Source organism: Allobosea sp., assembly GCF_036675845.1.
Lineage (GTDB): Bacteria > Pseudomonadota > Alphaproteobacteria > Rhizobiales > Beijerinckiaceae > Allobosea.
Window position 1 is genome coordinate 1 of the sequence record NZ_JAKFED010000121.1, and the last position, 48,823, is coordinate 48,823.

The following is a 48,823-nucleotide window of genomic DNA, read 5'->3' on the forward strand; positions in this document are numbered from 1 at the left end:
GGCGATGACGCCGCGCGCGATGACGTCGCACTTCATGATGCCGCCGAAGATGTTGACGAGGATGCCCTTCACCTTCGGGTCGGCGGTGATGATCTTGAAGGCCGCCGTGACCTTCTCCTCGGAAGCGCCGCCGCCGACATCGAGGAAGTTCGCCGGCGATTCCCCATAAAGCTGGATGATGTCGAGCGTCGCCATGGCGAGACCGGCGCCGTTGACCATGCAGCCGATGGTGCCGTCGAGCGCGATATAGGCGAGGTCGTGCTTGGACGCTTCGATCTCCTTGGCGTCTTCTTCCGTCTCGTCGCGCAGCGTGTAGAGCTCCGGATGGCGATAGAGCGCGTTGTCGTCGAAGGAGATCTTGGCGTCGAGGCAGCGCAGCCTGCCGTCCTTGGTGACGATCAGCGGGTTGATCTCGAGCATCGCCATGTCCTTGGCGACGAAGGCCGCGTAAAGCTTCGTCGTCAGGTCTTCTGCCTGCTTGGCGAGGTCGCCGGTGAGCTGCAGCGCTTCGGCGACCGTCCGGCCATGCAACGGCATGATGCCGGTGGCCGGGTCGACAGAGAAGGTCAGGATCTTCTCCGGCGTGTCATGGGCGACATCCTCGATGTTCATGCCGCCTTCGGTCGAGACCACGAAGGCGATGCGCGAGGTTTCGCGGTCGACCAGCATCGAAAGATAGAATTCGCGGTCGATCAGTGAACCGTCCTCGATATAGAGCCGGTTGACCTGCTTGCCGGCCGGGCCGGTCTGGATCGTCACCAGCGTATGGCCGAGCATCTGATCGACGAAGGCCTTCGCCTCATCGACCGACCTGGCGAGGCGCACGCCGCCCTTCTCGCCGGCTTCCGGTTCCTTGAAGGTGCCCTTTCCGCGGCCGCCGGCATGGATCTGCGATTTTACCACCCAGACCGGTCCGCGCAGCTGCCTGGCTGCGGCCTCCGCGTCCTTGGCGGTGAGCACGGGATAGCCGTCGGGAACCGGCACGCCGAATTCCCTGAGCAGCCCCTTCGCCTGGTATTCATGGATGTTCATCGCGATCTCTCTCGGATCTCAGGGAGAGCGACCGGGCCTTTCCGTGGCGCCGGCCATTCGGAACAGAAGCCTTGAAATAGTGGATGGAGCCACCCCCTCCCCGCAAGGGGAGGGGGTGTCACGCGATAGGCGGATGGCCGGCCGGCGTTGCCGGCGATGCGAGACGGATTCCGGGCGTCGCCGGAATCCACCGCCGCCCGCTCAGCCCTTGATCAGGCCGGCGGCACGCGCCCACTTATACTTGGCGCCGAGCACCTCGACGGGCGTTTCCGTGGTGTACGGATAGGCCACGATGCCGTGATCGTAGAGCTTTTCGCAGGCCTTCTCGACCTCGACATCGCCGACCAGCGAGGCGACGATCGGCTTGTCGATGCCCTTGGCGCGCGCTTCGGTAACGACCTCGATCATCTTGTCGGCGAAGACCAGCGGCGGGGTCACGATGGTGTGCCAGTAGCCGAGGATGAGGGCGTGGATGCGCTCGTCGTTGAGGCCGAGCCTGACCGTGTTCTGGTAGGTCAGCGGCGGCTCGCCGCCGGTGATGTCGACCGGGTTTCCGGCCGCGCCGAAGGGCGGGATGAACTTGCGGAAGGCCGCGTCGAGATCCTCCGGCATCTTCATCAGGCTGAGGCCGTTGTCGAAGCAGGCATCCGAGAGCAGCACGCCCGAGCCGCCGGCGCCGGTGATGATCAGGACGTTCTCGCCCTTCGGCGTCGGCAGGACCTGCACGCCGCGGGCATATTCCAGCATGCCGCGCAGCGACGGGGCGCGGATGACGCCCGAGGCCTTGAGGACGTCGTCATAGATCTTGTCGTTGCCGGCGAGCGCGCCGGTATGCGAGGCCGCGGCCTTGGCGCCATAGGCAGTGCGGCCGGCCTTGAGCACGATCACCGGCTTCTTCTTCGAGACGCGCGTGGCGACCTCCGAGAAGGCGCGCCCGTCCTTCAGATCCTCGCAATGCATCGCGATGACCGAGGTATTGGGGTCCTGCTCGAAGAAGACCAGCAGGTCGTCCTCGTCGATGTCGGATTTGTTGCCGAGGCCGACGATCGAGGAGACGCCCATCTTGGTCGAACGGGCGAAGCCGATGATCGACATGCCGACGCCGCCCGACTGCGAGGAGAGGGCGGCCTTGCCCTTGACGTCGAAGGCCGTGCAGAAGGTCGCGCAGAGGTTCTCCGGCGTATAGTAGAACCCGTAGATGTTCGGACCCATGATCCGGACATTGTGCTTGAGGGCCGTCGCCAGCAGCTCGTCCTGCAATTCGGGCTCGCCCGATTCCGCAAAGCCCGACGGGATCATCACCGCGCCGGGAACGCCCTTGCGGCCGACCTCGTCCATGGCGCCGTTGCAGAGCGGCGCGGGCACGGCGAAGACCGCGACATCGACCTGGCCGGGATAGTCGAGGATCGACTTGTAGGCCTTCTTGCCCTCGATCATCTCGGCCTTCGGGTGGACCGGGACGATCTCGCCCTTGTAGCCGCCATTGATCAGGTTCTTCATCACCGAATTGCCGATCTTGCCGGCCTCGTTCGAGGCACCGATCACCGCCACCGCCTTGGGGTGGAAGATGCGGTTCATCGATTTGAGGATGGCCGCTTCGTCGGGACGGAAGCGCTCCTTGCGCGCCTCGAAATTGCAGACGATGCGGGCATCGACCGCGGTCGCGCCGGATTTCGTGGCGAAGACCGGGTTGAGGTCGAGCTCCTCGATCTCGGGGAAGTCGTCGAGCAGCGTCGAGACCTGGACGAGGATCGAGGCGAGCGCGCCGCGGTCGACGGGATCGCCGCCGCGCACGCCGTCGAGCATCTCCTTGGCCTTGATCGAGCCGATCATGTCGAGCGCCTGCGCCTCGTTCACCGGCGCGAGGCGGAAGGTCAGGTCCTTCAGCACCTCGACGAGGATGCCGCCGAGGCCGAAAGCGACGAGCTTGCCGAAGGAGGGATCGGTGATCGCGCCGACCAGCGTCTCGGTCGCGCCCGAGGGCAGCATCTGCTGGACCTGGATGCCCTCGATCTTGGCATCGGCCTTGTATTTGCGGGCATTGGCCAGGATCGTGTCATGGGCGCTGCGCGCCTCGGCGTCGCTCTTGACCCCGACCATCACGCCGCCGGCATCGGTCTTGTGCAGGATATCGGCCGAAACGATCTTCATGACGACCGGATAGCCCATGCCGCCGGCGAGCTTGACGGCCTCGTCGGCCGATTTGGCGAGGCCTTCCTTGGGCAGCGGAATGTCGTAGGCGTCGCAGACGAGCTTGGCCTCAGGGGCCGTCAGGCCGGTGCGGCCATCGGCTTTGACGCCGTCCAGGACCTTGCGGACTGTTGCCTTGTCGCCCGCCGTACCGTGCGGATTGGTCTTGAGGGCGGCCTGATTCGCCATGATGGATTTCCTCCCGTGGAAATTTCTTCACTGATTCACAAGTCGCGCTGTGCCGTGTTCTCCGGCACATTCGCCCCCGGTCAGGGTCAATATTGGTATTTGGCATGCCAATATGCTGCGCTGTCAAGAGGGCGAATGACCGTGGCGCAGATTGCGGGCTCGCTGGCCGCGGCCGGCCTCGAAAATGCCGGCTGCCAATCTCTGGCATTATGCATGCCAGAGATTGGCAGCTTAGAAGCTTTCGGATATCCTCGAAGCTCGCCGCAAGTGCTGACATAACGGCACAGGCAAGCGGAACGGCGGTTCCGGTCAGGGAGAATGGTTCGGCCGATGAGCGGGCAGCACGACCAGCATAACCATAATGTCCAGGCCTTCGAGCATCCGGGCCTCGGCCGGAAGCGCGCCAAGTCGACGCCGAAGGGGCGGCAGGTCGAACCTCGGGCGCTGCAGGAGATCGAAGCCCTGCTCGGCGATCGCCCGCGCCGGCGCGACCTCCTGATCGAGCATCTCCATCTGATCCAGGATCGCTATCACCAGATCTCCGCGGCGCACCTGGCGGCGCTCGCCGACGAGATGAAGCTCGCCTTCGCCGAAGTCTTCGAGACTGCGACCTTCTACGCCCATTTCGGCATCGTGAAGGAAGGCGAGCCGTCGATCCCGCCCCTGACGGTGCGCGTCTGCGACAGCCTGACCTGCGCGATGCACCGCGCCCAGGAACTGCATGACGGGCTCGAGAAGACGGTCGGGCCCGGCGTGCGCGTCGTCCGGGCGCCCTGCCTCGGCCTGTGCGACCAGGCGCCTGTCGCGGAGGTCGGGCACCATTTCCTGCACCAGGCGACCCCGCAGGCGGTGCTGGCCGCGATCGCGGCGGGCGACACCCACCCGCACCTCGCCGATTACGTCGACTACGACGCCTATGTCGCGGGCGGCGGCTACGCGCTGCTGAACGCCTTGCGCTCGGGCGAGCGCAGCATCGAATCCATTCTCGCCGTTCTCGACGATTCCGGCCTGCGCGGGCTCGGCGGCGCCGGCTTCCCGACAGGCCGCAAATGGCGCGCCGTGCGCGGCGAGCCGGGCCCGCGCCTGATGGCGGTGAATGGCGACGAGGGCGAACCCGGCACCTTCAAGGACCGCCATTACCTCAACACCGATCCGCACCGCTTCCTCGAAGGCACGCTGATCGGCGCGCATGTCGTCGAGGCCAGCGACGTCTACATCTATCTGCGCGACGAATACCCGCTGGCGCGCGAGATCCTGACGCGAGAGATCGCCAAGCTGCCGCCGGGCGGCCCAACGATCCATATGCGCCGGGGAGCCGGCGCCTATATCTGCGGCGAGGAATCCTCGCTGCTCGAAAGCCTCGAGGGCAAGCGCGGGCTGCCGCGCCACAAGCCGCCTTTTCCGTTCCAGGTCGGCCTTTTCGGCCAGCCGACGCTGATCAACAACGTCGAGACGCTCTACTGGGTCCGCGACATCGTCGAGAAGGGCAATGGCTGGTGGAATTCGCATGGCCGCAACGGCCGCACGGGCCTGCGCAGCTACTCGGTCTCCGGCCGGGTCAGGGAGCCCGGCGTCAAGCTCGCGCCGGCCGGCGTCACCATCCGCGAGCTGATCGAGGAATTCTGCGGCGGCATGCAGGACGGTCACCGCTTCCATGCCTATCTGCCGGGCGGTGCCTCGGGCGGAATCCTGCCGGCCTCGATGGACGACATCCCGCTCGATTTCGGCACCCTCGAAAAGCATGGCTGCTTCATCGGTTCGGCCGCCGTCGTGGTGCTCTCCGACCATGATGACATCCGCGGCGCGGCGCTGAACCTGATGCGCTTCTTCGAGGATGAGAGCTGCGGGCAGTGCACGCCCTGCCGCGTCGGCACGCAGAAGGCGGTGATGCTGATGCAGCGGCCGATCTGGAACCAGGAACTGCTCGGCGAGCTCTCGCAGGCGATGCGCGACGCCTCGATCTGCGGACTCGGCCAGGCGGCGTCGAATCCGCTGTCCTGCGTGATGCGCTATTTTCCCGAGGAATTCATGACGACGGAAGCCGCGGAATGACCCAGGGCATCAGCTTCGAACTGAATGGCGAGCGTGTCGAGGCCAGCCATGGCGAGACGATCTGGCAGGTGGCGCAGCGGCTCGGCACCGCGATCCCGCATCTGTGCTACTCGCCGGAGCCGGACTACCGCGCCGACGGCAATTGCCGCGCCTGCATGGTCGAGATTGAGGGCGAGCGCGTGCTCGCCGCCTCCTGCATGCGCAAGCCCAGCGTCGGCATGAAGGTCCATACCGGGACCGAGCGCGCCGAGAAAGCCCGCAAGATGGTGATGGAACTGCTCGTCGCCGACCAGCCGGCGCGGGCGACCTCGCATGACCCGACCTCGAAATTCTGGAACTGGGCCGACAGGACCGGCGTCACCGAAAGCCGCTTTCCGGCGCTCGAGCGCTGGCCTTCGGATGTCAGCCACACCGCGATGCGCGTCAATCTCGATGCCTGCATCCAGTGCGGCCTGTGCGTGCGGGCCTGCCGGGAAGTCCAGGTCAACGACGTGATCGGCATGGCCTATCGCAGCGCCGGCACCAAGATCGTCTTCGATTTCGACGACCCGATGGGCCAGTCGACCTGCGTGGCCTGTGGCGAATGCGTGCAGGCCTGCCCGACCGGGGCGCTGATGCCCTCGGCCTTCCTCGACGAGAACCAGACCCGCACCGTCTGGCCCGACAAGAAGGTCGATTCGCTCTGCCCCTATTGCGGCGTCGGCTGCCAGGTCACCTACAACATCAAGGACGAGGCGATCGTCTACGCCGAAGGGCGCGACGGCCCGGCCAACCATAACCGGCTCTGCGTCAAGGGCCGCTTCGGCTTCGACTATATCCACCACCCGCACCGGCTGACCAAGCCGCTGGTGCGGCTGCCCAACATGCCGAAGGACGCGCGCGACCAGGTCGACCCTGCCAATCCCTGGACGCATTTCCGGGAAGCCTCCTGGGAGGAGGCGCTCGACATCGCGGCCAGGGGGTTGACGCGCATCCGCGACGGGAAGGGCCGCAAGGCGCTTGCCGGCTTCGGCTCGGCCAAGGGCTCGAACGAGGAGGCCTATCTGTTCCAGAAGCTGGTACGCACCGGCTTCGGCTCGAACAATGTCGATCACTGCACCAGGCTTTGCCACGCCTCCTCGGTCGCGGCCTTGATGGAGGGCGTCAACTCGGGCGCCGTCACTGCTCCGTTCTCGGCTGCCCTCGACGCCGAACTCATCATCGTCATCGGCGCCAATCCGACGGTGAACCATCCGGTCGCGGCGACCTTCATCAAGAATGCGGCCAAGAAGGGTGCCAAGCTCGTCATCATGGATCCGCGACGGCAGGCATTGTCGCGCCATGCCTGGCAGCATCTCGCCTTCAAGCCCGGCAGCGACGTCGCCATGCTGAACGCGATGCTGCACACGATCATCACCGAGGGGCTGACCGACGAGCAGTACATTGCCGGCTACACGGAAGGCTATGAGAGGCTGAAGGAGAGCATCCAGGCCTTCCCGCCGGAGAAGATGGAGGCGGTCTGCGGCATCCCGGCGCAGATGCTGAAGGAGGTCGCGCGCGCCTATGCCCGCTCGCAGGCCTCGATCATCTTCTGGGGCATGGGGATCAGCCAGCACATCCACGGCACCGACAATGCCCGCTGCCTGATCGCGCTTGCCATGGTCACCGGCCAGATCGGCCGGCCGGGCACCGGCCTGCATCCGCTGCGCGGCCAGAACAACGTCCAGGGCGCCTCCGATGCCGGCCTGATCCCGATGGTCTACCCCGATTACCAGTCGGTCGAGAAGGCGGAGGTTCGCTCGATCTTCGAGGAACTCTGGGGCCAGTCGCTCGATCCGAAGAAGGGCTTGACCGTCGTCGAGATCATGAACGCGATCCATGCCGGCGAGATCACCGGCATGTATATCGAGGGCGAGAATCCGGCGATGTCCGACCCCGACCTCAACCATGCCCGCGGGGCGCTGGCGATGCTCGACCATCTCGTCGTGCAGGACCTGTTCCTGACCGAGACTGCCTTCCACGCCGATGTCGTGCTGCCGGCCTCCGCCTTCGCCGAGAAGGTCGGGACTTTCACCAATACCGACCGGCGCGTGCAGATGGCCCGGCAGGTGGTGCGCCCGCCCGGCGAGGCCCGGCAGGACTGGTGGATCATCCAGGAGCTCGCCCGGCGCATGGGCTGCGACTGGCGCTATCAGGGCCCGGCCGACGTCTTCGCCGAGATGGCGCTGGTCATGCCCTCGTTCAAGAACATCACCTGGGAGCGGCTGGAGCGGGAAGGGGCGGTGACCTACCCGGTCGACGGGCCGGACCAGCCGGGCAACGAGATCATCTTCGCGCAAGGCTTCCCGACCGAGAGCGGGCGGGCCAGGATCGTGCCGGCCCAGATCGTGCCGCCAGACGAGCTGCCGGACGAGGCGTATCCGATGGTGCTCTCGACCGGCCGCGTGCTGGAGCATTGGCATACCGGCTCGATGACGAGGCGCGCCGGCGTGCTCGACGAGCTCGAGCCGGAGGCGGTCGCGCTGATGTCGCCGCGCGATCTGGGGCGCCTCGACATCGCGCCCGGCGGCTTCGTCAGGCTGGAGACGCGGCGCGGCGCGGTCGCCGTGAAGGTGCGTAGCGATCGCGACGTGCCGCAGAACATGGTGTTCCTGCCGTTCTGCTATGCGGAGGCGGCCGCCAACCTCCTGACCAATCCGGCGCTCGACCCGGTGGGCAAGATCCCCGAGTTCAAGTTCTGCGCCGTCAGGGTGCTGCCCGCCGCGGAAACGCTGAGCGCCGCGGCGGAGTAATACCAACGGCCTTCGCGGTTGACCGGAGCCGTACGCTCTCCGTCATTGCGAGCGCAGCGAAGCAGTCCAGAAGGGCTCGCTCGACGTCCCTCTGGATTGCTTCGTCGCTTCGCTCCTCGCAATGACGGCCAGACCCGCACAAGGATCAAACTCAAAAGCCGTTGGCATGAGGCGAGGCGAAGGGCGAAACTGGAAACGGCGGCCGCCGGGCCGCCGTTCTCGTTGGGCGCTCCCCACAAGGTAGGCAATCGCATCCGGATTTTTTGAGCCCTCATCCTTCGAGACGCGCTTCCGGTGGAGCGCTCCTCAGGATGAGGACTGAGGGCAGATGCGATTGCCTTGCCGCAAGGTGTAGGGGCCGCACCCCCTGGTTTTTGCAGCGCTATTCGCAGGGAAGAAAGAAGAGGGCCGCTCATTGGCCCGCCCCGCCTACAAAAAAGGCGGAACCCCGTTGCCGAGGTTCCGCCGCCGATTGCCATCAAGGAGCGTGGACTTACTCCGCCGCCGCGCGGGTCACGGCTCCCGTGGCACCGGATTCGGTGATCGCCGCGATGCGGCCCTCGTCGAGCTTCAGCACGTCGCGCAGCACTTCCTCGGTGTGCTCGCCGAGCAGGGGCGAACGCCTGACCTCGGTCGGGCTGTTGGAGAGCTTGATCGGGTTGCCGACCGAGAGGTACTTGCCTCGCGTCGGATGATCGACCTCGACCACGGTGCCGGTGTCGCGCAGCGACTTCTCCTCGGCGATCTCCTTCATCGAGAGGATCGGCCCGCAGGGGATGTCGTACTCGTTGAGGATGTCCATGGCCTCGAACTTGCTCTTGGACATGGTCCATTGCTCGATCCGCCCGAAGATCTCGTTCAGGCGCGGCAGGCGGGCCGGCGGCTTGGCGTAGTTCGGGTCGGTCTTCCAGCCCGGCTCGCCGATGACGTCGCAGATCTTCTCCCAGACCGGCGCCTGGGTGATGAAGTAGATATAGGCGTTGGGGTCGGTCTCCCAGCCCTTGCATTTCAGGATGCGGCCGGGCTGGCCGCCGCCCGAATCATTGCCCGCGCGCGGCACGGCGTCGCCGAAGGGCTCGCCTTCGCCGAACTGGCTGTATTCCTTGAGCGGGCCGTGGCCGAGGCGCTGCTGGTCGCGCAGCTTGACGCGGCAGAGGTTCAGAACGCCGTCCTGCATCGCACAATCGACCTTCTGGCCGAGGCCGGAATGGGTGCGATGATAGAGCGCCGTGACGATGCCGAGCGCGAGATGCAGGCCGGTGCCCGAATCGCCGATCTGCGCGCCGGTTACCAATGGCAGCCCATCGCGGAAGCCGGTGGTCGAGGCGGCGCCGCCGGCACATTGCGCGACGTTCTCGTAGACCTTGCAGTCCTCGTAGGGCCCCGGGCCGAAGCCCTTGATCGAGGCGACGATCATGCGCGGATTGACCTCGTGCACTTTCGCCCAGGTCAGGCCCATGCGGTCGAGCACGCCGGGGGCGAAGTTCTCGACCATCACGTCGCAGGTCTTCACCATCTCCCAGAGCACCTCCATGCCCTTGGGGTTCTTGGTGTCGAGCGTGATCGAACGCTTGTTGTGGTTCAGCATCGTGAAATAGAGGCTGTCGGCATCCGGCACGTCGCAGAGCTGGCCGCGCGTGATGTCGCCGGTGCCGGGGCGCTCGACCTTGATGACGTCGGCGCCGAACCAGGCGAGGAGCTGCGTGCAGGTCGGCCCCGACTGCACATGGGTGAAATCGAGAATCTTGACGCCTTCGAGCGCTTTCATTGGGTCCTCCCTTATTTCTTCTTGAGGGCGCTTTGCGGATTCAGATTGCCGATGCGGCCGCTTTCGCTGCCGGCGGTCGGATCGATCACCGCGTTGATCAAAGTGGGTTTGCCGCTGTCCATGGCCGCGTTGACGGCGCGTTTCAGCTCGTCGGGCGAAGTCGCGTTGACGCCGACGCCGCCGAACGCCTCCATCATGCGGTCGTAGCGCGCGTCCTTGACGAACACGGTCGTGGCGGGATCGGCGCCGGCGTCGTTGACGTCGGTGCCGCGATAGATGCCGTTATTGTTGAAGATGACGATGCAGACCGGCAGATTGTACCGGCAGATCGTCTCGACCTCCATTCCGGAGAAGCCGAAGGCCGAATCGCCCTCGACGGCGAGCACGGGCTTGCCGGTCTCGACGGCGGCGGCGACGGCGTAGCCCATGCCGATGCCCATCACGCCCCAGGTGCCGACGTCGAGACGCTTGCGCGGCTGATGCATGTCGATGACGCCGCGCGCGAGATCGAGCGTGTTGGCGCCTTCATTGATGAGGATGGCGTCCGGCCGCTCCTTGATGATCGTGCGCAGCACGCCGAGCGCGCCGTGATAGTCCATCGGCACGTTGTTGTTCATCAGGCGCGGCGCCATCTTGGCGACGTTCTCGTCGCGCTTCTTGGCGACGGACGCAGTCCAGTCCGCTGGCGGCGCCGGCCATGCGTCGCCCATGCCCGCGAGCAGCGCGGAGACGCAGGAGCCGATGTCGCCGACCACGGGCGCGACGATCTCGACGTTGGAGTCCATCTCCTTTGGCTCGATGTCGATCTGGATGAACTGCTTCGGTGCGTCGCCCCAGCTCTTGCCCTTGCCGTGCGAGAGCAGCCAGTTGAGGCGGGCGCCGATCAGCATGACGACGTCGGAATCCTTCAGCACCGTCGAGCGCGCCGCGCCGGCGCATTGCGGATGAAGATCCGGCAGCAGGCCCTTGGCCATGCTCATCGGCAGGAAGGGAACGCCGCTCTTTTCCACGAACTGGCGGATCGCGTCGTCGGCCTGGGCGTAGGCCGCGCCCTTGCCGAGAATGATCAGCGGCCGCTTGGCGCCCTTCAGCACGTCGAGCGCGCGCTGGATCGAGTCCGGCGCCGGAATATGCGCTGGCGCGGCATCGATCACCTTGACCAGCGACTTCGCCCCAACCTCGGCGTCCATCACCTGGCCGAACAGCTTGGCCGGCAGATCGAGGTAGACGCCGCCGGGCCGGCCGGAGACCGCAGCGCGGATCGCGCGCGCAAGGCCAATGCCGATGTCCTGGGCGTGCAGGATGCGGAACGCCGCCTTGCAGAGCGGCTTGGCGACGGCGAGCTGGTCCATCTCCTCGTAATCGCCCTGCTGCAGATCGACGATCTCGCGCTCCGACGAGCCCGAGATCAGGATCATCGGGAAACAGTTTGTGGTCGCGTGCGCGAGCGCGGTCAGGCCGTTGAGGAATCCGGGCGCCGAAACAGTGAGGCAGATTCCGGGCTTCTTCGTCAGGAAGCCGGCGATCGAGGCGGCGTAGCCGGCGTTCTGCTCGTGGCGGAACGAGAGCACGCGGATGCCCGCGGCCTGCGCCATGCGGCCGAAGTCGGTGATCGGGATGCCCGGCACGCCGTAGATCGTGTCGAGGCCGTTGAGCTTCAACGCATCGATGATGAGGTTGAAGCCGTCGGTCAGCTCGCGCTCTGTTTCGGGCGCGGCAGAAGAGATGCTTTGTACGACTGCGGACATCCCGCTTTCTCCCTAACGATTGCTTCTTCTCAGCTACTTTGTTGGTTGCCTTGGTCCCGCTCAGTCGAGCTGGACGAACTGCTCGACATGTTGCTTCAGCTTGAGCGTGTGCTCGCGGACAAGCCGCTCGGCGCGCTCCCCATTGCGCGCTTCCAGGGCCTCGACGATCTCCTTGTGATCGACGATGGAGCGGCGGGCGCGATCCTTCTCGAAGATCGTGCGCTGGCGGATGGCACGCACATGCGTGAACAGGCCGTTGGTGATCTCGGCGATCAGCTTGCAGCCCGACAGCGCGATGATCGCCGCATGGAAGCGGATATTGGCGTCCGAATACCCGCTCATGTATTTCTCGATGGCGGCGTTGTCGAAGATGTCGACGAGGTCGTGCAGGCCGGCGATCTCGGCATCGGAAGCGACCTCGGTGACGAGGCGCGCGGCCATGCTTTCGAGCGCCGCCCAGACCGTGATCATCTCGAGGATCTCGGTCTTGGTCTTGCGCACGATATAGATGCCGCGGCGCGGCGCGATCCTGACCAGGCCCTCCTGTTCGAGCTGGGCGAGCGCTTCGCGCAACGGCGTCCGGCTGACGCCGAACTGGAGCGAGAGGGCGCGTTCATCGAGCCGCAGTTCGGCGCCGGCGTCGTAGATCTTCATCGCGCCGATCGCCGCTTTCAACGCGTCATAGGTGCGGCTCTTGAGGCTCTGAACCTCCTCGATCGGCTGAATTTCAAGTCGTGCTTTGACCATTGCGAGATCGATTTCCGTGCCGTCCTGCCCAAATACCCGGGGCGCATCCTGCGCCGGGTCGCGGTGGTTTCTGGCATACCATATAATGAAAGAAAAAGGGGCGCAACGGCCGTAATCCCGCAATTATTATGCTGCGCTGCATCCTAAAAATGGCATATTGCATGCCACAACAATCCATCTTAGGCTCCTTCCAATAAGGCCAGTCGGTTCCGCGTTGGTTATTGCGCGGTCCCAGAACACGCCAATGTATGGGGACGAAGCGCTATGGATGAACTGAACGCCCTCATGGGCGGATTCGCCGTTGCTCTCAGCGCCTACCACATCATGCTCATGGTGATAGGCATCACGCTCGGCGTCATCATCGGTGTCTTGCCGGGCTTGGGTGGCGCGAACGGCGTCGCCATTCTCCTGCCCTTGACCTTCAGCATGCCGCCGACCTCGGCGATCATCCTGCTGAGCAGCATCTACTGGGGCGCGCTGTTCGGCGGCGCCATCACCTCGATCCTGTTCAACATTCCCGGCGAGCCCTGGTCGGTCGCGACGACCTTCGACGGGCACCCGATGGCGCAGAACGGCAAGGCCGACGAAGCGCTGGTCGGCGCGTTCACATCCTCCTTCGTCGGTGCGATCTTCGCCGTCTGCCTGATCACCTTCCTCGCGCCGGTGGTCGCGAAATTCGCCTTGAAATTCGGCCCGGCGGAATTCTTCGCGGTGCAGTTCCTGACCTTCGCCAGCTTTATCGGCATGGGGCGCGGCTCGGCGTTCAAGACGGTCGCCTCGATGTGCCTCGGCTTCGCGCTGGCCTCCGTCGGCCTCGACGGCATGACCGGCACGCTCCGGATGACATTCGGACAGGATGAACTGCTGAACGGCTTCAAGTTCCTCGTGGCAGTCATCGGCCTTTTCGGCGTCGGCGAAATCCTGTGCTCGATGGAAGATGGACTCAAGTTCAACGGCGCCACCGCCAAGCTGCGCATGGATGCGGTGATCCGCACCTGGAAGCAGCTGCCCAGGATGTGGCTGACTTTCCTGCGCAGCTGCATCGTCGGCTGCTGGATGGGCATCACCCCGGGCGGCGCGACGCCGGCTTCCTTCATGGGCTACGGCATCGCCAAGCGCCTTTCCAAGAATGGCAGTAATTTCGGCAAGGGCGAGCTCGAGGGCGTGGTCGCGCCGGAAACGGCAGCCCACGCGGCGGGAACCTCCGCTCTGCTGCCGATGCTGACGCTCGGCATCCCGGGGTCTCCGACGGCGGCCGTGCTTCTCGGGGGGCTCCTGATCTGGGGCCTTCAGCCGGGGCCGCTGCTGTTCGTCGAGCAGCCCGACTTCGTCTGGGGCCTGATCGCCTCGATGTATCTCGGCAATGTCGTCGGGCTGATCATGGTCCTGACCTGCGTGCCGCTTTTCGCCGCGATCCTGCGCGTGCCCTTCTCCATCATCGCGCCGGCGATCGTCTTCATCTGCGCGGTCGGCGCCTTCACCGTGAACAATGCGATGTTCGATGTCTGGATGATGCTGGTGTTCGGCGTGCTCGGCTACCTGTTCAACAAGCTGCGCTACCCGCTGCCGCCAATGGTTCTGGCGCTGGTGCTGGGCGATCAGGCGGAAAGCTCGTTCCGGCAGGCCATGCTGGTTTCGCAGGGCGATGTCAGCGTCTTCTGGTCGAACTGGCTGTGCGGCGGCATCATGACGCTCGGCGTCGTGATGGCCTTCTGGCCGGCGCTGCAGATGCTGCGCGCCAAGCTCGCCGGCAACGGCGCGATCGCTCGCGTGGCATAGGGCCGACTACCGGTCTTGACGACACTCGACTTCATGACTGTGCCAACGCGGCAGCAAGCCGCCGATCAGGGGAGAGAGCATGATGATCCGGAGCAGAATGTCGAAGGCCAAGAGGATTGCGGGAGCGCTGGCGGCGAGTGCCTGCCTGATCGCGCCCGCCTGGGCGCAGGGGTGGGAGCCAACCAAGCCCGTGACCCTGATCATCCCGGCGGGAACGGGCGGTGGTGCCGACCAGATGGCGCGTTTCGTCCAGGGCATCATCCAGAAGCACAGCCTGATGAAGCAGCCGTTGATCGTCATCAACAAGGCTGGCGGCGCTGGTGCGGAAGGCTTTCTGGAGATGAAGGCCAACGCAAGCGATCCACACAAGATCGCCATCACCTTGTCGAACCTGTTCACGACGCCGCTGGGTACCGGATCGCCGTTCAACTGGAAAGACATGAAGCCGGTCGCCATGCTAGCGCTCGACCAGTTCGTCCTCTGGGTGAACAGCGATACGCCGTACAAGACGGCAAAGGAATACATCGAGGCGGTGAAGGCCGGCACCGATCGCCAGTTCAAGATGGGTGGCACGGGCTCCAAGCAGGAAGACCAGATCGTCACGGCGGCCATCGAGCGGCAGACCGGCGGCAAGAAATTCACCTACGTCCCCTATTCCGGCGGCGGGACGGTGGCGGTGCAGCTTGTCGGCAAGCATGTCGATTCGACCGTCAACAACCCGATCGAAGCCGTCGGGCAATGGCGTGCCGGCCAGCTGCGCCCGCTCTGCATCTTCGACGCAAAGCGCTCGACCTATACGGCGAAGGTCACCGAAAAGGAATCCTGGAGCGATATTCCCACCTGCAAGGAATCGGGGTTGCCGGTCGAGTATCAGATGCTGCGTGGCATCTTCACCACCAAGAATGCGACGCCGGCGCAGGTCAATTTCTATGTCGATCTGTTCAAGAAGGTGATGGCGACGCCGGACTGGCAGGAATTCATGGAGAAGGGCGCCTTCAACCAGACCTTCATGAGCGGGGCCGATTACGAGAAATGGGTCACGAGCGCCGAGGCGCACCATGCCGGCCTGATGAAGGAGGCCGGCTTCCTCGCGACGCAGTGAGGGGCGGGCAGACCAGAGCCGGAGCCGATCAGTTTGCGGTGCAAGCTGATCGGAATGGGCTCTAGACAAATCGGGATCGCGGCCGACTCCCAACTGGGTTCGTTTGCGATCCGCCGGCACGGCCCATGGCGGAAGGCCAGGCCGGAGTGGACGGACAACAGGGTTCTATCGACTTCCGGTTCGGGCATTTCGGAACTGATCGCGAAAGATTCCGGACCGGGACAGTTCCAGCCATCGTGCCAGGCCGTCTTGATCCAGCGCAAGCCATCTTGATCCAGCGGAGGAGTCTATCAATGGACAGCAATGACGAGGCCGAGGGGCGTCCGCTCTTCAGCTACCGCACGCTGGATATCGCGGTTGCGCTATTTTTCCTTGTCGTCTGCGCGATCGTCATGGTCGACAGCCTGCGGCTCGGAATCTCCTGGAAGCCGAATGAAGGGCCGCGGCCAGGTCTCTTTCCGTTCTACATCGTGCTTGCGATGGGGATTGCGAGCATCGTCAACCTGGCCCAGGCGCTGCCGCGGACGCCAGCGGGCGACAACGTCGCAGTGACTGTTCCCGGCATCAAGCGAATGGCCGCGATCTTCGTTCCAGCCGTCATCTTCGTGCTGGCGGCGAATTTTATCGGCATTTACGTCTCCGCCGCGATCTATATCGGCGCGTTCATGATCTTCTTCGGCAAGTTCCCGCTCTGGAAGGCAATGGTCGTGTCGGTCAGCATCGCGACCGTCAGCTTCTTCATGTTCGAGGTCTGGTTCCTGGTGCCTCTGCCGAAGGGGCCGCTGGAAGCCGCTTTGGGCTACTGAATCGCCGGCGTCGCGAAAACGGGCCAGACGCTGCAAGCCATCACCATGCACGCGGCCCGCCAGAGCCGGAGCCGATCAGGTTGCATCAACCTGATCGGCTCTCTTGCGTCCGAACGGACGCACGGCGATCTGTGCAGCCAGCTCAGGCCGGCGAACTGGCCCTTGCTCAACCGGCAAGGGTGTTCTTGTAGATATCGCCGTCCTTCATGACGATCCGCAGGTTCTTGTCCGGGTCTGCGATCAGTCCGATGGTCTCGAGCGGATTGCCATCGACGACGAGGAGGTCCGCAAAGGCGCCCTGCTCGATGACGCCGAGCTTGCCCGGATAGGGGTTGCGCAGGTTGGACAGGGCCAGCAGCTCGGCATTCGTCGAGGTGGCCATTCTCAGGATTTCGGCATTGCCGTACCAGCGCGCCAGATGCGCCAGCATCGTTCCCTGACGCGCGGTGACGGCCGGCGAGAACAGCATGTCGGAGCCGAAGGCCGTCTTGATCTTGTGCTTGCGCGCCAGTTCGTAGGCGGTGTGCGTCGCGGCGACCACCTGAAGCAGCCTCTCCTGGCTCGGGCCGGTCAGCGGCACGGAATCCTCAGCGCTCAGGAAGGGCTGGATGCTCAGCCAGACGCCCTTGTCGGCCATCAGCTTCGCCGTGTCCTCGTCCATCAGATGCCCATGCTCGATGCAGGCGGCGCCGGCGGCGATAGCGCGCTGGATCGTATTCGACGCATAGGCGTGCACGGTGACATAGGTGTTCCAGTCCTTCGCCACGGCGACGGCGGCGCGAAGATCGGTCTCGCTGAAGGTGGACATGTCGAGCGGGCTGCGCGGCGAGGACACGCCGCCGCCGCCGACGATCTTGAGCTGGGAAGCGCCCTGCAGCAGTTGCTCGCGCGTGCGCGTCTGCATCTCGCCGACACTGTCGACGATCATGGCGCCGCCGAGCGTCTCGACCGAGCTGAGCCGGTCGGGCGTGCGCGGCAGGTCCGACAGCACGCGCAGGTCGCCATGGCCGCCGGTGGTGGTGATCATCGGCCCGGACGGATAGATGCGCGGTCCGGCGATCACCCCGTCGTCGATCGCCCGCTTGAACGAGAAGACGGGGCCGCCAAGGTCGCGGATCGTCGTGAAGCCGCGCAGCAGGGTGCGCTCGGCCTCGGCCGTGGCGACGGCGAAGATATAGCCGGGATCCGCCGCCATCAGCACTGCCAGCGGCACGGCAGCAAACAGCGTGTGCCAATGCGCATCGATCAGGCCCGGCATCAGCACCCGGCCGCCGCAATCGATCGTGCGGGCATCGGCAGGCGCCGGGTTGTTGGTCGCATCGACGGAAACGATCCTGCGGCCATCGACCAGCACCTGGATTCCGCCGCGAACCGCATCGGCCTTGCCATCGAAGAGACGCAGGTTCCGGAACATGATCTTGCCGGGAGGTCCTACGGGAGCGGCGGCGAGGGCAGGTCCGGGCCGCCCCGCCGAGACCAGCGCCGCCCCCAGGCCAGCCAGGAAGCCGCGGCGCGAGAAATCGCTCAGGCGCTTCGTGACCCTCTGCATCTGGGGGCTGTGGCAGAGGCAGCCGGCATTGCCGACAAGATGCTGGTACTTCGCTCCGACCCTGATCATCACCGCACTCCCAAGGTTGCAATCCATCGATTCAAGGCGAGGCGCAGCCGATCTGCATGCTGCGATGCGGTCGCCCGCACCTCGCACCCTGACGTCTCGGTCCGGTGCCCGGCGCTTCCGAGCGAGCCGGGCCCGTCGTGCGGGCCAGGCAAGCCCAGCCAGAATAGGCTTTCAGTCGGGATCGCAAAGCGATTCCGACTGACAGGATCCGGCTCTGGAACCGGATCGGCGCGTGCTCTAGCGCCGGCAGACCTGGACGCGGCGTGTGACCCAGCGGCCGCGATGGTCGCGCACCCGGCGGTGCTCCCACCAGCAGCGCCCGCGGACATGGCGCGAGCGCGAGCCATGCCACTGCGCCAGCTCGACGCCGGGGTTCGCCAGCGCGATACCGCCTGCGGAAGCAGGGGCTGCCGAAGCACTGCCGGAGCAGAGCGCCCCGACGACGATTCCAGCGGCGATTGCCGCCGCGCGAAGATGGATCAAGTGAACCTCCTTGGTTTGATGTCCGACCGACGCCATCGCGTCCGGTCGTTCCATGCCGGCGGCCCGGGGCGCCGGGCCGGGCGAAACATTGCGCGCGTGACGCGCGCCACCGCCTGCCCTGTGCCCTCAGAAGCGCCAGATCAGCGGCACGATGAAAACCGCCACCACGAAAAACCAGATCAGCAGCGGCAGCCCGAGCTTCCAGTAATCGCTGAAGGCGTAGCCGCCCGGCCCCATCACCATCAGATTGGTCGGGGTGGCGATCGGGGTCAGGAAGGCGCCCGCTGCTGCGACCGCAGTGCTCATCAGCACCGGCTGGGGCGAAATGCCCATGCTGGTCGCGGCGGCGACGCCGATCGGTATGACGATTAGCGCGGTCGCCGTGTTGCTGATCAGCTGGCCCATGACGGCGGTCAGGACGAACAGCCCGGCCAGCAGCGCGACCGGTCCGGCATCGCCGACCATATAGACCAGCTTCTCGGCCATCAGCTTGGCCGCCCCGGTCTCGACCATGGCGGTGGAGAGCGGCATCATCGCGCCGACGAGGATCACCGTGGTCCAGCTGATCGCCCGATAGGACTGCTCGACATTCATGATCCCCGACAGGATGATCGCGCCGGCGGCGAGCAGGCCGGCGACAGCCGGCGGCACGATGCCGGTGGCGAGCAGCAGCACCATCGCCACCAGGATGGCGACGGCCTGCTTGGCGCCGGGGCCCATCGGCACGGCCTGGCGGCGCACCATTTCCGGCGAACTCACGACCAGGACGTCCGGATCGTCGAGATGGACGTCCAGGGCTTTCCAGGTCCCCTGCAGCAGCATGGTGTCGCCGGCCTGCAGCACGATTCCGCCGGAATCCTTGGTCGCGTTCTCGGCGGCGATCTCCGCTCCGGCGCGCTGCACGGCCAGGACGATCAGGTCGCCGCTATCGGTGACCATGCCGGGAAACACGCGCTCGCCGATCAGGCCCGAACGCGGCGGGATGACGACCTCGGCGAGGCCCGAGCGCTGGTTGAACAGCGTCTCCTCACCCGGGCCCTGCTTGGCTTCCTCGCGGAAGGCCAGATGCATCGCGGCTGCCAGCGCCGCGGCCGCGTCGGCATCGCCTCGCACCAGCAGGTGGTCGCCCTCGGCAATCTGCTGGCGGCGCAGCGGGCTCGCCGTTTCGCCGTCCTGGACGGCGACGAGCTGCAGCCCGGGATGGGCCGACAGGTCGATCGCGGCGGGTCCGGCGCCGATATAGGGCGAGCTTGCGCGCACGCGCATCTGGTAGACGCCGCTGACGAGGCCGTATTGCTCGACCAGCGTCTTGGCGTGGCGGCTGAAATCGGCGGGCATGGTCGCGCCGTTGCGCTCCGGCAGCAGGCGTTGCCCGAACAGGATGATGATCGCCATCGTGCCTGCGAGCAGCGGCACCCCGACCAGTGCGAATTCGAAGAAGCCGAAGCCGCCGACCCCGGCATCGATGCTGGCATCGGCGACCAGAACGTTCACCGGGGTACCGGTCAGCGCCAGCATCGAGCCGGCATGGGCGGTGAAGACCAGCGGCATCAGCAGCTGCGAGGAGTTGCGCCTGAGCCGGACCGCGATGACGACGACCACCGGCAGCAGCGCGGCGACGGCGCCGTTGACGCTGATGAGCGCGCTCAGCACCGAGACCAGGGCCATCGTCAGGAGCAGCAGGCGCGTCCGGCTTTCCTCGCCCGCCCCCTTGATCAGGAGCTGGCCGGCCCAGGCCGTGACGCCGGTGACCTCGAGACCGGAGCTGACGACGAAGAGCGAAGCGATGAAGATGACCGCCGGATCACCAAATCCGCCGAGCGCCTGGGGCAGGGTCAGGACCCCGGTCGCCCACAGCGACAGCGCGGTCATCATGGCGACGAGGACCACCGGGATCCTGTTCCAGACGAACAGGACGACGGCGACGGCGATGATGGTGCCGGTGTAAGCGATCGGGCTCAATCGTGCAGCTCCCTGGAGCTCTCGTCTAAGTTTAGAGACGGATTCACCGATCGGATTGATTCAATCCGATCGCATCCTGCTCTAGAGGGCCGTTTCGGCTACCGGACCGGTCGGCGGGGCGCCGGAAGCCGGAGCCCCGCAAAAAGCGTCAGTCTTCGATCGTCGCCATGAGCACGCCGAGACGGCAGCCCTTCTCGTATTCGTCGAGCCTCACGAATTCCTTGATGGTATGGATCTCGGCCTGGCCGGCGCCGATGGTGATGGTCGGGACGCCGTGCTTGTCGAGCCAGTTGGCGTCGAGGCCGCCATTGGAGAACAGATAGGTCGGCTCGATGCCCAGCAGCCCGAGCGCCTTGGCGGCGCGCTTCACGACCGGGGCGTCCTTGCCCAGTTCGAAGGGCGGGTAGGCCGGCTTCTGGGTGAACTTCACCTCGGCTGGGTCGCCTTCGTGATCCTTCACCTCGCCTTGCGCCTTGGCGAAGGCTTCCTTGTAGCCCATCGCGATCCTGGTCGCGAAGGCGGCTTCGGGGCTGCGCGCCTCGCCGCGGATATAGGCATAGTCGGTGACGACATTGGTCGCATCGCCGGCGGCAACCGTGCCGCCCTTGCCGCCGAAGATGCCGACATTGCTGGTGCCGTGCCCGTCCGGCTTGACGACCTTGCCGAACCAGCCGTTCTTCCGGGCCTCCGTGATGGCGAGGGCGCCGACCAGCGTGGCGGAGATGCCCTTCTCCGGCGCGACGCCGGCATGGGAGGCCTTGCCCGTGATCTCGACCTCCCAGTTCTCCTGGCCGACCGCTCCGACGAGCAGTTCCGAGGCGAGCTGGCCGTCGACATTGATGCACATGACGGCCCCGCCGAGATCGGCCGGGTTCAGCTCGCGCGCGCCATGCAGCCCGCTCTCCTCGCGGACGGTGAAGAGCAGGGTGATCGGCGGATGGGGCAGCTTGTTCTTGAGCAGCGTCTCCGCCAGCACGACCAGCAGCGCGACGCCGGTGCGGGCATCGCCGCCGAGGGCGGTGGTGCCGTCCGAGACGATGCGATCGCCCTCGCGCTTCGGCTTGGCGCCGGCGCAGAGCGGCACGGTGTCGAGATGGGTCGAGAACAGCAGGCGCGGGCCGGGCCGCGTACCGGGCAGCTCGACGATCAGGTTGCCGGTCTGCGTCGGCACCGGGATGCGCTTGTTGGCGTCGTCGAAGCGGATCGCCGAAGCCGGCACGCCGACCTTCTTCAAGGCGTCGCTGACGGCCGCCGCGATGTTGGCTTCCTGCCCGGTCACGCCCTCGACCGAGAGGAAGTTCATCAGGTGGGCGATCGCAGAATCGACATCGAGAGGGACAGAGGAGGAGCTCATGATATCCATCCGATCAAATGAGAGTTGCTTCGTTTCGGGGCGTGCGAAAAGTCGTCACAGCCCCCAGGGCAGGCCGAGCCATTTCCAGACGGAGAACAGCGCGGTCCACAGCACGAACATCCAGACGACATAGGGGAGCATCAGCGAGACGATCGTGCCGACGCCGGCCGTCTTGTCGTATTTCTGGGCGAAGCCGACGACGAGCGCGAAATAGGCATTGAGCGGCGTGATCGCGTTCATCGGCGAATCGCCGACGCGATAGGCCGCCAGCACGGCTTCCGGCTCGACGCCGAGCTTCATCAGCAGCGGCACGAAGACCGGGGCGAAGATCGCCCATTTGGCGATTGCGCCGGTGAGCAGCAGATCGATGATCGCCACCACGATGATGAAGCCGACCAGCAAGGGCAGGGCGCCGATATTGGCCGATTGCAGCACGCCGGACAGGCTGAGCGCCATGACGGTGCCCATGTTGGTGTAGGTGAAATAGGCGACGAACTGGCTCAGCACGAAGAACAGGAAGATCGTCCCGCCGAGATTCTTGATCGACTTCTCGATCGCCGCGATCACCTCGGTCAGCGTCCGCAGGGTGCCGGCGCCGATGCCATAGGCCCAGCCGGTGGTCAGGAACATCAGCATGATCAGCGCGATCAGCCCGTTCATGAAGGGCGAGTTGCCGATCAGCTCCCCGGTCGCCGGGTTGCGCAGCGGCGCCCAGGACGGGATGGTCAGAAGGCAGAAGACCGCGATCAGGCCAAGCAGGCCGAGGCCGGCGAAGCGCAGGCCGCGCGATTCCTGCTCGGAGAGCGAGGCGCCCTGTTCCGTCGTGGTGCCGTCGGCCGCCAGCCTGGGATCGTACTTGCCCAGGCGCGGCTCGATCATGCGGTCGGAGATGAACGCGATGATGACCGTCAGGAACAGCACCGAGGCGATCGAGAACCAGACATTCGAGGCCAGGCCGATCGAGCGGTTCGGGTCGACCAGATGCGCCGCGTCATTGGTGAACTCGACGAGCACCGCATCGAGCGGCTTGATCAGCATGTTGACGGTGAACGCCCCGGCGACGGCGGCGAAGCCGAGCGCCAGGCCGGCAAGGGGATGCCGCCCGACCGCGAGATAGGCGATGCCGGCAAGGGGAATCAGGACGAGGTAGCCGGCATCGGCCGCGATGCTCGCGAGGATGCCGACGAAGGCCAGGATATAGGTCAGCGCCCAGCCGGGGGACACGATGACGAGCTTGCGGATCAGCGCCGTGACCAGGCCGGATTCCTCGGCGACGCCGGCACCGATCATCGCGGCGATCATCAGCCCGACGGCGGTGAAGCTCATGAAGTTCGGAACCAGCGACGAATAGATGAAGCGGATGCCTTCGATGTCCAGCAGGCTGCGGATCGCCGTGGTCGCGGTCTCGACCTTGTGGGTGTCGGGATTGATGCGCTCGAAGGTGACGGCTGCGCCGAAGATGCTGAGCACGACCGACAGGGCGATGACGATGCCGATCAGGATCAGGAAGATGACGACGGGGTGGGGAACCATGTTCCCGACTTTCTCGACGGTATCGAGAAGTCTCTGCATCGTGGTCTTTGGCGCGGCGCTCTCGAGTGTCATGCTGGCTTTCCCCGTGCCGAAGGTTTGCGCACCCCGAAAGAGATGTGGCGGCGGCAGGCGCGACCGCCGGGCAGCGGCCCGGACCTTCCGCCCGGAACCTTAGTTCTCCGCGCGGATTGGGCATCGGCACAGAATCCCAAAATTGAGCCGTCTGTCCCAAAGTTGCCTTCGATCCCGCCGGGTGGCATCGCCTCGACTCCGGTGGAGCGCGGCGCCACTGGAAGGGGCCGGGCTGCGCCGCCCGCGCGGCCGTCATCGGATTTCGCCATGTTGCCGCTGTCGGGCAGGTTCTTTATCCTGCCCCCGTCGGAGACCCCGATCGCATGCGGCGGATGGAGCGGGTGGAAGTGAGACCGACGACCGGCCAAGGGCGCGACGGCAGGGTCGGGAGCCGCTCGCTCGGCAAGCTGCTGCGTATTGTCGATCCCGCCGGCCGGCCCTCGCGCCGCCGCTCCTGGCGCGGGCCTGTCTCCGGAATCGCGCTTGCCGTCGCCCTTGCGAGCTGCGCCTCCGCACCGCGGGGGATGCTTCTGCCCGTCGCGCCGGTTCCGGGAACCGACCGCGTCGACATGCTCACCGCGACGACGCGTGCGCGCTCGGACGAAGCCGGCGTGCTCTACACCGGCGACCGCGGCACCGGCGTCTCGTTCAGCAACATCGTCGTCTCGATTCCCAGGCAGCGGGAGGTCGGCACCATCCAGCTGCCGCGCAGCGTGCCCGGCAATCCGGCCACGGATTTCGTCGTCACATCCGCGACCCCGCTCGCCAAGGCGGACCTCGCCGGCTGGTTTCGGAGGGCGGGAGGGCGGAAGCGACGCGTCTTCGTCTTCGTGCACGGCTTCAATACCACGTTCGAGCGGGCGGTCTTTCGCTTCGCCCAGCTCGCCCATGATGCCGATGCCGAGGCCGCGCCTGTCCTGTTCTCCTGGCCCTCGCGGGGCCATCTGCTCGATTACAGCCGCGACTTCGACAATGCCTCGTATTCGCGCTCGGACCTCGCCGATCTGCTGAAGGCGGCGGCGAGCAGCCCCGCGGTCGGAGAGATCGTCATCCTCGCCCATTCCATGGGAAGCTGGCCGGCTGCGGAAGCCGTCCGCCAGCTCGCGCTCGAAGGCGGCGTGCCCCGGAAGATCAGCAACCTGATCCTCGCATCGCCCGATCTCGATGTCGGCGTGTTCAGGCGGCAGGTCGAGGACATGGGGCCGCGGCGTCCGCGGATCACGCTGTTCGTCTCGCAGCATGACCGCGCGCTGCAGCTCTCCCGCTTCATCTCCCGCGGGATGACGCGTCTCGGCGGAATCGACCCGGGGCGCGATGAGTACCAGCGACAGCTGGCGGGCCTGTCGGGCATCACGGTGCTCGATCTCAGCGCCCTCAACGCCGGCGACCGCATCAATCACGACCTCTATGCCGCGAGCCCGCAGGCGGTCCGCCTCATCGGCGACAGGCTGCTGCAGGGGCAGGTCGTCACCGACTCGGACGTGCCGGCCCCCCTGATGGCCGCGGAAGCGCTCGGTTCGGCAGCCAGCCTGCTCGTTACCGCGCCGATCCGGATATTCGATACCGCCTCTCCGCGCCAGTAAGGGGAGAAAATTGCCGTAAGGTATCAGCCGCTTCGGCCAGGTAACGAAAATTCACCAGCTTGGCGGTTGCCAATTTCAGGGCGGAGCGTCACATTTTCCTTAGGTCAAATAAGAGTACGGTCTCCGCGCAATTATATTGATTCTAAATTGTAGCAATTTTGCTGGAAGGGGGATGTTGTGCAAACTCTCTTTTTGACCAGGCCGGATGTATCGACCAAGACTGCTTTCGTTCGAAGCTTCTCGACCACGAGCCTCCCGCCCGAGGACCAGTTCGATGCTTGGCGGTCCGTGCTGGCCGAGACGATCGACCTGCTGCCGACGCCGGAAGCCGCGGAGACATTCGAGGCCGAATTCTCCTGCTGGACGCTCGGCGACGTCGTCTTCACGCGAACGCTCTACGCCAACGCGCCTGCGCGCCATTGGCGCCACCGTCAGAGATCCTTCCTCGACCATTGGTGCGTCGTGCTCGCGCATTCCTGTTCCGGCCGCCAGGACACGCCTGCCCTGGCGAATACGCGCCGGGACAGTCTCAGCTTCCGCTCCCTGGCCATGCCGTTCGAGGGCCGGGCGCAGGATGCGGAAGTGCTGACGCTGTTCCTGCCGCGTGATTTCTGTCGCGACGAGCTCGAGGATTTCGAGCGGGCGCATGACCTGGACATCAACCCGGAGCTGGGAGCCCTGCTGGCGGGCTACATGGACAATCTCGCCCGGCAGCTGCCGCATATGTCGCCGGATCAGGCCCAGGGCCTTGCCGCTGCGACCCGTTCGCTCGTCGCAGCCTGCATCGCGCCGCGTCCGGAGCGCTCCGAAGCTGCGGAAGCCCCGCTCGCCTCGCTCTTGATCGACCGGGCCCGCCTTGTCGTCCGCCAGAACATGGCGTCTCCCGAATTCGGCCCGGAGCAGCTGGCCCGGCTGTTGGCGATGTCCCGCTCCAAGCTCTACCGGTTCTTCGAGAGCACCGGCGGCGTCGCCCATTTCATCAATCGCGAAAGGCTGCGCGAGGCCCATCGCCGGCTCAATTCGCTCCACAACACCCTTTCGATCCACGTCATCGGCAATGAGGTGGGCTTCATCGATCACTCGACATTCAGCCGCGCCTTCCGGCGCGAATTCGGCTACAGCCCGACCGAGGCGCGCGAACGGAGCCTCGCCAGGCTCTCCGCGCAGGTAACTGGCCCCGCCCTCGAGGACGCAACGCCGGATAGCGCGTCCGGCCCGGCCGCGTTTGCCGGCCAACAGGCCGGCATGCGGCATTCGGCGTGAGCCAGGCGACGGGGCGCCTCTCCTTTCTCTATGCGGTTCTGTTCTTCGAACTCGGCGTCAATCTGCCCTTCTTCCCGCTTTGGCTGCGTGCGCAATCGCTCGGCGACGATGCGATCGGCATCGTGCTTGCCGCGCCGCTGCTGACCCGCATCATCGCGAACCCGGTCGTCGGCGCCCTGGCCGACCGGCGCGGACGCATCGGCGCGGCGCTGGTCGCCTGCGCGGCCGCCGTCACCATCGGCACGGGCCTGCTCGCCTTCGCCAGCGGCTTCCTGCCGATCCTGCTTGTGGTGATCGCGATCGGGTTTGCCCAGGGCCCGCTCATCGCGCTGACCGACGCGATCACGCTGCGCAGCCTGAAGGGGCTGCCTTCGGCAGAGCTGCGCTATGGCCGCATTCGCCTTTGGGGTTCGGCGGGCTTCGCCCTGGCCAATCTCTCCGCGGGCTGGCTGCTCGACTGGCTTCCCATATCCTCCATCATCGGAATGCTGCTCCTGTCGGCGCTGGCGACGGCGCTCGCCACGATAGCGGTCGCGCTGATGCGCGTGCCCGAAGGTTCCGTCGCTTCCGCAGAAGCGGCCGAGGGGCGTGGGCGGCCGCGCCTGTTGGTCCTGACCATCGCCGGCGCAGCGCTTGTCCAGGCCAGCCACGCCGCCGTCTATGGCTTCAGCACGCTGCATTGGCAGAGCCTCGGCATTTCGGGGGGAGCCATGGGCGGCCTCTGGGCCGCGGGTATTGTCTCCGAGATCGCCGTCTTCAGCCTGCTGGGCTATGTCGTGCGCGGCTCGGCCGGCGCCGCCGTCCTGCTGGCCGTCAGCGGAGCGGTTGCCACGCTGCGCTGGCTTGGCATGGCCCTGGATCCCGACATCGCCTTCGTCATCCTTCTCCAGCTGACGCATGGCCTGACCTTCGGGGCGACGCATCTGGGCAGCATCTTCCTGCTCGCCAAATTCGCTCCGCCCGGCATGCTGGCCCAGAGCCAGGCTTGGCTGGCGGCCGGCTGGGCCGGGGCGATGGCGGCGCTGACTGCCCTTGCCGGCCATCTGTATGGCTCGTGGGGCGAACACGTCTACGGCCTGATGGCCGCGGCCTCGGGTCTCGGCTTCCTGCTGCTGATCCCCGTCGTCGCCAGCCTCAGACGCGAGGATCTGCTCCCGCTCGCCGCCATCGGCGAGGCCCGGCCGCCTCTCGGAAAATTGGGATGACCAGCGCAGAATTGGGATTCTGAGCTGATCCGCGCCTCCCGCGCTGTTGATAGCGTCCTCCAGACGCCCGAGGAGACTGGCGCAACGGACCTCCTCTTGCGCCCGAGGTTCCATGGCCTCCGCCTTACGGTTGCCAGAGGAAAAGCATGATGAATCCGAAAGGCTTGCGAGAGAAGCCATGCCGCACGAGCGGGGCGACCGGCGCAACGGCTCAGCCCCTTCGCGGCGGCTGCGCGGCGGGGGCTGCCGGCATGAGCGGGGCTCGCAAGGCCGGAGCCGCGCGCAGCCTGCGGGCTGCGGTGCTCGCCACGGTCGCGCTGGCCGCTGCGGGCTGCAATCGCGAGGACGCCGAGGCTCCGCCGCCCGTCCGGATCGTCCGCACCATCACGGTCGAGGCGCCCCGGCAAGCGGCGGATGTCAGCTTCGCCGGTCATATCGAGGCGCAGGATCAGGTCTCCTTGTCCTTCCGCATCGGCGGCCGGCTCGCGGAGCGCAGCGTCGGCGTCGGCGCGACCGTGCGCGAGGGCGAGATCGTCGCGCGTCTCGACCCGGAGAATGAGCTCAACGAGCTGCGCTCGGCCCGCGCCGCGCTCACCGCGGCCCAGGGCTTGCTGCGCCGGGGGGAGAACCAGTTCCAGCGCCAAAGCCATCTGCTCGAACGCAACGTCACCAGCCGGGCCGACTTCGAAGCGGCGGAGCAGGGGCGCACCGCAGCGCAGGCGCAGGTTGACGCCGCCCAGGCGCGGGTGAGGTCGTCGGAGGATATCGTCGGCTTCACGACCTTGAAGGCCGATGGGCCGGGCGTGGTGACGAGGGTCGGCGCGGAGCCGGCCGAAGTCGTCGCAGCCGGCCGGATGATCGTGCAGATCGCCAAGCGCGACGGGCGCGACGCCGTCTTCGAGGTTCCAGCGGAGATGGTCCGCGCGCTTTCGGCGGATGCGCGCGTGAGCGTCTCTCTCTCCAGCGACGCGGGCGTGACCGCCAGCGGCCGCGTGCGTGAGGTCGCGCCTCAGGCCGATCCGGTGACGCGGACGTTCCGCGTCAGGGTCGGCCTCACCGACCCACCGCCGTCCTTCCGGCTCGGCACGACGGTTTCGGGGGCGATACGCGGCAGTGAAGCCTCCGCCATCGCCATTCCGTCGACGGCCCTGACGCGGCGTGGTCAGGATACCGGGGTCTGGCTCGTCGATCCCCAGAATCTCACCGTCTCGCTGCGCAAGCTCGAGGTGCTCGGCACCGACCCGGCGACGACCCTGGTCGGCAAGGGGCTTGCGCTGGGCGACATCATCGTCACGGCCGGCGCGAGCCTCCTGCAGGATGGGCAGCGCGTGCGGCTGACCGGAACGGAATCGCGATGAGCTTCAATCTCTCGGAATGGGCGCTCAAGACCCGTTCGGTCGTGATCTATCTGATGATCGTCGCGGTGGCGGCCGGCGTGCTCGCTTTCGTCCAGCTCGGCCGCAACGAAGACCCCTCCTTCGTCATCAAGTCGATGGTCGTCTCCGCGGCCTGGCCCGGCGCGACGATGGAGGACACGCTGACGCAGGTCACCGAGCGGCTCGAGCGTCAGCTCGAGGAAACGCCCGGCCTCGACAGCGTTCGCAGCTTTACGACGCCCGGCGTGACCACGATCTTCGTCAACCTGAAGGAGTCGGTTCCGGCGCGCCATGTCCAGGACACCTGGTACCGGGTCCGCAATCTCGTCGCCGACATGCGCCACACGCTGCCTGCCGGCACGGTCGGCCCCTTCTTCAACGACCGGTTCGGCGACACTTTCGGCATCATCTATGGCTTCACCGCCGACGGCTTCACCGGCCGCGAGCTGCGCGACCATGTCGAGGCGACCCGTTCGCGCCTGCTGCTGGTGCCCGACGTCTCGAAGATCGAGATCATCGGCGCGCAGGACGAGCGCATCTTCGTCGAGTTCTCGGTCAGGGAGCTGGCCAATCTCGGCATCGATCGCGGCGCCTTGCTCGGGGCGCTGCAGAGCCAGAACGTCGTCCGTCCGGCCGGTGCGATCCGGACGCAGGACGAGACGCTGTCGCTGCGCGTATCGGGGGCCTTCCAGTCGGAAGCGGACCTGCTGAACGTCAATTTCCCGGTCGGCGACCGGATGGTTCGCCTCGCCGATATCGCCACCGTGCGCCGAGGCCATGCCGACCCGCCCCAGCCGATGTTCCGCGTCAACGGGCAGGAGGCGATCGGGCTGGGCATCGCCATGCGCGACGGCGGCGACATCCTGGCCCTCGGCCGCAACATCAAGCAGGCGATGGCCGAGGTCACCGCCAATCTGCCGCTCGGCATCGAGCCGCGGCTGGTCGCCGACCAGGCCGTGACGGTCGATCATGCGATCGACGATTTCATGACCTCGCTCTGGCAATCCATCGCCATCATCATGGCGGTGAGCTTCATCAGCCTGGGCGTGCGCCCCGGGCTCGTCGTCGCGCTTTCGATTCCGCTGACGCTCGCCGTCGTCTTTGCCGTGATGCTGGTCGCAGGCATCGACATGCAGCGCATCTCGCTCGGCGCGCTGATCATCGCCCTCGCCCTGCTGGTCGACGACGCCATGACGACGACCGACGCGATGGTGACGCGGCTCGCGGCCGGCGAGGAGAAGGCCAAGGCGGCGACCTACGCCTTCAAGAAATACGCCATGGCGATGCTGGCCGGGACGCTGGTGACGATCGCCGGCTTCGTGCCGATCGGTTTTGCCGCGAGCTCGGCCGGCGAGTACACCTTCACGCTCTTCGCGGTGGTCAGCATCGCGCTCGTCGTCTCCTGGTTCGTGGCGGTGATCTTCGCGCCGGTGCTTGGCGTCGCGATGCTGAAGGCGCCGGATTCCGCGTCGACCAATGCCGGGCCCGGAAGGGTCGAGCGCGGCTTCAGGCAGCTGCTCTCGGGCGCGATCAGGCTGCGCTGGGCCACGATCGCCGTGACGCTGGCCCTGTTCGCCGCCTCCGTGCTGGCACTGCCGCTGGTGCCGCGCCAGTTCTTCCCGGCCTCCGACCGTCCCGAGCTGCTGGTCGATCTCACGCTGCCGCAGAATGCCTCGATCTATGCCAGCGAACAGCTTGCGACCCGCTTCGACGCCGCGCTGAAGGGCGATCCCGACGTCGAGCGCTGGAGCACCTATGTCGGCCGCGGCGCCATCCGCTTCTACCTGCCGCTCAACGCACAACTGCCCAACGTCTTCTTCAGCCAGGCCGTGATCGTCGCCAAGGACGTGCCGGCGCGCGAGCGGCTGCAGGCGAAGCTGGAAGCGCGGCTGGCCAACGAGTTCCCGAACGTCGTCGCGCGCGTCTACCCGCTCGAGCTGGGGCCGCCGGTCGGCTGGCCGGTGCAGTATCGCGTCAGCGGGCCGGACATCGCGGAGGTCCGCTCGATCGCCATGAAGCTGGCCAAGGTCGTCGCCGCGAATCCGAAGGCCGAGCAGGTCAATTTCGATTGGATCGAGCCGTCGCGCGAGCTGCGCCTGCGCGTCGACCAGGACGAGGCGCGCCGCCTTGGCCTCAGTTCGCAGGCGCTGGCGACGATCGTGAACACGGTCGTCTCCGGCACGGTCGTGACGCAGGTGCGCGACGACATCTATCTCGTCGATGTCGTCGTGCGGGCAAGGGACGCCGACCGCGTCTCGCTGGAGACGTTGCGGACGATGCAGGTGGCCCTGCCCGGCGGCCGCTCGGTGCCGCTGTCGCAATTCGTCACCTTCAGCTACGGGCTCGACGCGCCGCTGATCTGGCGGCGCGACCGGGTGCCGAACCTGACCGTCGCCGCCGACGTCACGCCCGGAACGCTGCCGGAGACCGTCGTCTCCGGCCTGCAGCCGGCCATCGACGAACTGCGCAAGACGCTGCCGCCCGCCTACGGCATCGCCGTCGGCGGAACCGTGGAGGAAAGCGCCAAATCGCAGGCCTCGGTCATCGCCGTCGTACCGGTCATGCTTCTGATCATGCTGACGGTGCTGATGGCGCAGCTCCGGAGCTTCAGGCTGCTGGCGATCGTGCTCAGCATCGCTCCGCTCGGCCTGATCGGCGTGGTCGGCGCGCTGCTCCTGTCGGGCAAGCCGCTGGGCTTCGTCGCGCTGCTTGGCATCCTCGCGTTGATCGGCATCATCACGAAGAACGCGGTGATCCTGATCGGCCAGATCGAGGCGGAGCGGGCCAGCGGCAAGGGTGTCGTGGACGCGGCGCTCGATGCCGCCAGCACGCGCTTCCGGCCAATCATGCTGACCGCGGTCTCGACCGTGCTCGGCATGATCCCGATCGCCCCGACCGTGTTCTGGGGACCGATGGCCTTCGCCATCATGGGCGGGCTCCTGGTCGCGACCGTCCTCACCCTTGTCCTGCTGCCGGTGCTCTACGTCGCCGTCTTCGGCGCAGACCGGTCGGCGCAGGGCAAGACTGGAGCTTCTGCCAGGAACCCTGCCAAGAACCCTGGCAAGCCCCCTGCCAAGACCGCCGCGGGAGTTTCTGCGTGATGATGCAGCTTTCAAAACGGCTTCGGCCGGCCGATGCGAGCGTCGTTCGGAGCGCGGCCCTCGCGGCCCTGATGCTGACGCTGGCCGCCTGCCAGAACGAAAAGGCGGCCCCGGCCGAAGCACGGCCCGTTCGCGTCGTGACGGTCGAAGCCGGCAAGCTCGCCAACGACATCCGGCTGAGCGGCGAGATCCGGGCCGAGAAGAATGTCGGCCTCGCCTTTCGCATCGGCGGGCGTGTCGTCGAGCGGCCGGTCAATGTCGGGGACAACATCAAGGCCGGGCAGGTGATTGCCCGCCTCGCCCCGACCATCGAGCAGAATGCGCTGTCCGCCGCCAAGGCTGCGCTCGAAGCGGCCCGCGGCGAGGTCGACACGGCGCGCAGCACTTTCGTGCGTCAGGAGCGGCTGATGGCGCAGGGCTTCACCACCCGGCCGCGCTTCGACCAGGCGCTCAAGGCGCAGGAGTCGGCCCAGGCCCAACTGGAGAACGCCGAGGCACAGGTCGAGCTGGCTCAGGACCGGCTCGGCTTCACGGAGCTGCGCGCCGCTATCGCCGGCGTCGTCACCGCCCGCAATGTCGAGCCCGGCGAGGTCGTGCAGCCCGGGCAGGTGGTGGTGCAGCTGGCGCGCGAGGATGGCCGCGACGCCGTCTTCAACGTGCCTGCCAGGCTGCTGGAAACGCAGACCGGCGACGGCGCGATCCGCGTCGCCCTCGCCGACGCCCCCTCGGTGAGCGCGTTCGGCCGGGTCCGCGAGGTCGCACCGCAGGCGGACCCCGTCACCCGGACCTTCCAGGTCAGGGTCGGCCTGCAGGATCCGCCGGAGGCCATGCGGCTGGGGTCGACGGTCGTCGGCACGCTGGAGCTCACCTCTGACGCGGTCGTCTCGATCCCGGCCAGCGCCCTGACCCAGCAAGGTCTCTCGCCGGCGGTCTGGGTCGTCGATCCAAAACAGTCGACCGTCTCGCTGCGCAATGTCGACATCCTGCGCTTCGATCCGGACCACGTCGTCATCTCGCAGGGGCTGGAGCCCGGTGAGATCATCGTTTCGGGCGGCATCCAGGCCCTGCACCTCGGTCAGCGCGTGCGGCAGCTCCCGCCGGTAGCGCATGCCGGCCGCACGGCGGCCGCGCTGCCGCCGGCGGGACGCCCCGCCGCGTCGCCCTCGTAGCGGTGAGAGGGGTGTTCCGCCCGGCGCGGAAAAGAGCAGCCAGGACAAGGCCTGGCAGGGTCACGCCATTTCTCCGGTCAAACCAAGCCATGATGTCCTCGCGGAGACATTCTATGGAGATCATCCCCGCAGTGGGCGATGCGGAAAAGCTCAGGACGGAGCTCCTCGTCGTCGGGGTGTTCAACGGCGGGCCCCTGACCAGGTCGGCGCGGCGGCTCGACGAGCGGACGGCGGGCCGACTGTCGGCGATCCTGAAGCGCGGCGAGCTTGGCGAAGCTTCCGGCGCAACCCTGCTGATCCATGATCTGCCGGGCTCCGCCGCGGCCCGCATCCTGCTGGTCAGCCTCGGCAGGCCTGCGCTCTTTTCCGACCGGGCCTACCGGCAGGCGCTTGCGGCGACGGCCCAAACCATCGCCGAGAGCACGGCCTCCGAAGCCGTCGTGACCCTCGCGGAGAACGAGGTTCCGGGGCGCTCGCTGAGCTGGCGCATCCAGCAGGCCGCACAATTGCTGGCCGATGGCGGCTACACCTTCCTCTTGCCGGAGACCCAGACCTCCGGCCGGAAGGCGCGGGTCCGCGCCAAGCGCAGCATCATGCTGCTCGCCCCGCAAACCCTGACCTCCGAGCTCGTCGGCGCCTTGCGGCAGGGCATCGCGGTGGCCGAGGGCGTCGCGCTGGCAAAGGATCTCGGAAACCTGCCGGGCAATATCTGCACGCCCGCCTATCTGGCGAAGACCGCGCGGGAAATGGGCGAGGAGTTCGGCTTCGAGGTCGAGATTCTGGAGCGCCGGGATCTCGAGGCGCTCGGCATGGGAGCCTTCCTCGTGGTCGGCGGAGGCTCCGCCAACCCCTGCAAGCTCATCGTCATGCAGTCCAGGCGAAGCAGGGCCGAGAACCGGCCGATCGTGCTGGTCGGCAAGGGCATCACCTTCGATATCGGAGGCACGCCGCTGACGCCGGGCGCCGGTCCCGACGAGATGAAGTTCAACATGAGCGGCGCCGGCAGCGTCCTGGGGGTGATGCGCACGGTCGCGCGCCTGGCGCTGCCGATCAACGTCGTCGGGTTAATCGCCGCGGCCGAGAGCATGCCGGGCGGAAGCGCCAGCCGCCCCGGCGACGTCGTGACCTCGATGTCGGGCCAGACGATCGAGATCCGCACCCAGGAGGCCGAGGACCGGCTGCTGCTTTGCGATGCCCTGACCTATGCCGAGCGCTTCGCGCCCGCCTGCGTCATCGATGTCGCGACCCTGACCGAGGCTTGCGTCGTGGCTCTCGGCTCGCATGCGAGCGGCCTGTTCGCCAATGACGAAGCCCTCGCTGCCGAGCTTCTGCAGTGCGGAAGCGTATCCGGGGACCGGGTCTGGCAGCTTCCCATCTGGGACGATTATTTCGGCCAGCTCGGCAGCAGCTTTGCCGACACCAGCAATCTCGGCGGGCGCGCCGCCGGCGCGATCACCGCGGCCTGCTTCCTGGCCCGCTTCGCCACGGCCTATCCCTGGGCCCATCTCGACATTGCCGGCACCGCCGCGATCTCGGGAGCCGCCAAGGCCTCGACCGGTCGCCCGGTGCCGCTGCTCGCCGAGTTCCTCATCAGCCGCGCTGCGGAATCGGCGCTGGCGCTCAACCGCCCACTTCCCTCACCGCAACAACGGAGCCGTAATCATGAGCGATCTGGTTTTCATCGCCTTCCCGACCGAGCAGAAGGCAGAGGAGGTCCGCCAGAAGGTCCTTTCCCTCCAGCGCGAATATCTGATCGAGCTCGGTGACGCCGTCGTCGTGGTCAAGGACGACAAGGGGCAGGTCAAGCTCAACCAGATGCTGAACCTCACCGCGGCGGGGGCGGCATCGGGCGCCCTGTGGGGCACCCTGATCGGCTTCATCTTCCTGGCGCCGCTGCTCGGGACGGCGCTCGGCGCCGCATCGGGGGCCCTCGGCGGCAAGCTCAGCGATGTCGGCATCAACGACAAGTTCATGAAGGATGCCGCCAGCGCGCTGGAGCCCAATACCGCCGGCCTCTTCCTGCTGATCCGCAAGATGACCACCGACAAGGTCCTCGCCGATCTCAAGGGCGCCGGCGGCGTGCTGATCCGCACCTCGTTCGACGAGACCAAGGAGGCGGCGCTGCGCGAGGCGCTGGCGGCCGCGGCGAGCAGCGAGGCGGCGGCTCCGGCGGCCACATGACGGCAGAATGGGGCGTCGGAGCGGCAGCAGAACAAGCCCAGTGGGCTGCCGCGACGGCGCGCCTCGACGACTTCCGGCCGCTTCTGCCGGCGGAAGAGGCAGTCGTCGCCAAGCTTCTCAGCGGCAATTTCGACCGCCTGGGAGACGGCTCGCGCCCGGAGGGACCCGACCCGGCGCGGGTCGTTCGCGCGCGCTTCCTGCGCTTCCTCATGCTCGGCGGCGAGGAGGGCTGCCGGCCGCACGAGAAGGGCGTCCGGATCAGCGGCGCCTGGATCACGGATGTGCTCGACCTCGAGGCCTGCCGCGTCTTCCGCGACATCGGCCTGAACGACTGCCATTTCGAGGCCGTGCCGATCCTGAGGGCGGCGATCATCAACCGCCTGTTCCTCGACGGCTCGCTGCTTCCGGGCCTGCAGGCCGAGCGGCTCGAGGCGCGCGGCGGCGTCTATCTGCGCGGGGCCGAGGTCAATGGCGAGGTCAATCTCGTCCAGGCGCGCCTCGGCAGCAATCTCGAATGCGATGGCGCGACCATCCGGGCTCCGAGCGGCTATGCCTTGCTTGCTCCGAGCCTGGAGGTGCGCAACGTGCTGGTGCGCGGCGCCAGTTTTCGCGGCGGCATCAACCTGTCGGGCGCGCAACTGGCCGCCGATCTCGATTGCGCCGGCGCCGTCGTCACGCGGATGGAAGGCGTGGCGATCGAGGCGAGCGAGATGGAGAGCCGCGGCAGCGTCGTGCTGCGCGGAGCCCGGATCGAGGGCGAGACCCGCCTGACCGCCTCGGCGATCAGCGGCGACATGGACTGCTCCGGCGCCGTTCTCGACAATCCCGGCGAGACGGCGCTGGAGATGAGCCGTACCGTGCTCAAGGGCGCGTTCTTCCTGCGCCGGGAGGCCCGGGTGAACGGCGCGCTGGCGCTGACCGGCGCCTCGATCGGCACCATCCATGACGAGGCCTCGTGCTGGCCGAAGACGGGCGATCTCCTGTTGAACCGCTGCCGCTATGGCGCCTTTATCGACGGTCCCGTCGATGCCGGGAGCCGGCTCGACTGGCTGTCGCGCCAGACGCCCGAGCGCTCCGGCGAGGATTTCTGGCCCCAGCCCTACGAACAGCTCGCATCCGTCTTCCGCGAGATGGGGCATGGCGAGGATGCCCGCGCCGTGCTCGTCGTCAAGGAGCGCCTGCAGCGGCAGGCCCGGCGGCAGCGGGCGCGAAATCCCTTGTGGCGCGGGCTTCTTGCCGCCGCCGATGGTGTCCTCGGGGTTACGCTCGCCTATGGGCGCCAGCCGCTGCTCGCCTTCGTCTGGCTGCTCGTGTTCTGGGTCCTGGGCGTTGCCACCTTCGCCTATGCCGAGCGCCAGAGCGCCATCATGCCGAACAGCGCCGTGGTGCTGCGTGCGCCCGAATGGACGCTGTGCGGGCTGGAGAAATCCGAGCAGCGCGTGCTCGTCGCGACGCAACTGACAAACGGTCTGGCGGAGAGCGGCCAGACCCAGCTCGCCTGTTTCCTCCAGCGTTGGGAGGGTTCGAGCTACCCCGCGTTCAATCCCTGGATGTACTCGCTCGATACGCTGCTGCCGGTGCTCGACATGGGGCAGAAGGCATTCTGGCGGCCCAACCCGACCAAGCCGGGCGGTGGGCTCGCCATCGGCTATTTCTACTTCCAGTCGATCGTCGGCTGGGCTCTGAGCCTGTTGGCCGTTGCCGGCTTTTCAGGATTGGTGAAGTCGTCGTGACCCGGCTGGCCCGCCTCGCAGCTGGGGAGAGAACGAGCTGACGCAGGGGATCTGAATTCTCAAAAGCCTGGAGCAGGATTCATGCGAAAAATCCGCCCCCGGCTTTCGCATCATGCTCTAAGCGGCTTGCCCATCGCGGCCTTTTCCGAACCGCCTGACCAGGAACCCAGATGACAACCGGCAAGATTTTTCAAGGTGCGCAGGTTCTGATCGCAACCATCCTGGTGGTAGCCGCCCTGTCGGTGGCGAGCTCGGTCTTCGCGCCCGTCGCGTTCGCGCTCTTCATCATCGCCCTCGTCTGGCCGCTGCAGAAGGCCCTGCAGGCCATCTTGCCGCGGATGCTGGCCCTCGCCATCAGCGTCGTGATCATGGTCGTGGCCTTCGCGGCCTTCGGCTCGCTCATCGTCTGGGCCTTCGGCCGGGTGGGCCGCTGGATCGTCAGCGACGCCGCGCGTTTCCAGCTCTTCTACGATCAGATGACGACCTGGCTCGAGGGGCATGGCATCGCGGTCGCGGGCGTCTGGTCGGAGAACTTCAATGTCAGCTGGATGCTGCGCACGGCGCAGACCATCACCGGCCGGCTCAACACGACGATGAGCTTCTGGCTCGTCGTGCTGGTCTACGTCATCCTCGGACTGCTCGAGGTCGATGATTTCGGGCGCAAGGTGCGCGCCATGCGCAACCGTGAGACCGGCGAGGTCCTGTTCCGGGGCAGCGCCGCCACCGCCGGCAAGATCCGCCGCTACATGCTGGTCAGGACCCTGATGAGCGTCGTCACCGGCCTGCTCGTCTGGGGTTTCGCCACGCTGGTCGGCCTGCCGCTCGCGGCCGAATGGGGCTTCATCGCCTTCTCGTTGAACTACATCCCCTTCCTCGGCCCGCTGGTCGCGACGGTGTTCCCGACGGTGTTCGCGATGACGCAGTTCGGGTCATGGCAGGCCGTGGTCGCCCTCTTCGCCTGCCTCAACCTGATCCAGTTCGTCGTCGGCAGCTATATCGAGCCGCGCGTCGCTGGCAGCGCACTCTCGATCTCGCCGGCGATGGTCCTGTTCTCGGTGTTCTTCTGGAGCTATCTCTGGGGCGTCTTCGGCGCCTTCATCGGCGTGCCGATCACCATCGCCTTCCTGACCTTCTGCGCCCAGCATCCCTCGAGCCTGTGGCTGGCGGAGCTCTTCGGCTCGCCCGAGAAGGACGCACCGCCTCTCAAGGCGTGAAGCTTGCGAGCGGCTCCGGCGCGATCTCGATCCGCTGCGGCTCGAGCAGCGCGAGCCCGCCATCCGTCGCCGCCGCCAGCGTGTGGATGTAGAAGCTCGTCGGCTGGTCGTCCGTCGCTTCCATGACGGGCGACGGCGCCGAGACGATCTTCAGCGGGCCGCAGCGCCCGATCCAGTCGATATGGCGATGCCCGTGCATGGCGACGAGGCGACGGGCCGATGGCTTGAGCTGGCGCACGAAGCGGCTGCCATTGATCAGCGCCGTGCCGATGCGCTCCGAGAAGGCCTTGGCCGGGCTGGGATACTCGACCGGGTGATGATGCAGCGCGATGATCCAGCGCGCCTTCGGAAACTGGCGGAGGATCGCGAGCATCGCCTGCATGTCTTCCTCCGCCACCAGCCCGAGCGCATTGGTGAAGGAGAAATGCGTCTCGGCGTTCGAGTTGAGCAGCACCAGTCCCAGGCCCTCCTCGTCTGCGGGCGGCAGCAGCATCGGAAAGACATCGGCCCAGATATTGGCCAGCCCGGCCGACAGGCGAAGGGTGCCGGCATCGGCGAAGCTCGCGATCGTGCGGCGATGCGGCTCCAGCGCCTCCGACAGCGTCCCGCCGAGCCGGGTCCTGCCCCGGTCGAGGACATGGACCCGCTCGCCCTGGACCGCGGCCATCGCGGAGAGCGTCCGCATCTGCCGCAGCCGCTTGCCGGGGCTCGTCGGCAGTTCGAGCCGGGCCGGATTGGCGCGGTCGACGATGTTCACGTCGTGGTTGCCGGGCAGGATGAAGACCCGTTCCGCCAGCGCAGGATGCTGCGCCAGGGCCTCGAGGAACTCCGCCCATTCCGCGGACCGGCCCGCATCGGTCATGTCGCCGGTGATCAGGACGAGGTCGAGCGGATCCTGCGCATGGATCTGGGCGAGCCTGTCGAGAACGAGGGCGAGCCGCTCGTTGCCGCGCGGCCCGGCCCGCCCGCTCTCGATCCTGAAGCCGTAGCGCTCGCCGACGACATGGATGTCGGAGAGGTGAGCGACGCGCCATCTGGCGGCGGAGGGCGGCGCCTCGTCGAACGCCGCAAGATCGCGCGGCTGGTCCATGCTCGCATCGGCCACGCCCCAGGCGAGCGAAGCGACCGCCAGATAGCCGGCCATCAGCACGATGGTGTTGGCAAGCGCGGGAACGACCAGGCGCAGCGGCTGGGCAAGGTCCGCGAACTCGCCGGACCAGCGCGTCGACGGCCAGGCGAGCGCGGCCAGGCCGGCAGCGACGGCACAGGCGCCAAGGCCGGCGCCGAGAGCTGTCGCGGCCCGCAGATTCGCGCGCCGGTCCTCGCTGGCATTCAGCGAGAGAAAGCGCTCGGCCAGATGGCGCAGGCCTTCCCGGCACAAGGCATAGCAAGGCTGGACCGCGAGCGAGTTCAGCGACCAGAAGCTGCGCTCGGCGGCACGAAACAGCGGGCGGACGCCAAACCAGCCCAGTGCCGCGACCAGCACGAGAAGCAAGAGCGGCCCGATGCTCACGAGCGCGGTGATCCTGTCGGAGACCGACGCGAACCACGCGGTGACGACAAGCGGCGCGAGGCCGAGCAGCAGGCCGGGCAGGCCGGCAAGGATGATCCAGGCCAAGGCGAGCTTGGGCAGGTTGATTTCCCCGAGCAGGCTGCCGGCGATGGCGAGAAGCGAGCGCTTCTTGGTGCTGCTGGCATCGTCCTCGGCATCGCCGCCGCGCGGCTCGATGATCATCGTGACAGCCCGCTGCGACCGAGGACAAACCTGCCGGTCGGCGGCAAGCGGCGTCGAACTGTCATGTCTCGCCCCCGCCACGACACCCAGGACCGAACGATCCGGCCACCTCCAAGCACATATCGCCAATGCCTTCGCCTTGCACGCGGCTCAAGGTCGGCGCAGCGCCGGCGCCGGCAGATTGGGACACCAGGCACAGAAGTGGGACAGGCGGTCGATGACCGTCAATAGGGCGAATGCTACTTTATTATCAGGCAATTAAGGTAGTATTCGCCGATTTTTCCAATCGTGGATGGCCATGACGACAGCGCTCGGCCCACGCCCGCTCTTATCGATCCTGGTCAGGGGAGCCGGCTTTCTCGCCCTCTGGGTCGTCCTGATCGGTGCCGCGCCCAAGGACCTGCCGATCGGCATCGTCGCTGCCGCCTGCGCCGCCTGGACGAGCGAGAGCCTCTGGCCGGCAGCCGGGACGATCAGCCCTCTCGGCCTGCTGCGTTTCGTCATTCGCTTCCTGCTCCAGTCGGTCGTCGCCGGAGTGGATGTGGCGCGCCGCGCCTTTGCGCTGCGGCCCGCTCTGGCGCCCGGATTCGTGACTTGTCGCACCTCGCTGCCGGCCGGCACGGCCCGCCGTGCCCTTTGCGCCGTGATGAGCCTTCAGCCCGGCAAGCTGCCGGTCGCTGCGGAGCCGGACGGCACGCTGCTGATCCACTGCCTCGACCTGCGCGAACCGGTCCTGGACGAGGTCGCCGCCGATGAGACCGCCTTCCGCTGCATTCTGCAGGAGGGAGGCGGCCGTGGCTGACATCCTGGTCGCGGCGGCGCTCTTCATCCTGGCGGTCACGGCGCTCGGGCTGTTCAAGGTGCTGCGCGCCGAGCTCGCGATCGAACGGATGATGGCGGTTCAGTTGCTCGGCACGGGCGGCGCTGCCGCCGTGCTGCTGCTCGGTGCCGCCTCCGGCTCTGCCGCAATGACCGATGTCGCCCTGCTGCTGATGCTGTTCGCGACCTTTTCCTGCGCGGCCTTCACGCTTGGCCGGCCGGGCCGCGAGCCCGACCCGCCATCGCCGACGGAGGAAAGGGCATGATCTCGCTGGTCGATGCTTTCACGCTCCTCGCCATCGGCGCCGGGGCGATCCTGTTTCTTGCCGGCACGCTTGGCCTGATCCGCTTTCCCGACACGTTGAGCCGCCTGCACGCGCTCAGCAAGGCCGATAATCTCGGGCTCGGACTGATCGTGCTCGGCCTGCTGCCGCAGGCGACGAGCACCGCCGGCGCGTTGAAGCTGGTCTGCGTCTGGCTGCTGGCACAGCTTTCCGCTGCGACCGCGAGCCAGCTCATCGCCGGCGCCGTGCACCGTCGCAAGTCCGGCTCATGACCCTGCTGCTCGACCTCGCGCTCGTCGCCGGGCTGCTGGCGCTGGCGCTGCACATCGCCTGCGTCCGCGACGACCGGAACGCGATCGTGAGCTTCATCGCCTTCGGGCTGCTGCTCGGGCTCGGCTGGACCCGGCTCGCCTCGATCGACGTCGCGCTGACCGAGGCGGCGATCGGCGGCGGCGTCACCGGCGTGCTGCTGTTGCGGGCCGAGGCGCATCTGCGCACAGGCAAGACAAGCGACACCTCGAAGAATCGCGGCACCTCGAAGAGCCGCGGCGCTTCGACGAGCCGCGGCGCCACGGCGCTGGCGGCGATCGCCTGCACCGGTGTCGCGGCAGGCCTCGCGCTCGTCGTCCTTACCTTCCCCGCTCCGGCCCCGACGCTGGCACCGGCCGCCGCGGCGGCTCTCCCCGGCACCGGCCTCGGCAATCCGGTCACGGCCGTCCTGCTCGCTTATCGCGCGCTCGATACCCTGCTGGAGAAGGTCGTCCTCATCCTGGCACTGATCGGGATCTGGTCGCTCGCCCCCGACATGCTCTGGGGCGGCGCCCCGAGCCTGCGCCCGGCCGTCGTGCCCGAGCCGCTCGCCTATCTCGCGCAGATGCTGCCGCCCTTCGGCGTTCTCATCGCGGTCTACATGTTCTGGGTCGGCGCCGATGCGCCGGGCGGGACCTTCCAGGCGGGCACGGTGCTCGCCGCGATGTGGCTGCTCGTCATGCTGGCCGGCTTGCGTCCCGCACCTGAGACGCGAAGGCTGGCGCTGCGGCTCGTGCTGGTCGGCGGCCCGGCGCTGTTCCTGGCGATCGGCTTCCTCGGCTTCGCGATCGCCGATGGCTTCCTTTCCTATCCGGAAAGCATCGCCAAGCCGCTGATCGTCGGCATCGAGGCGGCCTTGACCCTGTCGATCGGCGCGACATTGGGCCTGCTCGTCGCCGGACCCGCGCAGACGGCGCCGGGCCGATGAGCGCTCAATCGCTTGATCCGGCGACGCTGTTTGGCCTGTGCGGCGCAGCCCTCGTCGGCATCGGCCTGTTCGTGGTGATCACCCATCCGGGGCTCCTGCGCCGGATCGTCGGCTTCAACATCCTGGGCTCCGGCATCTTCCTCGTCTTCGGTGCCGTTGCTCGGCGCGGGGCAGGCGCCGGCTTCGACGGCGATCCGGTGCCGCAGGCCATGGTGATCACCGGCATCGTCGTCGCCTTCTCGGCCACGGCGCTCGCCGTCGCCCTGCTGCAAAGGCTGTTCGACCTGACCGGGCGCGAGACGCTCGAAACGGAGCAGGAGCCTCTGCCGCGGAGCGGGCCATGAGCGCGCTCGCAGCGGCCCCCGCCTACGCGACGACGCCGGGCGGCTTCCTGCTGGTGCTGGCCGTCATCCTTCCGGCGGTCGCGGTGCTCGTCATGCTGGCCCTCGGCCCGCGCCAGACCGCGCGCATCGCGCTGGCGGCGCTGGCCGCCGGCCTCGCCGTCGCCATCGCCATCGTGGCCGAACTCCTGCAGACCGGCGCCGCGCTCACCTATGTCGTGGGTGGCTGGCAGCCGCCGCTCGGGCTCGCATTGCGGGCCGACGGGCTCTCGGTGGCCATGCTGGCGATGACGGCCCTGGTCGTCGCGGCTACCGGCTTTTTCGCCTACGCGCAGCATCGGCTCGAACCGGCGACGCGCCACGGCCGGGCGCCGACGACGTTCTGGATCCTGCTGATGGCGGTCTGGAGCGCGCTGAACGCGATCTTCATCGGCCAGGACCTGTTCAACCTCTACGTCGCAATCGAACTCTTGACCTTCGCCGCCGTGCCGCTGGTTTGTCTCGACGGCCGTAAAGAGACCGTGGCGGCGGCGCTGCGCTATCTGCTGTTCGCGCTGCTCGGCTCGCTGCTCTATCTGCTCGGCACGGCGCTGCTCTATGGCAGCTTCGGCACGCTCGACATCCGCCTTCTCGCCGGCATGAGCGCGGACGGGCCGGCGCTTTCGCTGGCATTGGCGCTGATGATCGCCGGCCTTCTCGCCAAGGCGGCCCTGTTCCCGCTCCACCTCTGGCTGCCGCCGGCCCATGCCGGCGCCCCGGCCGCCGCGAGCGCGATCCTTTCGGCGCTGGTCATCAAGGCGCCGTTCTTCCTGATCCTGCGGCTCGTCCTTGACGTCGCTCCGCCGCAGGCCGCGGCCTATGCCGGGCAGCTCCTGGCGATCCTCGGCGCCTCCTCCATTCTGTTCTGCAGCGTCATTGCGCTCCGGCAGGCCCGGCTGAAGCTGATGATCGCCTATTCGACGGTCGCCCAGATCGGCTATCTCTTCATCGTCTTCCCGCTCGCCGCCGGCACCGAAACGCTGCCGCCCTCGGGAACGATCGCCTGGACCGGCGGGGCGCTCCAGCTCGTCTCGCACGCGCTCGCCAAGGCCGCCATGTTCCTGGCGGCAGGTGTCATCGCCGAGGCCTTCGGCCATGACCGCATCTCCGGTCTCGGCGGCTTTGGCCGGGTCCTGCCGATCAGCGCGGTGGCCTTCGGCCTCGCCGGCATGTCGCTGATGGGCCTGCCGCCGAGCGGCGGATTCGTCGCGAAATGCCTGCTGCTGACGGCGGCCGTCACCGGCGGCCACCCCTGGCTCGCAGCCACGATCCTGGCCGGTGGCCTCCTCGCCGGCGGCTATGTCTTCCGCGTCGTCGACCGGGCGCTGGCGACGCCGGCGATCCCGCTCGCCGTCTGCAAGCCGGTTCCGCGCCGGCTCGAACTGGCGGCGCTGGCCCTGGCGCTGGCGGCGGTCCTGCTCGGCCTCGTGCCGCTCCAGCCCTTCGGGTTCCTGCTCCTGGGCCGGCCGGACAGCCTGACGGTGGTCGCGCCATGACGGCCGCCGGCCTCGTCCTCGCCGCGGCGCTGCTCGTGCCGCTCGCCATGGCAGGCTGCTGCCTGTCCCGCAGTGTCCGCGCCCGCGCGCCGTTCCTGCTCGCCTTCGCGCCGCTCCCGGCGCTGCTGGCCGCGTTCATCACCCCGGACGGCAGCTTCGTCCTTTTTCCCGCCCCGTTCCGGATGTCACTGGTGCTCGATCGGCCCGGCGCCATGCTGCTCGGCGGCGCGGCCCTGCTGTGGAGCGCAGCCGGTGCCTACGCCTCCTCCTATATGGGCCGCAAGCCGGCGACGACGCGCTTCGCGGTCTGGTGGCTGCTGACCCTGGCCGGAAGCCTCGGCGTCTTCATCGTCGGCGACGTCGCGAGCTTCTACCTCATCTACACGCTGGTCAGCCTGGCCGCCTACGGGCTCATCGTCCACGAACAGACGGCGAGCGCCCACAAGGCGGGCGTCGTCTATGTCATCCTGGCCCTGCTCAGCGAAGCCTGCCTGCTTCTGGCCTTCGTCATGCTGGCGGCCGGCCATCCCGATGCCAATCCGCTGATCCGCGACGTCGTCGCGACCTTGCCCTCGTCACCGATGCAGGGCGGTATCGTGACGCTCCTGATCCTCGGCTTCGGGTTGAAGATGGGGCTCGTCCCGCTGCATGTCTGGCTGCCCTTGGCCCACCCGGCCGCCCCGATGCCGGCATCGGCCGTGCTCAGCGGTGTCGTGGTCAAGGCCGGCGTGATCGGGCTGATCCGCTTCCTGCCCTTCGAGGCCGGCTTGCCGGGTTGGGGAACGGTCCTGATCACCCTGGGCCTCGTCACCGCCTATTACGGCGTCGCCGTCGGCGTGACGCAGGCGCGCGCCAAGACCATCCTCGCCTATTCCACGGTCAGCCAGATGGGCCTGCTCGCCGTGCTAATCGGCGCCGGCCTCGAAAACGCCGACCCCGGGGCGACGACGCTTGCCGCCTATTACGCGGTGCATCACACGCTGGTGAAGGGCGCGCTCTTCCTGGCCGTCGGCATCCTGGCCGCGACGGGCGGCGCACGCCTGCGCCTCGTCCTGCTGCTCACCGCCATCCTGGCGCTCAGCCTCGGCGGCATGCCGCTGACCAGCGGCGCGCTGGCAAAGCTCGCGACCAAGCCGATGCTCGGCTCCGGGCTCCTCGGCGGCGCCATGGCCTTCGCCGCAGCCGGCAGCACGCTGCTGATGCTGCATTTCCTGATCACCGTCCTGCGCGATGCGCGGCAGAACCCCGAAGCCTCGGCACCCCCCGGGCAGATGCTGCCCTGGCTCGTGGTCGCAGCAGCCTCGCTGGTCATCCCCTGGTCGCTCTATCCCGCCGTCAGCGGCGAGCCGGTGCAGAGCCTGTTCCAGGCCGAGGCACTCTGGAAGCTGCTCTGGCCGATGGCGGCGGGGGCGCTGGCCATGCTGCTCGTCACCCGGCTTCCGAAGCTGCAAGGAGCGCTTCCGGAAGGCGATATCGTCGTCCTGGCGAAGGCCGGTGGCCCGGCGCTGGACCGCCTGATCCTCGGCATCCAGCTGGCCGATGTGGCCTTGCGTCGCTGGCCGGTCGCCGGCCTGTCGCTCCTGCTGATCGCAGTCCTGCTCGGCGGGGCGATGATGCTCGGAGGCTGATCCATGCCGCGATGCGACATTCTGGTGTCCGCAAAGGGCTCCGATACACTCTCTCGCGCCGGCGTCACCGAGCCTGGCCCTTGCCTCGAACCACGCTCGAGGCTCCTCAGCACAGGACGACGCCAAACGTGAGCCCGATCGAGAGCACCGCGATCATCATCGCCATCACGATCGCCCTGTTCGCCTGGAACAGGCTGCCGGTGATCGTCGTCGCCTTCGCCGCCGCCCTGTCGCTCTGGGCGGCGGGGGCGGTCACGCTGGAGCAGGCGCTTGCGGGCTTCGGCGATCGCGCCGTGCTCTTTATCGCCAGCCTGTTCATCGTCAGCGCCGCGCTCGAGAAGACCGGCGTGACGGTTTGGGCCGGACAGCTCCTGATCGCCAAGGCCGGCGAGAACAACCGCACGCGCCTGCTGGTCATCATCATGACGGCCGCCGGTTGCCTGACCGCGCTGATCAGCGGCGGCGGGGCGGTGGCCGCGCTGATGCCGGTCGTGGTCATGGCGGCGATCCGGCTGCGCCAGTCGCCCTCGCAATTGCTGATGCCGCTCGCCTTCTCCGCCCATGCCGGCGCGAACATGCTGCTCACCGGCGCGCCGAAGAACATCCTCGTCTCGGAGGCGCTCGAGGATACCGGCCTGCCGGGCTTCGGGTTCGCCGAGTTCGCGCTGGTCGGGCTGCCGCTGCTCCTGGGCACGATGGCGATCATCCTGCTGCTCGGAAGGCGGCTGCTGCCGGAACAGAGCGGCGCGCGGCTGCCCGCCGATTTCAGCCGCCATGCCCAGACGCTGGTCGAGCATTACGGGCTCCGCGACGGCGTCTTCCGGCTTCGCGTGCGCGCCAGCTCGCCCTATGTCGGCCTGGCGCCGGCAGCGGTGGACTTGGGCGGCGATCCGCGGCTCGAGCTGATGGCGGTGCAGGCCGGCGCCTCCGCGACACCGCTGCGCGCGGCCGCGCTCTCCGAGGGCGACTATCTGCTGGTCAAGGGCGATGCCGAGGCGGTCGCGAACCTCGCGGCCGAGAAGCACCTCGCCTTGCGCGACGATGCCGCCGACGAGGAGCAGAGCCTGTTCAGCCGCCATTCCGGCCTCGCCGAAGTCGTCATCCCGCCGCGCTCGGCCCTGATCGGTCGCGCGATGTTCCCCGGCATGGTCACCGATAGCGGCGACCTCGTCGTGCTGGCCGTGCAGCGTGCCGGCGCCGAGCTCGAACCGGGCGACGTGCTCCAGGCCGGCGACACGATCCTGCTGGAGGGCAGCTGGAAGGCGCTCGACCTGCGGCTCGACGATCCCGATGTGCTGGTGGTCAACTCGCCGGACCTCGTCAGGCGCCAGGCCGTGCCGATGGGAGCCGGCGCCGGCGTCGCGGTCGCGGCGCTCGCCGGCCTCGTGCTCATGCTCGCCACCGGCATCGTGCCGCCGGCGGTCGCAGGGATCACCGCGGCCTGCGTGCTGATCCTCGCCGGCACCGTCTCGGTCGAGCAGTCCTATCGCGCGATCAACTGGACCACGGTGATCCTCGTCGGCGCGATGATGCCGCTCTCGACCGCCATGGTGCAGTCGGGCGCGGCCCAGTTGGTGGCCGACTACCTCGTCGCGCTGACCGGCGGTGCCGGCCCGCTCGTCTTCCTCGCCGGACTCTTCGTGCTGACCGCGAGCCTCGGCCAGATCATGAGCAACACGGCGACGACGATGCTGGTGATCCCGATCGCCATGGCGGCGGCGAGCAGCATGGGGGTCTCGCCGCGGCCGATCATGATGAGCCTGTGCGTCGCCGGCGCGGCCTCCTTCCTGACGCCGATCGCCACGGCCACCAACCTGATGGTGATGGGCCCGGGCGGCTATAGCTTCAGCAGCTACTGGAAGCTCGGCACGCCGTTGATGATCTGGTTCTTCATCATGTCGGTGTTCTACGTTCCGCTGATCTGGCGGTTCTGAAAACGAGTCCGCCGCTTACTTGCCCGGCCGTTACTTGCCGGTCGGCACCGCCGTGGATGCCGGCGTCGCGCCGCGCAAGGGCTCGTCGACCCTGTCGATCAGATAGGGGAAGAACGGGTTCGACGACATCCGCAGCAGCGAATCCAGGTTCACGACCAGGGTGCCGCGCTCGCCCCGCGCCGCGACGGAGCCGAGCTTGATGCCGAAATCCTCGCCCGGATCGGGATGGAGACCGTAGAGCGCGTCGCTGGTCGGGAACGGCAGGGCGACATGGGAGAGCGAAAAGACGTCGAACGGATAGGACAGCCCGAGATCGCGCACCGTCTCCGCGGTCGCGCCGGCTTCCGTCACCCGCTCGACGACGGCGCTGGATTCGGGGCTGGCATTGGTGATGACCGCGACGCGGAAATTCCGCGGCGCGGCCGGCAGCATGCGGGTCAGCAGCGTGTCGGAGGCCGAGCTCAGCAGCGGCCCGAACTTGGTCGAACGGTTCAGGTCGAACAGCACGAGCTCGCTGCCATTGGCCGGGAGATGGGCATAGAGCGAGGCGATGATCGCCCGCGTGCTCACGGTGAAATCCATCACCGACTGGAAGCTGATGAGCGGTGCCAGATCCTTGAGGCGGTTGTCGCGCGCCAGCCGCAGGATCTTCTGCTGCAAGGCACTGGTCAGCAGATGCGACTGCCGCGCGCCGTTGACCGGAAACGAGTTGTACTTGAACGGGTTGAACTCGGGCAGGACGCTCAGCCAGGCCGCCTTGGCGAAGGCCGGCAGCAGTGCGGGCAGCCCGGCCAGGCCGGCAAAGCGCGCGAAGGCGGTGATGCCGATCATCGGCGAGACCAGGACGAGCCGGTCCGGCCGCGCGAGCTCGCTGTTCTCGATCGCGTCGAGCGCATACATCAGCGCGAGCGCGCCGCCATTCGAGAAGCCGACCAGATGCAGCGGCAGATCGGGAGCGACCCGCTGCCTTGCCTCGCGCACGGCCAGACGCGTCGCCGCCAGCCAGTCCTCCCATTCGACCTCGGTCAGTCCGGCCGGCACCGTGCCATGGCCCGGCAGCCGGATCGCGATGGCGAGGAAGTCGCGATCGCGGTACTGCCGGGCGATATGGCGCAGGCTGTAGGGCGAATCCGTCAGGCCGTGGAGGAACACGGCGACGCCGACCGGCTTGCCCTCCGGCTCCATGACGTAGGAGCGGTTCCAGTCCTGCTTGAAATGACCGGGATAGATGGCGCTGCCGTCGAAATAGCGATTGACCGGAATGCGCTCGTCCGGCTCC

The 48,823-nt window shown here is 67.4% G+C and carries 35 protein-coding genes; 23 read left to right on the forward strand and 12 right to left on the reverse strand.

Translation table 11 applies throughout. From position 1 onward, the window contains the following. On the reverse strand, positions 1 to 1,032 hold a 1,032-nt coding region (gene sucC / locus V6M56_RS12890; protein ID WP_332684265.1), incomplete at its 3' end, for an ADP-forming succinate--CoA ligase subunit beta. A 201-nt stretch (positions 1,033 to 1,233) separates the two neighbouring features. Then, positions 1,234 to 3,411, reverse strand: coding sequence for an acetate--CoA ligase family protein (locus tag V6M56_RS12895; protein ID WP_332684267.1), 2,178 nt, complete (start codon positions 3,409 to 3,411; stop codon positions 1,234 to 1,236). 330 nt (positions 3,412 to 3,741) lie between these two features. On the opposite strand from V6M56_RS12895, the gene V6M56_RS12900 reads away from it, so the two are divergent. Together V6M56_RS12900 and fdhF are read left to right on the forward strand one after the other, a co-directional pair. Further along, a complete protein-coding gene (locus V6M56_RS12900; RefSeq protein WP_332684268.1) occupies positions 3,742 to 5,463 on the forward strand; it encodes an NAD(P)H-dependent oxidoreductase subunit E in 1,722 nt (573 codons plus the stop codon). Next, positions 5,460 to 8,234, forward strand: a complete 2,775-nt coding sequence (gene fdhF / locus V6M56_RS12905; RefSeq protein WP_332684269.1) for a formate dehydrogenase subunit alpha — start codon at positions 5,460 to 5,462, stop codon at positions 8,232 to 8,234. The genes V6M56_RS12900 and fdhF overlap by 4 nt, the downstream gene beginning before the upstream one ends. Before the next feature lie 493 nt (positions 8,235 to 8,727). Here fdhF and frc read toward each other — a convergent pair whose 3' ends face one another. Genes frc through V6M56_RS12920 form a run of 3 tightly spaced genes read right to left on the reverse strand, consistent with a single transcriptional unit; the run spans position 8,728 to position 12,497 of the window. Beyond that, a complete protein-coding gene (frc, locus tag V6M56_RS12910; RefSeq protein WP_332684271.1) occupies positions 8,728 to 10,002 on the reverse strand; it encodes a formyl-CoA transferase in 1,275 nt (424 codons plus the stop codon). 11 nt (positions 10,003 to 10,013) lie between these two features. Then, positions 10,014 to 11,750, reverse strand: a complete 1,737-nt coding sequence (gene oxc / locus V6M56_RS12915; RefSeq protein ID WP_332684273.1) for an oxalyl-CoA decarboxylase — start codon at positions 11,748 to 11,750, stop codon at positions 10,014 to 10,016. A 60-nt stretch (positions 11,751 to 11,810) separates the two neighbouring features. Further along, on the reverse strand, positions 11,811 to 12,497 hold the full coding sequence (locus V6M56_RS12920) for a GntR family transcriptional regulator (protein WP_332684274.1): 687 nt from the start codon (positions 12,495 to 12,497) through the stop codon (positions 11,811 to 11,813). A gap of 264 nt (positions 12,498 to 12,761) precedes the next feature. On the opposite strand from V6M56_RS12920, the gene V6M56_RS12925 reads away from it, so the two are divergent. The 3 genes from V6M56_RS12925 (at position 12,762) to V6M56_RS12935 (ending at position 16,184) form a co-directional block, all read left to right on the forward strand. Continuing rightward, on the forward strand, positions 12,762 to 14,276 hold the full coding sequence (locus tag V6M56_RS12925; protein ID WP_332684276.1) for a tripartite tricarboxylate transporter permease: 1,515 nt from the start codon (positions 12,762 to 12,764) through the stop codon (positions 14,274 to 14,276). A gap of 97 nt (positions 14,277 to 14,373) precedes the next feature. Further along, positions 14,374 to 15,378 carry a Bug family tripartite tricarboxylate transporter substrate binding protein gene (locus tag V6M56_RS12930; RefSeq protein ID WP_332684277.1) on the forward strand — a complete coding sequence of 335 codons (1,005 nt, stop codon included), beginning with the start codon at positions 14,374 to 14,376 and terminating at the stop codon, positions 15,376 to 15,378. Positions 15,379 to 15,671: 293 nt separating this feature from the next. After that, the gene (locus tag V6M56_RS12935) at positions 15,672 to 16,184 is read left to right on the forward strand and encodes a tripartite tricarboxylate transporter TctB family protein (RefSeq protein WP_332684279.1); all 513 of its coding nucleotides are present in this window, start codon (positions 15,672 to 15,674) and stop codon (positions 16,182 to 16,184) included. 166 nt (positions 16,185 to 16,350) lie between these two features. Here the strand turns inward: V6M56_RS12935 and V6M56_RS12940 are convergent, their stop codons facing one another. The 5 genes from V6M56_RS12940 to V6M56_RS12960 form a co-directional block, all read right to left on the reverse strand. Then, on the reverse strand, positions 16,351 to 17,802 hold the full coding sequence (locus tag V6M56_RS12940) for a metal-dependent hydrolase family protein (RefSeq protein ID WP_332684281.1): 1,452 nt from the start codon (positions 17,800 to 17,802) through the stop codon (positions 16,351 to 16,353). Between the two features lie 237 nt (positions 17,803 to 18,039). Next, positions 18,040 to 18,285, reverse strand: a complete 246-nt coding sequence (locus tag V6M56_RS12945; protein WP_332684282.1) for a hypothetical protein — start codon at positions 18,283 to 18,285, stop codon at positions 18,040 to 18,042. Positions 18,286 to 18,411: 126 nt separating this feature from the next. After that, a complete protein-coding gene (locus V6M56_RS12950) occupies positions 18,412 to 20,247 on the reverse strand; it encodes an SLC13 family permease (RefSeq protein WP_332684284.1) in 1,836 nt (611 codons plus the stop codon). Positions 20,248 to 20,395: 148 nt separating this feature from the next. Further along, a complete protein-coding gene (locus tag V6M56_RS12955; protein WP_442881151.1) occupies positions 20,396 to 21,601 on the reverse strand; it encodes a M20/M25/M40 family metallo-hydrolase in 1,206 nt (401 codons plus the stop codon). Positions 21,602 to 21,655: 54 nt separating this feature from the next. Next, complete coding sequence (locus tag V6M56_RS12960; protein WP_332684287.1) at positions 21,656 to 23,206, reverse strand: AbgT family transporter; 1,551 nt, start codon at positions 23,204 to 23,206, stop codon at positions 21,656 to 21,658. A 347-nt stretch (positions 23,207 to 23,553) separates the two neighbouring features. Between V6M56_RS12960 and V6M56_RS12965 the strand changes: the two genes are divergently transcribed. The 10 genes from V6M56_RS12965 to V6M56_RS13010 all read left to right on the forward strand — a co-directional run bounded on the left by V6M56_RS12965 (position 23,554) and on the right by V6M56_RS13010 (position 38,031). Then, a complete protein-coding gene (locus V6M56_RS12965) occupies positions 23,554 to 24,789 on the forward strand; it encodes an alpha/beta hydrolase (RefSeq protein WP_332684289.1) in 1,236 nt (411 codons plus the stop codon). Positions 24,790 to 25,077: 288 nt separating this feature from the next. After that, on the forward strand, positions 25,078 to 26,052 hold the full coding sequence (locus tag V6M56_RS12970; protein ID WP_332684291.1) for a helix-turn-helix domain-containing protein: 975 nt from the start codon (positions 25,078 to 25,080) through the stop codon (positions 26,050 to 26,052). Further along, positions 26,049 to 27,257: an MFS transporter gene (locus tag V6M56_RS12975; RefSeq protein ID WP_332684293.1), complete on the forward strand. Its 1,209-nt coding sequence runs from the start codon at positions 26,049 to 26,051 to the stop codon at positions 27,255 to 27,257. The genes V6M56_RS12970 and V6M56_RS12975 overlap by 4 nt, the downstream gene beginning before the upstream one ends. Positions 27,258 to 27,508: 251 nt before the next feature. After that, a complete protein-coding gene (locus V6M56_RS12980; protein ID WP_332684295.1) occupies positions 27,509 to 28,615 on the forward strand; it encodes an efflux RND transporter periplasmic adaptor subunit in 1,107 nt (368 codons plus the stop codon). Further along, positions 28,612 to 31,734 (forward strand): efflux RND transporter permease subunit, encoded by a 3,123-nt coding sequence (locus V6M56_RS12985; protein WP_332684297.1) that lies wholly within the window; start codon positions 28,612 to 28,614, stop codon positions 31,732 to 31,734. Before V6M56_RS12980 ends, V6M56_RS12985 begins: the two co-directional genes overlap by 4 nt. Further along, complete coding sequence (locus tag V6M56_RS12990; protein ID WP_332684298.1) at positions 31,734 to 32,903, forward strand: efflux RND transporter periplasmic adaptor subunit; 1,170 nt, start codon at positions 31,734 to 31,736, stop codon at positions 32,901 to 32,903. The genes V6M56_RS12985 and V6M56_RS12990 overlap by 1 nt, the downstream gene beginning before the upstream one ends. A gap of 113 nt (positions 32,904 to 33,016) precedes the next feature. Then, complete coding sequence (locus tag V6M56_RS12995) at positions 33,017 to 34,669, forward strand: leucyl aminopeptidase (RefSeq protein ID WP_332684300.1); 1,653 nt, start codon at positions 33,017 to 33,019, stop codon at positions 34,667 to 34,669. Beyond that, entirely contained in the window at positions 34,566 to 35,084 is a 519-nt protein-coding gene (locus V6M56_RS13000; protein WP_332684302.1) for a DUF1269 domain-containing protein, read from the forward strand. Before V6M56_RS12995 ends, V6M56_RS13000 begins: the two co-directional genes overlap by 104 nt. After that, on the forward strand, positions 35,081 to 36,817 hold the full coding sequence (locus V6M56_RS13005) for a hypothetical protein (RefSeq protein ID WP_332684303.1): 1,737 nt from the start codon (positions 35,081 to 35,083) through the stop codon (positions 36,815 to 36,817). The genes V6M56_RS13000 and V6M56_RS13005 overlap by 4 nt, the downstream gene beginning before the upstream one ends. A 170-nt stretch (positions 36,818 to 36,987) precedes the next feature. Further along, positions 36,988 to 38,031: an AI-2E family transporter gene (locus V6M56_RS13010; protein WP_332684304.1), complete on the forward strand. Its 1,044-nt coding sequence runs from the start codon at positions 36,988 to 36,990 to the stop codon at positions 38,029 to 38,031. Here V6M56_RS13010 and V6M56_RS13015 read toward each other — a convergent pair. Further along, a complete protein-coding gene (locus V6M56_RS13015; RefSeq protein WP_332684305.1) occupies positions 38,021 to 39,766 on the reverse strand; it encodes a metallophosphoesterase family protein in 1,746 nt (581 codons plus the stop codon). The genes V6M56_RS13010 and V6M56_RS13015 overlap by 11 nt on opposite strands. Positions 39,767 to 40,064: 298 nt before the next feature. Here V6M56_RS13015 and V6M56_RS13020 point away from each other — a divergent pair, with 298 nt between their 5' ends. The 8 genes from V6M56_RS13020 (at position 40,065) to V6M56_RS13055 (ending at position 47,544) form a co-directional block, all read left to right on the forward strand. Further along, on the forward strand, positions 40,065 to 40,568 hold the full coding sequence (locus V6M56_RS13020; protein ID WP_332684306.1) for a Na+/H+ antiporter subunit E: 504 nt from the start codon (positions 40,065 to 40,067) through the stop codon (positions 40,566 to 40,568). Beyond that, positions 40,561 to 40,851: a monovalent cation/H+ antiporter complex subunit F gene (locus V6M56_RS13025; protein ID WP_332684307.1), complete on the forward strand. Its 291-nt coding sequence runs from the start codon at positions 40,561 to 40,563 to the stop codon at positions 40,849 to 40,851. Before V6M56_RS13020 ends, V6M56_RS13025 begins: the two co-directional genes overlap by 8 nt. Beyond that, positions 40,848 to 41,141, forward strand: a complete 294-nt coding sequence (locus tag V6M56_RS13030) for a cation:proton antiporter (RefSeq protein WP_332684309.1) — start codon at positions 40,848 to 40,850, stop codon at positions 41,139 to 41,141. Before V6M56_RS13025 ends, V6M56_RS13030 begins: the two co-directional genes overlap by 4 nt. After that, positions 41,138 to 42,106 carry an MnhB domain-containing protein gene (locus V6M56_RS13035; protein WP_332684311.1) on the forward strand — a complete coding sequence of 323 codons (969 nt, stop codon included), beginning with the start codon at positions 41,138 to 41,140 and terminating at the stop codon, positions 42,104 to 42,106. Before V6M56_RS13030 ends, V6M56_RS13035 begins: the two co-directional genes overlap by 4 nt. After that, positions 42,103 to 42,450: an NADH-quinone oxidoreductase subunit K gene (locus V6M56_RS13040; RefSeq protein ID WP_332684313.1), complete on the forward strand. Its 348-nt coding sequence runs from the start codon at positions 42,103 to 42,105 to the stop codon at positions 42,448 to 42,450. Before V6M56_RS13035 ends, V6M56_RS13040 begins: the two co-directional genes overlap by 4 nt. Further along, entirely contained in the window at positions 42,447 to 43,982 is a 1,536-nt protein-coding gene (locus V6M56_RS13045) for a complex I subunit 5 family protein (RefSeq protein ID WP_332684315.1), read from the forward strand. Before V6M56_RS13040 ends, V6M56_RS13045 begins: the two co-directional genes overlap by 4 nt. Next, the gene (locus tag V6M56_RS13050; RefSeq protein ID WP_332684318.1) at positions 43,979 to 45,610 is read left to right on the forward strand and encodes a complex I subunit 5 family protein; all 1,632 of its coding nucleotides are present in this window, start codon (positions 43,979 to 43,981) and stop codon (positions 45,608 to 45,610) included. Before V6M56_RS13045 ends, V6M56_RS13050 begins: the two co-directional genes overlap by 4 nt. Before the next feature lie 128 nt (positions 45,611 to 45,738). Then, on the forward strand, positions 45,739 to 47,544 hold the full coding sequence (locus V6M56_RS13055; RefSeq protein ID WP_332684319.1) for an SLC13 family permease: 1,806 nt from the start codon (positions 45,739 to 45,741) through the stop codon (positions 47,542 to 47,544). A 30-nt stretch (positions 47,545 to 47,574) separates the two neighbouring features. Here the strand turns inward: V6M56_RS13055 and V6M56_RS13060 are convergent. After that, on the reverse strand, positions 47,575 to 48,823 hold a 1,249-nt coding region (locus tag V6M56_RS13060; RefSeq protein WP_332684320.1), incomplete at its 5' end, for an alpha/beta hydrolase.

Excerpts from the sequence above, each read along its gene's own strand:
- V6M56_RS12995 (WP_332684300.1), top strand. The coding sequence starts at position 33,017 with ATGGAGATCATCCCCGCAGTGGGCGATGCGGAAAAGCTCAGGACGGAG.
- V6M56_RS12895 (WP_332684267.1), bottom strand. The coding sequence starts at position 3,411 with ATGGCGAATCAGGCCGCCCTCAAGACCAATCCGCACGGTACGGCGGGC.
- V6M56_RS12920 (WP_332684274.1), bottom strand. The coding sequence starts at position 12,497 with ATGGTCAAAGCACGACTTGAAATTCAGCCGATCGAGGAGGTTCAGAGC.
- V6M56_RS13015 (WP_332684305.1), bottom strand. The coding sequence starts at position 39,766 with ATGATCATCGAGCCGCGCGGCGGCGATGCCGAGGACGATGCCAGCAGC.
- V6M56_RS13040 (WP_332684313.1), top strand. The coding sequence starts at position 42,103 with ATGAGCGCTCAATCGCTTGATCCGGCGACGCTGTTTGGCCTGTGCGGC.
- fdhF (WP_332684269.1), top strand. The coding sequence starts at position 5,460 with ATGACCCAGGGCATCAGCTTCGAACTGAATGGCGAGCGTGTCGAGGCC.
- V6M56_RS12940 (WP_332684281.1), bottom strand. The coding sequence starts at position 17,802 with ATGATCAGGGTCGGAGCGAAGTACCAGCATCTTGTCGGCAATGCCGGC.
- V6M56_RS13030 (WP_332684309.1), top strand. The coding sequence starts at position 40,848 with ATGATCTCGCTGGTCGATGCTTTCACGCTCCTCGCCATCGGCGCCGGG.
- V6M56_RS12930 (WP_332684277.1), top strand. The coding sequence starts at position 14,374 with ATGTCGAAGGCCAAGAGGATTGCGGGAGCGCTGGCGGCGAGTGCCTGC.
- V6M56_RS13020 (WP_332684306.1), top strand. The coding sequence starts at position 40,065 with ATGACGACAGCGCTCGGCCCACGCCCGCTCTTATCGATCCTGGTCAGG.
- V6M56_RS12990 (WP_332684298.1), top strand. The coding sequence starts at position 31,734 with ATGATGCAGCTTTCAAAACGGCTTCGGCCGGCCGATGCGAGCGTCGTT.
- V6M56_RS13035 (WP_332684311.1), top strand. The coding sequence starts at position 41,138 with ATGACCCTGCTGCTCGACCTCGCGCTCGTCGCCGGGCTGCTGGCGCTG.
- V6M56_RS12980 (WP_332684295.1), top strand. The coding sequence starts at position 27,509 with ATGAGCGGGGCTCGCAAGGCCGGAGCCGCGCGCAGCCTGCGGGCTGCG.
- V6M56_RS12935 (WP_332684279.1), top strand. The coding sequence starts at position 15,672 with ATGGACAGCAATGACGAGGCCGAGGGGCGTCCGCTCTTCAGCTACCGC.
- V6M56_RS12960 (WP_332684287.1), bottom strand. The coding sequence starts at position 23,206 with ATGACACTCGAGAGCGCCGCGCCAAAGACCACGATGCAGAGACTTCTC.
- V6M56_RS13000 (WP_332684302.1), top strand. The coding sequence starts at position 34,566 with ATGAGCGATCTGGTTTTCATCGCCTTCCCGACCGAGCAGAAGGCAGAG.
- V6M56_RS13005 (WP_332684303.1), top strand. The coding sequence starts at position 35,081 with ATGACGGCAGAATGGGGCGTCGGAGCGGCAGCAGAACAAGCCCAGTGG.
- V6M56_RS13045 (WP_332684315.1), top strand. The coding sequence starts at position 42,447 with ATGAGCGCGCTCGCAGCGGCCCCCGCCTACGCGACGACGCCGGGCGGC.
- V6M56_RS13050 (WP_332684318.1), top strand. The coding sequence starts at position 43,979 with ATGACGGCCGCCGGCCTCGTCCTCGCCGCGGCGCTGCTCGTGCCGCTC.
- frc (WP_332684271.1), bottom strand. The coding sequence starts at position 10,002 with ATGAAAGCGCTCGAAGGCGTCAAGATTCTCGATTTCACCCATGTGCAG.
- V6M56_RS12985 (WP_332684297.1), top strand. The coding sequence starts at position 28,612 with ATGAGCTTCAATCTCTCGGAATGGGCGCTCAAGACCCGTTCGGTCGTG.
- V6M56_RS12925 (WP_332684276.1), top strand. The coding sequence starts at position 12,762 with ATGGATGAACTGAACGCCCTCATGGGCGGATTCGCCGTTGCTCTCAGC.
- oxc (WP_332684273.1), bottom strand. The coding sequence starts at position 11,750 with ATGTCCGCAGTCGTACAAAGCATCTCTTCTGCCGCGCCCGAAACAGAG.
- V6M56_RS12955 (WP_442881151.1), bottom strand. The coding sequence starts at position 21,601 with ATGAGCTCCTCCTCTGTCCCTCTCGATGTCGATTCTGCGATCGCCCAC.
- V6M56_RS13010 (WP_332684304.1), top strand. The coding sequence starts at position 36,988 with ATGACAACCGGCAAGATTTTTCAAGGTGCGCAGGTTCTGATCGCAACC.
- V6M56_RS12900 (WP_332684268.1), top strand. The coding sequence starts at position 3,742 with ATGAGCGGGCAGCACGACCAGCATAACCATAATGTCCAGGCCTTCGAG.